The following is a 57671-nucleotide window of genomic DNA, read 5'->3' on the forward strand; positions in this document are numbered from 1 at the left end:
CCGGCTCCCGGCTCCCGGCTCCCGGCTCCCGGCTCCCGCCCTTTCATTAATAAGTATTAAACCCCGCCCTCTGCTCCGCCCACCTGTCTTATCATGCAAGCTAATTATTTTGCCTGCGTGCCCTTATGAAACTCCTTGTTCCCCTTCTGGCCCTGTGCCTGCTGGCTGCCTGTTCCGGCGGCGAATCCTCCGCTTCTGCCCGCAAGGGCCCGCCGCCGGTGGCGATCAGTTCGACCGTACTCGCGGTGCAGCCGTTATCCGAAACTGTGCGCGCCTGGGCCGAGGTCGAGTCGGCGGTGGCGCCCGAAGTGGCGGCGGAAGTCAGTGGCCGTGTCGCGCGGGTGCTGGTTGATGTTGGGCAGCAGGTGAAAGCGGGGCAGGCGCTGGCCGAAATCGAGCCGGGCAATCTGAATGATGCGCGTCTGGCGGCCGAGGCCGAGGCGGCGCGCTATCAGGCCTTGCTGGCCGAGCAGCAGGCCACGGTCAGCCGCAATCAGGCACTGGTGAAGCAGGGCTTTATTTCGGCGGCGGCGCTGGACGCTTCCATGTCGCAACGCGATGCGCTGCAAAAACAGCTGGCCGCAGCGCAGGCGCAAGCCAGCAGCAAGGGGCGCGATGCCGCGCGCGCGGTGATCCGTGCGCCGGTGGGTGGCGTCGTCGAAGCACGCGCCATCAGCGCCGGTGACTATGTCAATCCGGGCAAGGTGGCATTCAGCCTCAACGCATCCGGCAGCCGGCGCGTGCGTCTGGCGCTGGGCGGGGCGGCGGGAGACCGTCTGCAGCGCGGTATGGAAGTCGCGCTTGGCAATGGTACGCATCAGCTGAAAACCCAGATCAGCGAAGTGCGCGCCGGGCTGGATGCGGCCAGCCGGGCGCGCATCGCCTGGGCTGATCTGCCGGCGGATGCGCCATGGCGGGTGGGGGATGCGCTGGATGCCGAGATCTCGCTGGCGCAGCGCAGCGCCCTGGCGCTGCCGGCGCAGGCGGTCATCGAGCGTCCGGCCGGCAAGGTGGTATATGTGGTGGTCGCGGACAAGGCCGAAGAGCGCAAGGTGGTCACCGGCATGGTGAGCGGCGACCGTATCGAGATCCTGTCCGGGCTTAAGGCCGGCGACAAGGTGGTGGTGGATGGTGCCGGCTTCCTGTCCGATGGTGCTGCGGTGCGTGATGCGGCTGCCCGTGGCAAGCCGGGCGCGAAAGGAGCGGGCGCATGAGCTGGATTGCGCTGTTTGTCCGCCGTCATGTGCTGAGCTTCGTGCTGTCGGCCGTGATCGTGCTGTTCGGTGTGGTGGCCTACCAGAAAATCGGCGTGGACCGTTATCCCGCCATCGAGCAGCCGACGCTGACGGTGAGCACCTCGCTGGATGGGGCTACGCCGGCGGTGATGGATCAGAGTGTGACCCAGGTGATCGAGTCGGCAGTGAATAGTGTGCCCGGCATTGATACGCTGGAGTCCACGTCCAGCCCGGGGCGCTCGCAGGTCAAGATCACCTTTAACCTCGACAAGGATATCGACGTCGCCTTTAACGAGGTGCAGTCCAAGCTGGAGCGGGCACGGCGCCGTTTGCCGGACGAGGCCGATGCGCCGGTAGTGTCCAAGACCGATGCCGGTGCCAGCCCGATTATGTGGCTGACGCTGACCGGCGACCGCACCGAGCGCGACCTGTACCAGTTTGCCAATAATGTGGTGCGCAAACAGCTGGAATCTATCGACGGCGTGGGCGAGGTGGCCGTGCGCGGTCGCGGCGAGCGGGTGATACGCATCGAGCTTGAGCCGCAGCAACTGGCCGCTTACAAACTGTCGGCGCAGGATGTGAAAGACGCGCTTAAGCGCGAACACCGGCAGGATGCCGGCGGCTATCTGGAGGCGGGGCCGCGCGAATTTTTGGTTGATCTGGACCAGGAATTCCACTCGGTGTCCGCACTTAAGGGTCTGGTAATCGGCTGGCGCGGCGAAGCGCCGGTCAAGCTCTCCGATGTGGCGCAGGTGATGGACAGCGAAGGCGATGTGCGCAGCCTGGCGCGGCGCAATGGCGAACCGGCGGTCAGCATCGGCATCTCGCGCATTCCCAACACCAATACCGTTGCCATTGCCGACGAGGTATTGCGCCGGCTGGATACGCAGATCCGCCCGACCCTGCCGCCGGGGCTCAAGCTGACGGTGACGTCGAATACCGCCAGCTTTATCAATGAAATGGTCGGCGCGCTCAAAGACCATCTGGTCGAGGGCACGATACTGGCGGGCCTGGTGGTATGGGGCTTTTTGCGTAACTGGCGCGCCACCCTGATTGTGTCGCTGGCGATTCCGGTGTCGCTGCTGGGCGCGGTCGCGCTGATGTATTTCATGGGTTACACCTTCAACACCATTACGCTTTTGGCGCTGCTATTGCTGATCGGCGTGGTGGTAGACGACGCCATCGTGGTGCTGGAGGCGGTGCATAGGCGCGAGGAAGCAGGCGAAGCACCGGAAGAGGCGGCGATACACGGCACCAGCGAGGTGGTGTTTGCCGTGGTAGCGGCGACGCTGTCCTTGGTGGCGATCTTCATGCCGGTGGTGTTCCTGACCAGTACCGTCGGGCGGCTATTTTCTACCTTTGCCGTGGTGGTGAGTTTCGGCGTGCTGGTGTCGTTGCTGGTGTCGGTGACGCTGACGCCCATGTTGTGTTCGCGTTTTCTTAAGGCCGAGCCGTCGCACGGACCGGTGTACCGCTTTTTCGAGCGTGGTTTTGTCGCACTGGAAAATACCTACCGCCGCCTGCTGGCCTGGTCGCTGGCGCACCGCGGCAAGGTCTTGTCCGCCTCGCTCTTGCTGGTGGTAGCGGGCTTTGCCATCGCGCTGCTGCTCAAGGGCGAGCTCTACCCCGAAGAAGACGAAGGCCGCTTCATGCTGTCGCTGAAGACGCCGATAGGCTCCAGCGTGGCGTATACCGATGCACGCACGCGCGACGTCGAGAAGAAACTGCTGGCCCTGCCCGAAGTCGACAATGTGCTGGCTATCGTCGGCGGCTTTGGCGGGCGCTCGGGCAACGAGACCATGATGATGGTCGGCCTTAAACCGGTGGCCGAGCGTAGCCAAAGCCAGAGCGAAGTGATCGGGGCGGTGCGCAAACAGATGGGCAGCGTGCCGGGCGTGCGCGTATCGGCCTTCCCCTTCCCGCGCGTGGGCGAGAGCCGCGGCGGCAAGCTGCAGTTTGCCGTAGTCGGCCCCGAGCTTGGCCAGATCCAGCGCATCAATGACGCGCTGGTGGGCGAGCTGACCGCCATTCCCGGCATAGGCCGGCCCGATGTCGGCAGTGAAAGCCAGCTGCCTATGCTGGCGGTTCAGGTCAAGCGCGAGGCAGCCGCCCGTGCCGGCCTCTCCACCCAGCAGGTACTGGCGGCAGTGAATCTGCTGACGGCCGGCAGCAATGCCGCACAATTCTCCGACGGAGACGGCGAGCGCTACGATATCCGTGTCAAGGCGGCAACGGGCAGTCTGAACCGTGCCGCTGATCTGGAGTCGGTCTATTTGCGCAACAATCTGGGCGAGCAGGTGCCGTTGTCCAGCGTGGCTGAAATCAAGCCTACGCTTGGCCCGACCCAGATCGAGCGCATGGCGCTGATGTATTCGGTTGGCCTGTCTGCTTCTCCGTCCATGCCGCTGGCCGAGGCGATGAGTGTGGTACAAGCGGTGGCGCAGCCGTTATTGCCACCGGGCTACCGCATCGAATTCAAGGGGGAGGCGCGCGAGCTGGGGCGCTCCGGCGGTGAACTGGCGATGGTGTTCGTGCTGGCCAGCCTGATGCTGTATCTGATTCTGGCCGCGCAGTTCAACAGCTTCGTGCAGCCGGCGCTGATCATGCTGGCCGAACCGCTGGCGCTGGTGGGCGGTCTGGCGGCGCTCTGGCTGGCCGGGCAGACGCTGAATGTGTATTCGGTGATCGGTCTGGTGCTGTTGATCGGTCTGGTGGCCAAGAACGCGATTTTGCTGGTCGATGTGACCAACCAGTACCGCGCGCGCGGCATGGCAGTGGATGAAGCCTTGCAAACCAGCTGTCCGGTGCGGCTGCGTCCGGTGCTGATGACCTCGTTTACCGTGGTGCTGGCCATGTTGCCGGCCGCCCTGGGCTTCGGCGCCGGTGCCGCCACCAACGGCCCGCTGGCGGTAGCGGTGATAGGCGGCATGATCAGCTCGACCCTGTTGACCCTGCTGGTGATCCCGGCGGCTTATTCATGGGTGGAAAGCGCCTTGGCGCGGCGCAATGTGAAATAAAAAGTCATACCTTGATGCAGTGTTGCAACAATATTTCAAGTGGGTACTTGAATGGCTTGTTTTGACGTGCGCATAATCGGCGTCATGTCAGACCCCTTAGCTGGGTCGGGCGCCATTTTGCAAACCCGAGCAGCAGACCGGGGCAACACCTCAAGGAGAAACCGAGTATGACTTTCAAGCTATCGCGTAGCGCCATTTCCGCATCCGTGCTGCTGGCCTTGGCCAGCGGCGCAGCCTTTGCCGCCAAGGTGCCGGCCGGTACCGCACTTGCCGCCAAGCAGGAGCTGATCCGCAACAACGGCTCCGAAACCGAAACGCTGGACCCGGCAGTGGCCGAGTCGGTTGGCGCCAACAACCTGACGCGCGACCTGTTTGAAGGCCTGACTGCAACCGACGCCGACGGCAAGGTCGTACCGGGCGTAGCCGAGAGCTGGAAGCAAGTGAATCCGACGACCTGGGTCTTCAAGCTCAGGAAGAATGCCAAGTGGAGCAATGGCGAGCCGGTGGTGGCGTCCGACTTTGTTTACGGCTGGCAGCGTTTCATCGATCCAAAAACCGCCTCGCCTTATGCCTCGACCTATGGCGCCTTTATCCTGAACGGTATCGAAGCGTCCGAAGGCAAGAAAGCCCCGTCCGAACTGGGCGTGAAAGCCATCGACAAATACACGCTGGAAGTGAAGACCCCGTATCCGGTCGCCTTCCTGCCTGACGTCGTGTCCAACCTGAATCTGGGCCCGGTGAACAAGGCCGCTATCGAGAAATACGGCAAGGAATGGACCAAGCCGGGCAAGCTGGTGTCTAACGGCGCTTTCGTGCTGAAAGACTGGCAGGTCAACTCCAAGGTCGTGATCGAGAAGAACCCGCAGTACTGGGATAAGGGCAATGTGCAGCTGACCAAGGTCACTTATCTGCCTGTCGAAGACGGTTTTGCCGACGTGAAACTGTTCCAGTCGGGCGAGAACGACTGGGTCTACCAGCTGCCGCCAGCGACCTACGAGAAGTACAAGCAGGAGCTGCCAAAAGACATCCGCAACGCGCCTATGCTGGGCCTGCGTTACTACTCTTTCAACGTCAAGGATCCGGTGATGAAGGACAAGCGCGTGCGTCAGGCGCTGTCCATGGTGATTGACCGTGACCTGCTGGCCCAGAAAATCACCGCCGATGGCCAGGTGCCTGCTTACGGCGTGATCGTGCGCGGTACTGCCGGCGCCGACGTGACCGCTTACGAGTGGGCGAAGTGGCCGATGGCCAAGCGCGTGGAAGAAGCCAAGAAGCTGCTGGCCGCTGCCGGCGTCAAGCCAGGCTCCAAGATCAAGTTCACCTACAACACCTCCGAATACCACAAGAAGATGGCGATCTTTGCCGCTTCCGAGTGGAAGTCCAAGCTTGGCCTGAATACCGAGATGGAAAACATGGAGTTCAAGGTCTTGCTGAAGAAGCGCCACGACGGCGACTTCCAGATCGCGCGTAACGGCTGGGTGGCTGACTACAACGATGCGACCACCTTCCTCACCCTGGTGCAGTGTGGTTCCGACCAGAACGACAACGGCAACTGCAACCCGAAAGCGGAAGAGCTGATCAAGCAGGGCAACCAGAGCACCGACCCTGCCAAGCGCAAGGCCGCTTTGACTCAGGCCGCCAAGATGATCATGGACGACTACCCGATGCTGCCGCTGTTGCAGTACACGGTGCCGCGCCTGGTCAAGTCCTATGTTGGCGGCTACTCGACCAAGAACCCGATGGACCGCTATCGCAGCAAGGATATCTACATCATCAAGCACTAAGTCCGTGAGCTGATGTTGATGGCGGGCCGGCGCTGCGGTGTCCGGCCCGCCTTGTTCCATGCCTATGCCAACGATTGTCTTCTGCCCCCGTGCCCACAAGGCCAAGCGGTGTGCAAAGCGGAGCCTCTATCATGTGGTCCTATGTTTTCCGGCGCGTGCTGATGACGATACCGACCATTCTGGTCGTCATCACCGTCTGCTATCTGATGCTGCACCTGACCCCCGGCGGCCCGTTCGACACCGAGCGCAAGGTGTCCGAAGCCGTGATGGCCAATCTGCAGGCCAAATACCATCTCGACCTGCCCTTGTGGCAGCAATATCTCTATTACCTCAAGGGCCTGCTGCAGGGTGATCTGGGCGCGTCCTTCCGCTACGCCGACTGGAGCGTGAACGAACTGGTCGCCAAGGCGCTGCCGGTGTCGCTGACCATAGGCGGCGTATCACTGTTGATTTCCGTCGTGATCGGCGTGCTCCTGGGCACGGTCGCCGCGCTGCGCCAGAACAGTGCCATCGACTATCTGGTGATGCTGATCGGCAACCTGGGTAGTGCCTTCCCGTCTTTTGTTATCGGGCCGGTGCTGATTCTGGTGTTTGCGTTATGGCTGTCGTGGCTGCCGTCCGGCGGCTGGCAGGACTTCGAACTGCGCTATATGGTGCTGCCGATGGCGCTGCTGACCTTCATCAACGTCTCGACCATCGGTCGCGTGATGCGCGGCAGCCTGATCGAGGTGATGTCGAGCAACTTTATCCGCACCGCGCGCGCCAAGGGCCTGCCTACCCGCACCATCGTGCTCAGGCATGCGTTCAAGCCGGCCTTGATGCCGGTGGTGTCGGTGCTGGGGCCGCTGGCGATCTCGTCGATTACCGCGGCGGTGGTTACCGAGTCGGTGTTCTCCCTGCCCGGCATCGGCAAGCTGATCGTCAACGGCGCATCCAACCGCGACTACACGCTGGTGCTGGGGCTGGTGGTGCTGATTACCGTGCTGGCCGTGCTGCTCAACCTGCTGGTCGATCTGGCTTATGCCTTGCTCGACCCGAAAATCCGCTACTGAGCGAGGGCCTTATGTTGCTCAAGAACAAACAGAACGCCCTTGGCGACGCGCTGCTGGCTGCCGGCCTTGACGCGCTGCCGGTGGCCGGGCGCAGCCCGTGGCGCGACGCGCGCGAGCGCTTTTTTCGCAACAAGGCGGCGGTGGTCAGTCTGGTGCTATTGCTGCTGATCACGCTGGCGTGCGTGTTCGGCCCGATGCTGCTGCCGCACTCGTTTGACGACACCGACTGGGATGCGATGGCGCTGGCACCGACCTGGCAGAACATGCACCTGTTCGGCACCGACGAGCTGGGGCGTGACCTGCTGGTGCGCACGCTGATCGGCGGGCGCATCTCGCTGATGGTCGGCCTGCTGGCGACCATCGCCTCGGTCGCGATCGGCATTGCCTGGGGTGCGACTGCCGGCTTTATCGGCGGCCGGGTTGATACCCTGATGATGCGTCTGGTCGACATGATGTACGCGGTGCCTTACCTCTTGATCGCCATCCTGATGGTGACCCTGCTCGGTCGCGAGTTCTATCTGGTGGTGCTGACCATCACCGTATTCTCGTGGATGGACATGGCGCGCGTGGTGCGCGGGCAGACGCTGGCGATCAAGTCCAAGGAGTATATCGAGGCGGCACACGCCATCGGCGTGTCGACCCCGGCTATCATCTTCCGCCATATCGTGCCCAACCTCTTGGGCATCGTGGTGATCTACACCACGGTGACCGTGCCGGGCGTGATCCTGACCGAATCGGTGCTGTCCTTCCTTGGTCTCGGGGTGCAGGAGCCGATGACCAGCTGGGGCGTGCTGATCGAGGAGGGCACCGGGGTGATGGAAACCACGCCGTGGATGCTGCTGTTCCCCGGCGCACTGCTGTCGCTGACGCTGTATTGCGCCAACTATATCGGCGACGGCATGCGCGACGCGCTCGACCCCAAGGACCGCTGAGGAAGCATCATGAGTCTGTTGCAAGTCAATAATCTGGGCGTCGAGTTCCAGACCGGCGACGGCCCGGTATTCGCCGTCAACGGCGTCAGCTTTGCGCTGGAGCGCGGCCAGACGCTGGGCATCGTCGGCGAGTCCGGCTCGGGCAAGAGCCAGACCGTGCTGGCGATGATGGGCCTGCTGGCCAAGAACGGCCGCGCGACCGGCGAGGCGCTATACCACGGCCAGAACCTGCTGGCGATGAAAACGGCAGAGCTGAACAAGATACGCGGCAACCGCGTCGCGATGATCTTCCAGGACCCGATGACCTCGCTCAACCCTTATCTGACGGTAGAACGTCAGATGACCGAGGTGCTGCAGCTGCATAAGGGCATGAGCCGGCGCGATGCGAAAAAGCGCGCCATCGAGCTTCTGGACGCGGTGCGCATCCCCGAGGCGGCGCGGCGCATCGACATGTATCCGCATGAGTTCTCTGGCGGCATGCGCCAGCGCGTGATGATCGCGATGGCCTTGCTGACCGAGCCCGAGGTGCTGGTGGCCGACGAGCCGACCACCGCGCTGGACGTCACGGTGCAGGCGCAGATTCTCGCGCTGCTCAAGGAGTTGCAGCGCGACTTCGGCACCGCCATCGTGATGATCACCCACGATCTGGGCGTGGTCGCCGGCCTGTGCGAACAGGTGATGGTGATGTACGGCGGGCGGGTGATGGAGCAGGGCAGCGCCGACGAGATTTTCTACCGGCCTACCCACCCCTACACCATCGGCCTGCTGGGTGCCCTGCCGCGGCTGGATCACGACACCGCCGAACTGGTCAGTATCCCCGGCAACCCGCCCAATATGGCGCGTCTGCCCAAGGGCTGCCCGTTCAGCGAGCGCTGCAGCATGGCCGATGCGCGCTGCGCGGCCGAGTTGCCACCGCTGGCACCGGCCGGCGCCATCTTGCGCGCTTGCCACCGCGCGCCTGAACACGTGATGAAGCAAGGGGAGGCCATCCATGGCTGAAGCGCTATTGTCGGTACGCGATCTTAGGGTCAATTTCCAGATTACCCCGGCCGGTGCCTGGCCATGGACGGCGAAGAAGGATCTCAAGGCGGTAGGCGGCGTCAGCTTCGACCTTTATCCCGGCGAGACGCTGGGCGTGGTCGGTGAATCCGGCTGCGGCAAGTCCACGCTGGCGCGCGCCATTCTCAACCTGATTCCTGCGTCCAGCGGCGAAATCGTGTGGCTGGGCAAGACCCTGACCGGCGGCAGTACCCGCGACTGGCATGCGGTGCGCCGCGATATCCAGATGATTTTCCAGGACCCGCTGGCCAGCCTCGACCCGCGCATGACCGTCGCGCGCATCATCGGCGAGCCGCTCAAGGTGCACAGGCCGGAGCTGTCGGCCGACGAGGTGATGCAGCGGGTGCGGGCGATGATGAAGAAGGTGGGTCTGCGCGACGAGATGATCAACCGCTATCCGCACGAGTTTTCCGGCGGCCAGTGCCAGCGTATCGGTATTGCGCGTGCACTGATCCTCGAGCCCAAGCTGATTATTTGCGACGAACCGGTGTCGGCGCTGGATGTGTCGATTCAGGCACAGATCATCAATCTGCTGAAGTCCCTGCAGCAGGAAATGGGCTTGGCGCTGATCTTCATTGCCCACGATCTGGCGGTGGTCAAGCATATTTCCGACCGTATTCTGGTGATGTATCTGGGGCGCGAAATGGAACTGGCCGAGAAGTCCATGCTGTATGCCAAGCCCAGCCACCCCTATACCCGCGCCTTGCTGTCGGCTATTCCAGTGCCAGACCCTGCGCTGGAGCGCAAAAAGGAAGTGCGGCTGTTGCAAGGGGATATTCCAAGCCCGATCAATCCGCCATCCGGTTGCGTATTCCGCACCCGCTGCCCGGAAGCGCAGACGCGTTGCGCCCAAGAAGTGCCGGTATGGCGTACGCTGGACAACGGCACGCGCTGTGCCTGCCATTTCGCCGGCTGAGGGCGGGGAATAGGGCAAGCCGTTTTCGCCCGCTGTGCGGGCTCCTACGGCATTTCATATGTAGGAGCCCGCATGGCGGGCGATGTGATCTTGCCTGGATCTGAAGGGCGACCGCGATCCGTAAGCCGGGTGCTCCGTGCTACCGCTGCTGGCTTTGTTGCGTTCGAAATGCCGCGCCCTAGGCTTTTTTCGCCATCTCGCGCAGCGCATAAGCCGCCGCTGCCATGCCGAAGCTGGCGGTCACGGTCATGCTGGCGCCAAAGCCGGCACAGGACAGGCCCTGCGGGCCATTGCCTGAGGCGGCATCGCAGCTTTTGACTTCGGGATAGACCAGCTGCTCGGTCGAGTAGACGCAAGGCACGCGCAGCTTCTTGCCCGGCTCGCGGCTGAAACCGTGAAATTTCTTCAGGTTGTAGCGCAGCTTGGATAAAAGCGGGTCATAGGTCACGACCGACAGGTCGGCCAGACGGATCAGGGTCGGGTCCATCTGGCCGCCGGCACCGCCGGACACCACAAAGGGCTGGCGCTTTTTCACGCACCACGCCGCCATCGCGGTTTTGATGCGCAAGCCGTCCATGCAGTCGATCACAAAGTCGTAACCCTGCCCCAGCAGCGCATCCATATTATCTTCGCTGACAAAATCCTCGATCTCGTGCACGACACAAGCCGGGTTGATGGCGCGCACGCGCTCGGCCAGCGCCGTGACTTTGGCCATGCCGTAGTTGGGGTCGAGGGCCGGTAGCTGGCGGTTGGTGTTGGATTCGGCAATATTGTCCAGATCGATCAGGGTGAGCGTACCGATGGCGCTACGTGCCAGCGCTTCTACCGCCCACGAGCCTACGCCGCCGACACCGATTACGCAGACATGCGCGCCCTGAAAACGCGTCAGCGCGGCTTCGCCGTACAGGCGGGCAATGCCGCCAAAGCGGCGTTCAAGATCGGCGTCGTACATGGGTTTCTCCGCAGGGGCAAAGGCGCGAAGGATACGGCAAAGGCGGCGACTCGGCCAGCCAAGTGCCTGATTCATGGCAAGAGTTTGCCGTGTGACCTAGCCTTGAAGAAGTTCGCGGCATTTGCCGCCGGGCTAATGATTTTGTCCGTATGAGGGAGGTCACATGAAACCGCAGCCGTCGTTCGATATCGACTTTGACAAGCGCAATAACGCCACTTTGAGAATTGTCTGCAGCAAGTGCGGGCATGAAAATCCGCACCATCTCACGTCACTGTCCCCGGACGAAGACATCCTGTGTACCCAGTGTGCGACCAATATCACCCTGGACCTTGAGGGGATCAATCTGGCCACCCGCAAGGCCGCCGAAATCCGCCAAGCCTATGGCGCCTGACAATAGGTGACGGCATGACATAGCTGGTGTCACAATTGGCTCATCCGCCCGATGGGCATTTTATTTAAAAACGGCGGCCTGATGGCTGCCGTTTTGACATTCCAGACAAGGATCCGCCCATGCAATGGCTAGATGTACGCAGCGATACCGTCACCCAACCGACCCCTGCCATGCGCGAGGCCATGTTCCATGCCGTGGTGGGGGATGATGTCTATGGCGACGACCCGACGGTCAGCGAGCTGGAAACACTGGCCGCCGCCATGCTGGGCAAGGAGGCCGCATTGTTTGTGCCGACCGGCAACTTTGGCAACCAGCTCTCGCTGTTGACCCACTGCCAGCGCGGCGACGAAGTGATTCTGGGTGACGACTGCCATATTGTCTGGCACGAAACCGGCGGCGCGGCGGTGATTGCCGGCGTGCAGCTGCGCACCGTTGCCAGCGACCGCGGGGTGATGGACCCGGCTGAAATCGCCAGGCGTATCCGCGTCGGCAGCGATATCCACTGGCCGAAAACCGGCCTGATCTGCGTGGAAAATGCCCATTCCAGCGGGCGCGTGGTGCCGCTGGCGGTGATGGCGGAAACCGCAGCCATCGCCCGCCGCCATGGCGTACCGGTGCATCTGGACGGTGCGCGTGTGTTTAATGCTGCCGTGCATCTGGGGTGTGATGTAAAGGATATTACCCGGCACGCCGACACGGTGATGTGCTGTTTGTCCAAGGGACTGGCCTCTCCGGTCGGCTCGATTCTGGCCGGCAGCGCCGGCTTTATCGCGCGCGCGCGGCGCAACCGCAAGCTGATGGGCGGCGGCATGCGTCAGGCCGGCGTGATTGCCGCGCCGGGCATTGTCGCCTTGCGCGAGATGACGGGACGGCTGGCCGAAGACCACGCCAACGCGCGTGCGCTGGCCGAACGTCTGGCTGCGATAGACGGCATCAGTCTTAATCTCGACGATGTGCACATCAATATGGTGTGGTTTGCGCTGGCTCCATCGATCAAGGTGGATGGCCTGATGGCGGCCTTGGCGGCTGCCGGCATCAAGGCCAATCCGCCGGAAGACGGCCTGATGCGCATCGTCACCCACTGGCAGGTTAACGCCGCCGATGTCGCACGCATTGCCGACGTGATCGCCGCCTATGTGACGGGTGGGCAATGAGCCCGGAACTGGGCGGCATGCTGTTCGGTGCCGGCTTTGTCGCCGGCGCGCTGAACGCGGTGGCCGGCGGCGGCACGCTGATTACCTTTCCGGCTTTGGTCGCAGCCGGACTGCCGCCCATTGTTGCCAATGCCACCAGCTCGGTCGCGCAATGGCCGGGCTATGTGGCGTCCAGCCTGGCGATGCGGCGCGAACTGCGCGGCCAGCAGGGTCTGCTGCCTCTGGCCATGGCCAGCGTGGCCGGGGGCATTGGCGGCGGCTATCTGGTGAGCGTGGTGTCCAATGCGCTGTTCATGGCGCTGGTGCCGTGGCTGATCCTGCTGGCGACCCTGCTGTTCTGGCAGGGCAAGCGGCTGACCGCATTCACCGGAGCGCGCGCCTGGCCGCTGCCGTTGCTGGCGGCCGCACAGTTTGCCATCGCGGTGTATGGCGGGTTTTTCGGTGGCGGCATGGGGGTGATGATGCTGGCGCTGTTTGCGCTGGCGTTGCCGGACAGCCTGCTGCGGCAGGGCGCGCTGAAAAACGGCCTGTCGGTGCTGATTGCCGGCGGCGGCGTGCTGGCCTTCATGCTGGCCGGTCTGGTGGACTGGGCGTATGGCGGGGTGATGCTGCTGGGCACGATGGCTGGCGGCGTTGGCGGCGTGCATCTGGCACGGCGCATTCCGCCAGCCTGGCTCAAGGGTTGCGTGGTGGCGCTGGGGCTGGTGCTCAGTGCGGTGTTTTTCTGGCGCTAGTCAGGTCGCCATCAGCCGGCTGCGCTCGCGCAGGGCGCTGGGCGAGCAGCCAAACCAGCGGTTGCTGGCGCGGCAGAAATTGCTCGGGTCGGAAAAGCCCAGGCGGTAGCCGATCTCGACAATGGGCAAGGTGCTGTGCTGCAGCAGGTCTTCCGCCTGTTGCCGCCGCGCAAGATCCAGCAAGCCTTGAAATGACTGCTGTTCGTGGCTGAGTTTGCGTTGCAATGTGCGCTGTGAGACGCCCAGTCGGATGGCGACATCGCCCAGTCGTGGCTCGCCTTCCGGAAGTGTCCTGCGGATTTGCTCCAGTACCCGGTCGGCAAAACGCATGCGTTCTATTTTGCCAAGGTAACTGCGTATGGCTTGCTCGTTGAGCGAGAGCAGCATGGGGTTGGCGCCGGCAAACGGTTCCAGCGTCGTGCTGTAATCAAAGCCTATGCTGTCTTCTGCAGCTTCCAGTGTGACGGGTACGCCAAAATAGTCTTCCAGCCTGTTTGCCTGTTCCGGCGTAGTCCGGATGGCGAGTGCAACAAAGCTGGGCGTGATCGGGTGCTGGCTGAGATGGCAGGCCTGGCGGTAGACGAAAGCCAGCATGGCAATGCGGGCTGCATGGTTGTATTCACTCCCTCCCAGTGTCTTGATCACCAAGGCGCTGCCTTTTTTATCGTGTTTAAGCGCCATATGCATGGTGCTGGACAGGATCCGGCAGTAGCGCGCCATCAGGCCCATCAGTTCGGCCAGATTGGCGCTGGCCAGCATGGCCAGGCCCAGCGCATGCAGCGAAGGCGCCTGGATTTCCTTGCCCATTTGCAGTCCCAGCAGCGGGTCATTCGTGTGGGTGATGGCTTCACGCCATAACAGCCTGACCTGTTTTGTCGGGTAGCGGGCCTCGGGCACATGCAATAGCCCGGTGTCCATCTGGCACTGCTGCATCAGCAGGTCGGGATCGACATCGTAGCCACGCAGGGTCTGGCATAGCGCCCGTACCCAGCTGGCAAGAATGGTCGGTTCGATCGGACTGTCGGTGCAAAGGGGCGGTGTCTGCATGCGAAGTGATTTCCTGTTTTGAAATCGAATACTACCTCAATTGTGGCACGCAGGGACAAGAATTTGTCGCCCGCGCCCATCCTGCTCTTGTCATATGCGCCTTACCATGAGCGGCATGAAAACCTGTATCGATGATGGCGTGCCGGCTTTTGACGGCGCGCGCTTGCTGGATGGTCTGCGCACGCTGCGCGGTTTTGGCGCCCGTGGCGACGCGGTGTGCCGTCAGAGTCTGAGTGCCGACGATATGCGTTCGCGCCGCTATCTGGCGCGGCGCATGCTGGATGCGGGGCTGGATGCGCGCATCGATGGTGTCGGCAATGTTATCGGCCGTTCACGCCAGAGCGGCCCCGCGCTATTGCTGGGTTCGCACAGCGATACCCAGCCGGTCGGCGGCTGGCTGGATGGCACCCTCGGGGTGCTGGCCGCCATCGAGGTGGCGCGCGCCTTGCTGCGCTGTCCGGCTACTGCGCATCTGGCGGTCGATGTGGCCAGTTTCATCGACGAGGAGGGCTCGCATCTGGGCTTTCTTGGCAGCCGTGCCGCCGCCGGCCTGCTGGACCAGGCCACACTGGATGCCAGTGACAGCCTGCAGGGTGGCAGCCTGCTGCCGCGGCTGAAGGCGGCCGGGCTTTCGGGCTTGGTTGAGCCGCTGGATCTGGCGCGTTACGCCGGCTTTATCGAACTGCATATCGAGCAGGGACCGTATCTGGATGATGCGGGCCAGTCGCTGGGGGTAGTGACGGCCATTGTCGGCGCCCGCACGCTGGATATCGTGGCGTCGGGCGAGATGAACCATGCCGGTTCGACGCCGATGGCACGGCGTCGCGATGCCGGCCGCGCGATGATCCATCTGGCTGCCGCACTGGATCAATGTCTGGAGCAGATGGCCGGGCCGTATACGGTATGGAATTTTGGCCAGATGGCGTTCAGCCCCGGTGCAACGGCCATCGTGCCTGATGGCGCCATGTTGCGCCTGCAGTTTCGCGATCAGGATGAAGATCTGCTCGACGCGGTGGAAGCCGCCATGATGGCGCTGGTTCAGGCCCGCAACGGTCGCGATGGCGTCCGTCTGGAGGCGGTCCGCCGCGGCGAGCCTACGCGTGCCGTGTGCATGGATGGGGGCCTGCGGGAGGCCTGCATCCATGCGGCACATGCTGTCGCGCCCACTGCCTGGCGCGAGTTGCCCAGCGGTGCATTGCATGACGCAGGGATTCTGGGGCGGGTGATGCCTGCCGCCATGCTGTTCGTGCCCAGTATTGGCGGCATCAGCCATTCGGCGGCAGAAGATACCCGCACCGAGCATCTGCTGGCGGGCGGGGAAGCCTTGCTGCAGGCCGTGATCGCATGGGCCCGTATCAATAATCAGCTTGCCGATGGCAGCTAAACAGGAGAGTGTAATGTTGACAGTCTATGGCCGGCACAATTCGGCCAATGTGCAAAAGGTATTGTGGATGCTGGCCGAACTGGGGCTGGATTTCGAGCGTATCAATGCCGGAGGAAGTTTTGGCGGCGGGGACCGTCCCGACTATCTGCGTCTCAATCCGAACGGCAAGGTGCCGACCCTGGTCGATGGCGATTTGGCCCTGTTCGAATCCAATACCATCGTGCGCTATCTGGCGGCCCGCTATGGTGGTGAACGTTGGTGGCCGGCCGATCCTGCCGTGCGCGCCGCGCAGGAAAAATGGATGGACTGGCAACTCTCGACGCTGGCCGACGCGCTGGGTACGGTCTTTGTCGCCACCATCAAGACCGAGCCCGAGCGGCGCGACCAAGTCATGATCGCCAAGGCAGCTGCCCGCCTGCATGGCTGCTGGCAACTGCTGGCGCCGGCACTGGCCGGACGGGATTATCTGGCAGGCGCCGAACCGGGTGTTGCCGATATCGTGCTGGGAACGATGTTCGCCCGCTATCGTGCGCTGCCTATTACTCATTTGCCACTTCCTGCGCTTGACGCATGGTTCTCCCGCTTGTCGGCCCGGCCCGGCTGCCAGACTCATGTATTGCGTGCGATCGGCACGACGCCACAGGAGTGGCTCCGGCTTGAGCGCGCCTGAAATTTTCTGTTTTGTTCTCCACCCTCACCGCCCTTTGTGGGCGGTTTTTTTATGCCCGGTTCGATTGCATCCGGATGTTGGCGGGGTGGCGCGCAGGGACAACGGCTTGTCGCTGCGGGACAGTGGTGAAGGCGGAATAGGGGGTTAGACTGGCTTCACTTTCAGAGACGAAACCGAAATAGCTGAAAGTAAGACGAATTTAGAAGCTTTTAATTGAAATTAACTGAAATTGGAGACAATCATGCCTTATCCAGTTGGTCTGCTGAAGAACCGCTCCGTTGTCAAACATGGTGAATGGGCCGTCATCGCTCCCGAAGGCCGCGTCATCAACTGCATGCCAGGCTTTGCCGATTGCAAACTGACCATCCTCGCCACCCCTAAGATGGGCGCCAGCTTCATCCAGTTCATCGGCACGGTGGGCGCCGAGGGTAAAACCACGCTGAAGTACGGCAGCAAGGCGCATGAAGAGAGCTTCATCTACATCCTCGACGGCGAAGGCGAACTGAAGATCACAGTGGGCGGCGAGAGCAAGGTCTACGGCCAGGGCGGCTACGCTTATGCCACCGCCGGCACCGGTATCGAGTTCGAGAACGCCAACGGCAAGGAATGCCGCATCCTCCTGTACAAGCAGCGCTATGTACCGCATCCGGACGGCCGCGCACCGTTCAATGTGTTCGGCAACACCAACGATATCGACTGGGTCGACTACGACGGCATGAGCAACGTCCACCTCAAGGACCTGTTGCCGGTCAACGAAGCGTTCGACATGAACATGCACATCCTGTCGTTCGATCCCGATGGCTGCCACCCCTTCGTGGAAACCCACGTTCAGGAACACGGCGCCTACCTGTACGAAGGCGAAGGCCTGTACATGATGGGCGAGGACTGGATTCACGTTAAGGCGGAAGACTTCATGTGGTTCGGCCCGTTCACCAAGCAGGCCGTGTACGCCACCGGCCGCGGCCCGCTGACCTACATCTACTCCAAAGATTGCAACCGCGACGTCGAGATCTGAGCGGCAAAGTTTTCCCCGATTTGTAAATTTTATTGATCAAAGGAATTGCATCATGGCACTGACCAAAGAATTCAAGGCTAAAGACATCCGCGAAACCCTGGCCGCGACCGGCATGAAGGGCAAGAACATCACCTTCCTCGACGACTTCAGCCGCGAACAGATCCTCGCGCTGTACCAGTCGGCAGAGATGCTGGAACCGTTCATGCGCACCGGTACCAACCTGCTGCAAGGCAAGGCGCTGTACACCCTGTTTTTCCAGCCATCGACCCGCACCCGCTGCAGCCACGAAGACGCGATGATCCGCCTGGGCGGCAATGTGATTACCGAAGCTGACCCACTGCATAACAGCTCGGTGGCCAAGAACGAAAGCCTGTACGACAGCCTGCGCGTTACCAGTCAGTACGCCGACGCTATCGTGATGCGTCACCCTGACGACAAGGAAGCGTTGGGTGCAATTGAGCAACTGGGTAGCAATGGCAGCCCTATCATTTCCGGCGGTTACGGCCATGTAACCCACCCGACTCAGGGCCTGCTGGACAGCTACTCTTGCTACCGCGCTTTCGGTGATCTGGAAAACGCCACCGTCGTGATCAGCTCGCCTGACCTGTCGCGTGCCCGCTCCGGCCAATCCTTTGCACTGGCACTGGCTGCCATGGGTGCCCGCATCGTCTACACCGGCACCAGCGAACTGCGCACACCGGACATCATCCGCGAGAAGCTGACCCGCATGGGAGCACGTTGGGAAGAGCATTTCGACCTGAATGTGAAACAGCATGAAGAATTGTTCGCCGACGTTGGCACCGATCTGGTTTACCTGCCAGGCTGCTCGGTGAAGAAAGATGACCCGAACCGTGAAGACTTCATGAAAAAACTCTCCAACCACTACATCTCGCTTGAGATGCTGGAGAACATCAAGAAGAAGACCGGCAAGGTCGTGGGTGTGCACCACTCGCTGCCGCGTAACCCGGGCGAGTTCGACATGGCCATCGACGCCACCGAACACGAACTGTACTTCAAGGCTATCGGCTTCTCGGTCGCCATCCGCATGGCCTTGCTGGCCGCCGTGATCGGCGTGAACTAAGCGATGCGAGTCTGGAAAGGGGGAAGCGATTCCCCTTTTTTTCCGGGTATTGAATACTGTTATCCGGCAGCCGCCGGCGAGTGTTCCCGTCGGCGACTCCGAAACGAACTGATCGGAGCTGCAATCATGGCTATTCCCAATCCCTCCCCCAGCATTGCCGCTGCCACACAGGCACCGGTGACAGCCAAGAAGTCCGGCTTCAAGATGCCGGACATCTACATCGTCCTTGCCGTGTTCATCATGGTGATGGCGCTATTGACCTATATCGTCCCCGCCGGACAGTATGACCGCGAGAAGGTCGAAACCGCGCACGGCGTGAAGGAATTCGTCGTTGCCGGCACCTATAAGCAGATCGAGCAGCATCCGGTCGGCTTCATGGACATCGTGACCGCCATTCCCGACGGCCTGAACCGCGCCTCTGGCATCGTGTTCCTGACTTTCCTCGTTGGCGCTGGCATGGGCCTGATCAAGCGCGCCGGCCTGATCGACATCGGTGTGCAGAAACTTGCGCGTGCAGTCGGCAACAAGGAAGTGTTGATCATCCCTATCCTGATGGCGCTGTTCGGTGCGCTGGGTGCCTTTATCGGCGTGCCCGAGCTGTCGTTGGCCTATCTGCCCATCCTGCTGCCGCTGTTCTACCGTCTGGGTTATGACGGCATGACCGCAATGGCGGTATCGCTGCTCGGCCCCTGCATGGGCTTCATCTTCGGCCTGACCATTCCTGGTTCGGTTGGCGTCGGCCAGCAGATTGCCCAGTTGCCCATCTTCTCCGGCTCCGGTTTTCGCGCCATCATCCTGGTAATCGCTGTGCTGATGTCCATTGCCTACACCATGCGCTATGCGTCCAAGGTCAAGAAAGACCCGAGCAAGAGCCTGACGGCAGACACCGATGTGGAAATGCGTGCCAAGCTGGCTGAAGGCGAACAGAAGGGCGAGATCACCGCCACCAGCCGCCAGATCTGGGCCGGCTACGCCTGCTTCGTGATGTTCCCGGCTGCCATTGCCACCATCCTGATCAACAACCTGGGCTTTGGCGCCATCGGCGGCCTGTTCCTCTTTATCGGCCTGACCGCCGCCGCGATCGCCGGCAAGAAGCCGCAGCAGATCTGTGACGACCTGAACGCCTCGATGCGCGACATTATGGTTGCCGCGCTGCTGTGCGGTGTAGCCAGCGCTATTGCGGTGGTGATGGATCGCGGCATTATCACCGACACCCTGGTGTACTACCTCGAGGCCATGCTGCGCATCGTGCCGCCGGAAGCGTCCGCCATCGGCATCTTCTGGACCCAGTCGATCTTCAACTTCCTGGTGCCGGGCGCGACCGCGCTGACCGTGCTGACCCTGCCGGTACTGTCGCCACTGGCAACCTTGCTCGACATCCCGCAGCAGGTGGTGGTGACCGCCAATGCCTGGGGCGGCCAGCTGACCGACATCTTCTTCCCGACTTCCGGCTTCTTTGTCGCCACGCTGATGCTGGCCAAGGTTGAATTCAGCAAGTGGATCCGCTTCTACTTCCCGCTGATGATGGCTCTGGGTGTGATGTCCAGCATTGCACTGGTGGTACAGCAGTCGATGGGCCTGTAAATCGTCTGCATCAACAGGATGTACCCTGAACGGCGGGTCTGTCTCCCAAGGCAGGCCCGCTTTTTTTGCAGCACGCGGCCGGTCTGTTTAGGGCGTTGCATGCGGGGGCACCCAATAGAAACAGCAGCCCGGCCTGGCCGCTGGCGGGCTTTGCAGTCCCGAAAGAATGCATCATGAGTTCGAGTGCAAGTGCCCTTCCTGATGGATTTATGGTCAGTGAACGCCTGGCCAATGAAGACCTGCTGCCGGTCAAGGAACGCAACTGGGGCAGCTACAGTTTTTTCGCGCTGTGGATGAGTGATATCCACAGTCTGGGTGGCTATGTGTTCGCCGCCGGCCTGTTCTTTCTCGGTCTCTCCGGCTGGCAGATCCTGCTGTCCATGCTGGCGGGCATCCTGATCGTCAACCAGTTGCTCAACGGCGTCGGCGTGATGGGGCAGAAGACCGGCGTGCCCTATCCGGTGCTGGCACGGCTGAGCTTTGGCGTATTCGGTGCCAATATACCGGCGCTGATCCGCGCCGCAGTCGGCATCGTCTGGTATGGCGTGCAGACCTGGCTCGCTTCCCTGTCGCTGGTGATCCTGGTCGAGGCCATCTGGCCCGGCGCATCGCAGGCTGTATCCGGCCAGTGGCTGGGTCTGTCCGCACTGGGCTGGATCTGCTTCATGGCGATGTGGCTGCTGCAGTTGTTGCTGTTCTGGCGCGGCATGGAGTGGGTGCGCCGTTTTATCGATTTTTGCGGCCCAGCCGTCTATCTGGTGATGTTCGCGCTGGCAGCCTGGATGCTGAGTCAGGCCGGCTGGGATGCCTTCACCCTGCGTCTGTCCGACCGGGTGCTGACGACGGCCGAGACCGTGTACGAGATGCTGGGCGTGGTTGCGCTGGTGGTCGCCTATTTTGCTGCCTTGTTGCTGAATTTTGCCGACTTCTCGCGTTTCGGGGTGAGCGAACAGGCGGTGCGCCGCGGCAATTTCTGGGGTCTGCCGATCAACTTCATGCTGTTCGCGCTGGTGACGGTGATCGTCACCGCCAGCACGCTGGTGGTGTTCGGCGAGGCCATCCTCGACCCGATCGAGGTGGTGCACCGCATCGAGAACAAGCCGGTGCTGATCATCGGCAGTCTGACCTTCGTCATCGCCACCATAGGCATCAATATCGTCGCCAACTTCGTGTCGGCCGCCTATGACATCGCCAACGTCGCGCCCCGGCACATCACCTTTGCCCGCGGCGGCCTGATTACCGCCTTGCTGTCGATTGCCGTGCTGCCCTGGCAGCTCTACCACAACCCGGTGGTGATCAAGCTGTTCGTCGGCAGTCTGGGCGCCTGCCTCGGCCCCCTGTTCGGCATCATTATCGTGGACTATTACTGGACGCGCCGCCGTCAGGTGGTTGTCGCCGATCTTTACAGCGAAGCGCCCGACGGCTGCTACTGGTATCAGGGCGGCGTCAACCTGCGTGCGGTCTGGGCCTTTGTGCCGGCGGCCGTCATGGCCTGCCTGCTGGTGCTGTCACCGTGGTTCAAGCCTCTCGAGGCCTATGGCTGGCTGGTCGGCACCTTGCTGGCTGGCGGGATCTACGGCGTGATCATGCCGCGCCTGCCTGCCACCCGGGAGTAAATGGCAAGCGAGGCGTGAGCAAACCGGCATCCTGATGCATTTGTCTGTAACGTCCGGCATGACTGGCGTGACGGGACAAGCAAATGTCACGCCGGGACAGGCGGGGGGCGGGCGTGCCCGCTAAACTCTGCTTCCAGTTGAATGAGCAGGCAAACGGCCATAGCCGGTGCGCCTGCCCGTTTCTGCACTCAGACTGGAAGACAGGAGTGATCATGTTCAGTCGACAGACCTTCAAGGGCGGCAGTTTCAAGCTTCCGAATATTTATCTGATCCTGGTCGGGTTCATGGCCGTGGTGGCCGTACTGACGCACTGGGTCCCTGCCGGCAGTTACCAGCGTGCTGAAATGATGACCGCTGCAGGTCCGCGCATGGTGGCGGTAGCGGGCAGCTTCGAATTCCTTCCTTCTTCTCCCGTCACCCTCTGGCAGTTCATCACGGCCATTCCTGACGGCATGGTCGGCGCCGCCGACATCGTGTTCATGACCTTGCTGGTGGGTGGTTCGGTCGGGCTGATCCGCCGCACCGGCGTGGTCGACCTAGGGATCGCCGTGCTGACCCGGGCCGTGGGTGGCCGTTCGCAGTGGCTGATCCCCTTGCTGATGGCGATTTTCGCCGTCATCTGCGGCTTTATCGGCGTGCCGGAGCTGTCGATTGCCTTTTTGCCCATGCTGCTGCCGATGTTCTACCGCATGGGGTACGACGGCATGACGGCGGTGGCTGTGGCCTTGCTGCCGACCACGCTGGGCTTTGCCTTCGGCATCACCATCCCCGGCACCGTCGGTATCGGCCAGAGCATCGCCCATCTGCCGATGTTCTCCGGTGCCGGCTACCGTGCCGGCATGCTGGCGCTAGTCATGCTGGTCGCCATCGCCTACACCTGGCGTTACGCCGCCCGCATCAAGGCCAACCCGGCGGCAAGTCTGGTGTTCGACAGCGACAGCGAACTGCGCACCCGCATCCTGAGCGCGCAGCAACACCAGCAACAGGCGGTATTCAGCCCGCGGCTGAAACTGGCCGGCGTGCTGTGTGGCCTGATGCTGCTGGGCGTGATCGCCGCCATCCTCAACTGGCAGCTGAGCTTCAATGCGATCAGCGGCCTGTTCCTGTGTACTGCGGTGATCACTGCCTTGGTTGCCGGCAAGGACAGCAATGCTCTGTGCGAAGACCTGAACGAATCATTTCGCGAGATCCTGGTCGGCGCGCTGATCTGCGGCCTGGCACGTGCGATCTCGGTGCTGATGAGTCATGGCCAGGTGGCCGACACCATCGTCTACGGCATCGTCAATATGGTGTCCGACCTGCACGGCATCGTCGCCACCATCGCCGTATTCCTGTGTCAGGCACTGTTCAATTCGCTGATCCCGTCCGGCAGCGGCCAGACGGTGCTGACCATGCCGGTGCTGGTGCCCATGGCCGATCTCTTAGGCATCACCCGCCAGACCATGGTGCTGGCTACCCAAATGGGTGACGGTATGACCAATATCCTGTTCCCGACTTCGGGCTACTTCATCGCCACGCTGGCGATTGCCCGGGTCGATTATCTCAAGTGGTTGCGCTTCTTCCTGCCCCTGTTCGCCATGCTGCTGTTGCTGGCAATGGCCTCGCTGGCGCTGGCCTACAGCATCCGCCTCGGCCCGTTCTGACGCGCACTTTGCCCATCCATTCATTCAAGGAAAATGCCATGCTAGACACCATCATCCGCAATGCCCGTCTCGTGCTGCGCCACGAAGTCGTCAACGCCGAACTCGGCATCCGCGACGGCAAGATAGCTGTCATCGCCGACCGTATTGCCGAGCCGGCTGCGGCCGAAATCGACGCAGCGGGTCAGTACGTGCTGCCGGGCATGGTCGACGTGCACATGCATATCTCCGAGCCGGGCCGTACCGAGTGGGAAGGCTATGAGACCGGCAGCCAGGCGATGGCCGCCGGCGGCACCACCTGTTTTGTCGAGATGCCGCTGAACACCATCCCGGCCACCACCGATGTGGCCTCCATGGAGCTGAAGATCGGTGCCGCCACTGGCCAGTGCCATGTCGACTATGCGCTGATGGGCGGTCTGGTGCCGTGGAATTTTGATGACCTCAAGCCGATGTCGCAAGCCGGTGTTGCCGCCTACAAGTGCTTCGTCGCCACCTGCGGCTCGGGCAAGCCGGGTGACTTCAAAAACGTCAACGACTTCGAACTGTATGAAGGCATGAAGATCCTGGCCGAGACCGGCGACCTGCTGGTGATCCACTGCGAGAACGCCGCGTTGACCGACGGTCTGGGCAAGAAGGCGCGTGCCGAAGGCAAGAGCAAGGTGTCCGACTATGTCGCCAGCCGCCCGGTGTTCACCGAGGTGGAGGCGGTGCAGCGGGTACTGTTGATCGCCAAGGAGACCGGCTGCCGCGTGCATATTGCGCACAACAGCTGCCCGGAAGCGGTCGACGCCATTCAGCGTGCCATCGCCGACGGCGTCGACGCCTCGGTCGAATCCTGCCCGCACTACTTCCTGCTCGCCACCGAGGAGTTGGACGCGATCGGTGCACGCGCCAAGTGCTCGCCGCCTATCCGCGACTACGCCAACCAGGCACGGATGTGGGACTACCTGGCACAGGGCAAGATTGATATCTTAGGCTCCGACCATTCGCCGTGTACCTTCGACCTCAAGGACAAGGAAAACGCCTTCGACGCCTGGGGCGGCCTGTCGGCCTGCCAGAACAGCGTCGACGCGATGTTCGACGCCGGCGTCAAGCAGCGCGGCATCAGCCCGGTGCTGCTGGCTCGGGTGCTGGCCACCAACCCGGCCGAGCGTTTCGGCCTGAAGGACAAGGGCGAGATCGCCATCGGCAAAGATGCCGACCTGGTATTCATCGACCCGGCGCAAAGCTACACCGTCAAGGCCGAGGGACTCTATTACAAGAACAAGCACAGTGCCTATGAAGGGCGCGAGATCGGCTGTCGCGTGACCCGCACCCTGTTGCGCGGCCATGCCATCTTCGAATTGGGCCAGGGTTTTGCCGCCCGTGCCCAGGGGCAGCTGATCCGTGTCGGCAAACAGGCGCGCAGCTGATTCCTGTCTTTTTTCCCTGCTCCAGAATACCGGCCCCGCGCCGGTATTTTTGCGTTTTGGACTCACCTGCACCTTGGTGAATCACACCTGTCTTTTACGGCGGGGCAGGGAGAATGACTGCCTTTTATTTGTCTTTGCGTACCAAGGGGTGGAGTGCAAGGACAGATGAAAAACAAAGGTACAGCATGGCGAAAAGCCTTATTCCGCGAGCCTTTTGAGGTGGATCAAGGTATTTGCTTTTGGCATAAATCATGGCGCACAAAGACAATGAAGGTACGCGCCACACCCGGTAAGGTAGCTGTCACTTCTTGCTTGTCCAGGATTGGGCAAGCTTGATCGCTGTTTCCCGTATTCCCTTAAATCACGGAGATTCACGATGGCCACTGTTGCACCCGTACCCCTTCCTTCCAAGGCCGGCGCCCGTTCCGGCAAGAAGTTCGAGATACCCGATATTTATGTCATCCTCGGCGCCATGATCCTGCTGGTCGCCCTGCTCAGCTACATCATCCCGGCCGGCGAATACCAGCGCGAGATCATTAATGGCCGCGCGACAGTGGTCGCCGGATCCTTCAGCTTTATCGCGCAGAACCCGGTCGGTTTCATGCAGGTCATCGAGGCGGTGCCGACCGGTCTGGTCAAGGCCGGTGACGTGGTGATCCTGACCTTGCTGGTGGGGGGGGCTGTCGGCGTAATCCGCAATGCCGGCATTATCAATTATGGTATCGACAAGCTGCTGGGGGCACTGGGTAGCCGCACCAGCCTGATGATCCCGGTGCTGACCTCGGTCGGCGGTGTCATCTCGGCCTTTATCGGGACGCCGGAACTGGGCATCGCCTATCTGCCCATCGTGCTGCCACTGATGTTGCGGCTGGGTTACGACACCATGACGGCCACCGCGATCGCGTTATTGGGGCCTTCAATCGGTTTCGCGTTCGCGCTGACCGCACCGGCGACCGTCGGGACCTCGCACCTGCTGGGCCAGTTGCCGATGTTCTCCGGCGCCGGTTTTCGCCTGGTTTTCCTCGCGCTGGCGCTGTCGGTCACCATCGCCTTCATCATGCGCCATGCCGCCCGTGTCAAGGCTCGCCCCGAGCTGAGTCCGACGCCGGAACTGGATGCCAGCTTGCGCGAGAAGTTTAGCCTGGAAAGTGCTGGCCAGCCGGCTGAATACAGCGCCGGGCAGCGCCTGGCCGGGGTGGCCACGCTACTGATGTTTGTCACCATCATCGTTTCCATCCTGCAGTTCAAACTCGGCTTTATGGCGATTTCCGGCCTGTTCATGGGCATGGCCGTCGTCGCCTGCCTGGTAGCGGGCCAGCGCCTGAACGACATCTGCGCCAGCTACAACGATGCCATGCGCGGCGTGATGGTCGGTGCGCTGATCTGCGGCATCGCACGTGGCGTGTCGGTGGTGCTGGAGCAGGGCATGATCATGGACACCATCGTGTTCTGGCTGTCCGAGCTGCTGAACAAGCTGCCGTCTTCAGTGACCGCCTACGGCATCTTCGCCACCGAGTGGTTCTTCAATCTGATCGTGCCGTCCGGTTCGGGCAAGGCCGTAATCACGCTGCCCATCCTCTATCCGTTGGCCGACCTGGTGGGTGTATCGCGCCAGATCGTGGTGCTCGGCCTGCAATGGGGCGAAGGTCTTGCCAACGTGATCCAGCCGACCGAAGGCTATTTCATGGCCATCCTCGCCATGGCCGGGGTGCCGCTAAACCGCTGGATCCGTTTCTTCTTGCCGCTGATGGGTCTGCTGGTGGTGCTGGCACTGGCCGGTATCTTTGCCGCCCAGATGGTGGCGCTTGCCTGACCTTGCCGGGCCGGCCGCGTGCCGGCCCGTTTGACCGTGCTTTTGTCTGGAGAACCCCATGGCAACCCCACGATCCACCTCCACGGCCGCCTGGCCGATCCCCGACGTCTATATTATTCTGCTCGGCTTCATCCTGCTGATGGGACTGATGACCTGGCTGGTACCGGCCGGCAGCTATGAGCGTGAAATGCGCGAAACCATGCTGGGCATGCGTGCAGTGGTGCTGCCCGGCACTTATCAGGAAATCGCCGCCACCCCGGTCGGTTTCATGCAACTGGTGACGGCGCTACCCGACGGACTCTCCAGTGCTGGTGAAATCGTCTTCATGACGTTGCTGGTCGGCGGCGCAGTCGGGGTGATTGCCCGTGCCGGCATCCTCGATTTGGGCATCCATCACCTGCTTGCCATGCTGGGCGCGCGCGCCGAATTGACCATCCCGATCCTGATGGCGATGTTCGCGCTGCTGGCCGCCTTTATTGGCACGCCGGAGCTGGCCATTGCCTATCTGCCGATTATCTTGCCGCTGTTTGCGCGCCTGGGCTATGACCGTGCGACGGCGACGGCCACCGCGCTCTTGGCGACCTCACTCGGTTTTACCTTTGGCATTACTGCGCCAACCACGGTCGGGGTCGGGCAGAGCATTGCCGGTCTGCCGATGTTCTCGGGCGCGGCAGTGCGCGCCCTGATCTGGGCCGGTGCGATCGCGATGTGCGCGCTGTATGTGGTACGCCATGCGCGCCGGACCCGGCAGCCGCTGGCGGCGTCGGCCGCGCATGAGACGCCGCTGTTCCCGGTGCGGCTGAAATGGGCGGCGCTGCTGACGGCGGTGTTTTTTGTCGCGCTTATTGCTGCCATCATTGTTTTCGGCCTCAAGTTCAATGCCATCGGCGGCCTGTTCGTGCTGATGGCGATTGCCGGTGCGCTGCTGGCTGGACGTGGCCCGAACACGATCTGCGATGATTTCAATGCGGCTTTTCGCGACATTTTGGTCGGCGCACTGATTTGCGGCTTTGCCCGCGCCATCGCGGTGGTGATGGAACAGGGACAGATCGCCGATACCATCGTCCACTATCTGGAAACCCTGACGCAGGGGATGTCTTCCTATGCGGCCCTGTTATCCATCTTTGGCTTCCAGGCCCTGTTCAATCTGCTGGTGTCTTCCGGCAGCGGCCAGACCATCCTGACCATGCCGGTGCTGGTGCCGCTGGGCGACCTGCTGGGCATTTCGCGCCAGACGCTGGTGCTGGCCACCCAGTTTGGCGACGGCCTGACCAATCTGGTGTTCCCGACCTCGGGCTTTTTCGTGGCGACGCTGGCCATCGGCAAGGTGGCCTACCATCACTGGCTGCGTTTTTACGCACCACTGTTCGTTGCTCTGGCCGTTTACGCCGCAGGTGTGCTGTGTCTGGCCCATGCCTTGAATTTCGGGCCATTCTGAGGTCGGGCGTATAAGGACAAGTGTCTGTCGCGGCCGGACAGGCTGTCCGGATAACATGCTGATAAAGTGAATTCGTACACAAGAGCTTGCCGCACTGCTTGCAAGTCATGCGTCAGCTCACCGGTTCCACCCGGCCGGTCAAGTGTGCAAGCCTCAGCCGCCTCACCAAACCGGTTGAACTCCTTCGGCACCGGCCTTGCGCCGGTGCCCGCCCGTTGTGCGGCCTGCGGCGCGCACGGCCAGGCATCTGTCGCCGCAGGATACATGTCCCTTTTCCCGGTTTTGCCAGGAGCGGGGCGCATTCTTTCCGAAAGCCTTGTCATGCTAGAGCCTGCCCAGATTGCCCAACTTGCCGCGCTGCGGCGCGACCTGCACACCCACCCCGAGCTTGCCTTCTCCGAATACCGTACCGCCGCGTTGCTGGCCGAGCGACTGGAGGCGCTGGATCTGCCGGTGCAGCGCGATATCGGCGGCACCGGCCTGGTGGCTACGGTCAGGGGGGCGCGTCCCGGGCCGGCCATCGGCCTGCGCGCCGACATGGATGCGTTGCCGATGCACGAGGGCAACACCTTTGCCCACGCGTCGCAGCGCCCAGGCTGCATGCACGGCTGCGGCCACGACGGCCATAGTGCCATGCTGCTGGGCGCGGCACAGGCGCTGGCGGCGGAGCGCGACTTTGCCGGTACCGTCTATCTGATTTTCCAGCCGGCCGAGGAGATGGAAGGCGGCGCGCTGGCGATGATAGGTGACGGCCTGTTTACTCGTTTTCCGATGCAGGCGGTGTACGGCTTGCACAACTGGCCGGGCTTGCCTGCCGGCCATATCGCCGTACACGCGGGGCCGATGATGGCCGGGATGGACCTGTTCGAAATCGTGATTACCGGCCGCGGCAGTCACGCGGCGATGCCGCACGAGGGCAATGATGCGCTGGTCGCCGCCGCCCAGCTGGTGACCGCGATCCAGACCATTGCCAGCCGCACGGTCAGTCCGCTGGAAAGCGCGGTGGTGAGCGTGACCCAGCTGCACGCCGGCGATGCCTACAACGTGATCCCGGAGCAGGTGGTGGTGCGCGGTACTTGCCGCTATTTCAATCCCAAGGTCCAGACGGCGATCCGCCAGCGCCTGGACGGCTTGTGCCGCGGGCTGGATCTGGCTTTTGATGTCGAAGCCAGGCTCGATTACCGGGTGCGCTACCCTGCCGTCAACAACACGGCGGCGCATGCGGCCATCGCCGCCGGCGCCGCTGCGCAGGCGCTGGGCGAGGACAAGGTGATCCGCGACTTTATGCCGTCGATGGCGAGCGAGGACTTTGCCGCCATGCTGGCTGAAGTGCCGGGCGCGCTGGTGTGGCTGGGCGCAGATGGCGACACGCCGGGTGCCCCGCTGCATAACCCGGGGTATGACTTCAACGATGCGCTGATCGGGCCTGGGGTGAGCTTCTGGGTGACATTGGCGCGCCGCGCACTGGAGGCGGCGGCATGAGTGCTGCAGGTCTGTGCGAGTTTGACCGGTGCCTGCGGCAATTGGGCCTGATGCAGGCGGAACAGGCGCGCCTGGCGCGTGACCGCCCCTTTGGCGCACTTAGCGTTCGGCTTGATGGGGATGCCGGGTTCTAGCCATTTTCTTGCCCGCATGGCCTGTTTTAAAACGCGTGTCCCGCTTTTGCTTTTGCCGCAATACATGGCTATGACTCTATTTTCTTGTTCTAGAGCATGTCATGCCCCGTCCTGCCTCTCAAACTGCTGATCCGGTCTGTTTTTCCGAGGAGCATGTCCGTATTGTCCGGCGCCGGCTGCGTTTTGGCCGCGCAGCGGATGCTCCGAAACTGGCGCTGGCCTTATCCGGCGGCGGGATACGCAGTGCGACCTTCTCGTTGGGGGTGATGCAGGCGCTGGCCAAGGCGAAGCTGGAGGATGCATCTGTGCCGCTTACGGCAGCAGGCCCGGACACGGATAGCCTGCAGGGCGAGGCATCATGGCTGGCGCGCTTCGATTATTTGTCTACCGTCAGCGGTGGTGGCTATCTTGGTGCTTTTTTCTGCAGCCTGTTTGTTCCGGGACGGTTTCGCCAACAAACCACGCCCGAGAGCGCGGCGGCTGATGCCTATGCGGTGATGCGGGTCGAGCCGCCGCCCCGTTTCAGCACCAGCCGGCGTACCCGGACGATGGCCCGGCAAGTCGATGCCCTGGCCGGACGGTCGATGCCGCTGGCCTGGTTGCGCGAAAACGGCCGCTATCTATTGCCTACCGGTGCCGGGGATACGGCTTATGCCCTGGCGCTGTTTATCCGCAACCTTTTGTCCGTGCATGGGGTGCTGGGCACGCTGGCCGTACTGTTGCTGGGGTTGCTGGCCTGGTCCGGGGCCGGGCTGGCGGCATGGGCAGGGCTGGACACGGGGCTGCGTGCAGCTTTGGCGTCGGGCAAGGGATCCGATTTTGTCTTGTGGTGGAGCCCCTTGTGGCGGCTGCTGCCGGCGCTGCTGCTGTTATGGTGCGCACCGGCTGCGCTGGCCTACTGGCTGAAGCCCCGTGTGCCGGGTCGCGGCGGCTATAGGCCAGGTCATTGGCTATGGTTGGCGCTGGCGCTACTGGTGGCGTATTTCGAATGTTTTGCCACATGGCCGCCCCAGACCGGCTTCTGGCGTTATCCGGCCTGGGGCATATTATGGCTGGGGCTGGCTGCCCGGGCCTTGCAGCTTGGCTATGGCTGGATGGCACAGCGCAAAGCGCCAGGTGAAGCCGGTGCCGGCGGAGAATACCGGGTAGGCGTGACACGCAGTCTGTCTGCCAGCTTGCTGCTCTTGCTGGGGCTGTTTACGCTGGCGCTGGTCGAAACGCTGGGGCAGTCGCTTTACCTTTATCTGCAACGCACATCGGCTGGTTCGCTGACCTTGTCGTCGCTCGTGGCCGCATTGGGCGCGGCGCTGGCCGGGGTGCGTTATCTGGCTCGCGTCTTCGATGAAAAATCCCCGTCAGGCTGGATAGCCCGTTTGCCTTTGCCCCTGCTGACGGCAGTTGCGGGTGTGCTGTTGGCGCTGGTGGTGTTGATGCTGTGGGCGTGTCTGGTGCAGGCGGTCGCCTGGGGTGGGGCTTTGCCGGCCAGCGGCGCTTTTGCTTCCGGCTGGCGCTTATTCTTGCTGGTGTTGCTGGCGCTGGTGCTGGCCGTGCTTGCCGGCAGTCCGGCCGACTTTCTACGCCTGTCGTCATTGCAGCAGTTCTATGCCGCGCGTCTGACCCGCGCCTATCTGGGTGCCTCCAATGGCCTGCGCTTTGCTAGCAAGGAGCGCAGGGCTTACAGCAGTGCCGAGCCCATGCCGGGCGATGATCTGACCCTGGCCGACTACTATGGCCACGCGACGCTGGCACCGCTGCATCTGATTAATTGCGCGCTGAACCAGACCTTGGGACCTGCCGAGCAACTGGTGCAGCGCGACCGCAAGGGCAAGCCGGTCTGTCTGGCACCGGGGGCGGATGACCAGGTGCGTTTTTGGGTGGATGGCCAAGCCGTGCGTTTGCATGTGCCGCACGGAGGCGTGCCGCAACTGGGGCGCTGGGTCGCCATTTCCGGTGCGGCTTTTTCGACCGGACTGGGGCGTGCCACTTCGCTGGGTAGTTCACTATTGTGCGGGCTGGCCAATATCCGTCTGGGCGACTGGCAGATGCTGCGTGGTAGCGGCCTGGTTTCCCGCCCCGTGGCTGATGAATGGCCATGGCGCGCTTTTGCCAACCAGTTATTGCTGCTACGCGAGTGGAGCGGGCGTTTTCGCGGCCTGCACTCGCGCTGGCAGTATCTGTCGGATGGGGGCCATTTTGAAAATACCGGCGTGTACGAGCTATTGCGTCCCGGGCGCCAGGTAAAGCTGATCGTCGCCTGCGACTGCGGTGCCGATCCGGATTACCGTTTCGATGACCTGGCCAATCTGGTGCGGCTGGCGCGTGTCGATTTTGCGCTGGAAATCGAGGTCGATCAGTATGCGGCCACGCACAAGGGCTTGCGCGATGTGTTTACCACGCCGGATGCTTTGCGTCTGGCCCAGTTGCAGCGCAAGCATGTGGCACAAGCGGAAGACGACACCCGCTGTGCCATTCTGCTGAATGTCTATCCGGCGGCAGACCCGGCCAGAGGCGAGCCCGTCTGCCGCATTGTGCTGATCAAACCCAGAGTCGTTTCGGGCATGCCGGCCGACCTGTTGCATTACGCCAGCAACAACCCTGCCTTTCCGCAGCAGACCACCATTGACCAATTTTTCGACGACCAGCAATGGGAGAGCTACCGCAAGCTGGGCCTGTTTGTCGGGGAGATGCTGTTTGCCCAAGAGGGGGGCGACAGACAGGCGGCCACGGCCTTGCACTGCTATCTGGCTCTGTAGTGTGCCGATGGCTCTGCCTTTCGCCGTCATTCATGGCATCATCGCGCCCAACGATATTCATGCGATAAGACCATGCCCCATACCGATCCCCACCAATGGCTGGAAAACCTGGACGCGCCCGAGGTGCAAGCCTGGGTGGATGGCCAGAACAGCAAGACCCATAGCCTGCTCGACACCGACCCGCGCTTCGCGCCCTTGCAGGCCGAGATCCTGGCCCATCTGCAGGACACGCGCCAGATTCCGTTTTTTGCCGAACACGGTGCCTGGCTGTACAACTTCCATCAGGACGACGCGCATGCGCGCGGCGTTTACCGCCGTACCTCGCTCGATGCCTACCGCGCCGGCGCGCAGGACTGGGACATCGTGCTCGACATCGACGCGCTGGCGGCGGCCGACAAGGAAGACTGGTTCCTCGACGGCATCTCGCACTGCACGCTGACCCCTTCGCGGGTGCAGGTGTTTCTGACCCGCGGCGGGCAGGATGCGACGGTGTGCCGCGAGTACGACCTGGTGGCGCAGTCGTGGGTGGAACACGGCTTTGATTTTCCCGAGGGCAAGAGCCATATCGCCTGGCGCGACGTGGACAGCGCCTTTGTCTGCCCGGGCTGGAAAGGTGCGCCGCTGACCCGTGCCGGCTATCCGCGCGAAGTGTGGCTGGTGGAGCGCGCCGCCGACGGCCAGCATGGGTGGACGCAACTGTTTGCCGCGCCCAAGGACGCGATGATGGTGGCGGCGTGGCGCTATCTCGATGCCGACGGCAGCGTGCTCGACCTCATCGAGGCGTCCGACTCCTTCTACAGCAAGACTTATCACCTGATAGACGCGCAGCTGGCGACCCTCGCCCTGCCGCTGCCGCCCAAGGCGGAGATCGAGGGTTATCTGTTTGGCGATTTGCTGGTCAAGCTGGCCGATGACTGGGTGTGGCAGGGCGCAAGCTACGCTGCCGGCAGCCTGCTGGCGGTGGCGCTGCCGGCCCTCACTCCTGTCCCCTCTCCCTCAGGGCGGGGGGACAAGGATGCGCAACTGGGCCGGGTGCAGGTGCTGGTGGCGCCGGCGGCCAAGCGTTCCATCGATTCGGTCGAGACCACGCGCGCGAGTCTGGTGGTCAACCTGATCGACAACGTGAAAAGCCGTTTGCTGGCCTTCGACAAGGTGGAGGGCGTCTGGTGCGAACGCGCGCTGCCGGTGGCCGACAGCGGGGTGATCGAGTTTGCCGACCAGCCGTGGGACTCGGACATTATCTGCTACAGCTTCAGCGACTTCCTGACCCCGACCGGGCTGTATCGGCTGAATGTGGCGACCGGCGAGCAGGAGGTGCTGCGCGCACAGCCGGCAGCTTTCGATGCCTCGGCCTTTGTCGCCGAGCAGCGCCATGCCTTGGCCGGAGACGGCACCGCGATCCCGTACTTTGTGGTGCGCGGCAAGGACACGGTGCTGGACGGCAATACGCCGACGCTGATGTACGGCTATGGCGGCTTTGAAGTGTCGATGCTGCCTTACTACATCGAGAATTTCGGCCCGCACTGGCTGGAAAAGGGCGGTGCCTTCGTGCTGGCCTGCATCCGTGGCGGCGGCGAGTTCGGCCCCGCCTGGCATCAGGCGGCGCAAGGGCCGCGCCGCGCGGTGAGCTTCGGCGACTTTATCGCGGTGGCCGAAGACCTGATCGCGCACGGATTGACCTCCCCGCGCCGGCTGGGGATAGAAGGCGGCAGCAATGGCGGCCTGTTGGTGGGGGCGTGCATGGTGCGCCGCCCTGAGCTTTTTAATGCCGTCGTGTGCGAGGTGCCGCTATTGGACATGCTGCGCTACACCGAGCTGCTGGCCGGTGCCAGCTGGATAGACGAGTACGGCGACCCGGACGATGAAACCGAGCGCGCGGCGCTGGCGGCGTATTCGCCCTACCATCATGTACAGGCCGATGCTGACTATCCGCTGGCGCTGTTTACCACCAGTGCCAAGGATGACCGCGTGCACCCGGGCCACGCGCGCAAGATGGTGGCGCGTCTGGCCGAGCTGGGGCACGACGCGCTCTTGCTGGAAACCGCCGGCGGCGGCCACAGTGGCAATGCGGCGCAGGCACAGACCGCCGAAGAACTGGCACGGGTGCTGGTTTATCTCTACCGCCAGTTGATGGACTGAAATCATGCTCAAATTGCAAAAACCGAATCAAAAACCGCAGGCGGCAAAGCCCGGCCTGCATCCGCGCAACCGCCATCAGGGGCGCTACGACTTTGTCGCGCTGCTGGCTGCCAGCCCGGAGCTCGCGCCGTTTGTGAAAAGTAATCCGGCGGGCGAATCCACCATCGACTTTGCCGAGCCGCTGGCGGTCAAGGCGCTCAACCGCGCTCTGCTTGCCGCACAGTACGGTATCGCGCACTGGGACATTCCCGATGGTTTCCTGTGTCCGCCGATACCGGGGCGCGCCGACTATATCCATACCGTGGCCGATCTGCTGGCGGGGGATTGCGGCGGCGAGATCCCGCGTGGAGCGGCGGTGCGTGGCCTGGATATCGGCGTCGGTGCCAACTGCATCTATCCGCTGATTGGCCATGCCGAATATGGCTGGCGTTTTGTCGGTAGCGATATTGATGCGCAGGCGATCCGTTGTGCCGAAACCATCGTCGCGGCCAACCCGTCGCTAGCCGGCGCAGTGAGTTGCCGCTTGCAGGCGGCCGATACGGCGATTTTTGCCGGCATTATCCGTCGTGGCGAACAGTATGCGTTTTCGCTGTGCAACCCGCCGTTTCATGCCTCGGCAGCGGAGGCAACGGCCGGCAGCCGGCGCAAGGTCGGCAATCTGTCGGGCAAGAAAAGCGCTAAACCCGTGCTGAATTTCGGCGGCCGCAGCCACGAGTTGTGGTGCGAAGGCGGCGAGGCGGCTTTTGTCGGGCGCATGCTGGCCGAAAGCCGGCACTTCGCCACGCAATGCGTGTGGTTTACCACCTTGCTGTCCAAGTCGGAAAACCTGCCAGATCTTCGCTATGCGCTGAAGCAGGCCGGTGCCGTCGAAGTCCGCGTGCTGGCGATGGGGCAGGGGCAAAAGCTGAGCCGGGTGGTGGCGTGGAGCTTTATGGACAGCGCCGCGCGGCAGCTGGCGCTAAGCAAAACCGGTTGAGGTATCGGGCAGGGCGATATTTATATCGGGTTATGGCTTGAAGCCTATCGCCTTTGTGTGTCACATTTGTCGAAAATATTAGACACACAAAGGAGAGAGTCATGAAAAGTGCGCAGGATATTATTGTGTTTGCCCGTCACCCGGTGGTGGGCGACGAGTTTGTCGCTGCCGCCGAGCGCCATATCGAGGGGGAGTGCCGGCAGCGGGTGGACAACCATTATTCCGACCCCAGCGGCCAGTTTCACGCCGGCATCTGGTCGGGCGGCCTGGGTACATGGCGTGTCAAATATAGCGAACACGAATTCTGTACCCTGCTGGAAGGCCTGGTGCGGGTCAGCGATAGCAGCGGCCATGAAGTGCTGCTGCAGGCCGGCGACCATTTCGTGATTCCAGCCGGTTTTGAAGGAGTGTGGCAGGTGCTGGAACCCGCGAAAAAAACCTACGCCATCTTCGAGGCGGCAAGTGCCGGTTAATGGTGTTTTATTGATCCGGCGGCTGGTGTGGCGGCTCAAAAAGGCCAACAATCAGTAACAATCAGTCAGTTATCTTCCTCTTTGAAAGGATGCAGCATGTACCAGAATATCGTGATCGCACTGGATGGCAGCCATAACGCTGCCTTGGCCTTGCAGGAGGCCATCAAGCTGGCCCAGGTCAAGCAGGGCAGGCTGATTCTGGTGCATGTGGCCAGCTTGCGCGACATCAGCGTGGAGGGCGTCGGCATGCTGGGTAACCATGATCTGCATACGCTGGCGCATGAGCGCGGCACGCAGATCATGGCCGAAGCCGAGGCACAGGCGCGGGCGGGCGGCATTAGCAATGTGACGCCGCTGATTCTGGAGAGCTGGGATGGCGCCAAGGATATGGCCAAGGTTCTGCTTGCTGCCGCTCATGACCATCATGCCGACCTGATCGTGGTGGGCACCCATGGCCGTGGCGGCTTGATGACCTTGCTGATGGGCAGCTTTGCCGAAACGCTGCTGCGCATGGCGCCATTGCCCTTGCTGATCGTGCGTAATGTGCATGACGACGACGAAAACAAGCTGTTCGATAAGCGCCCGGTGCTGTGATTCGGGCCAGCCAAACTAAGTCTGATGGTGCCTGATGCAGATAAAAAGAGAGAACCGCCATGAGGCTGGTTCTCTCTTTTTTATGGGTGAGGCAGGGCTGGCCGTTTATGCCGCGCAAGGCACCAGCGCCGGACGGCGTAACTGGTAGTGATGCAGCAGCGGCAGGGCCAGGGCAAACCATAGCGAGCAGGTCAGCAGGCCCAGCCAGACCGAGCCGGAGGCGCCCAGTACCAGATAGCCTGCGATGGAGCCCAGCGCAACCAGCAAGGAATACGGTAGCTGGGTGAGCACATGGTCGATATGGTGGCTGCCCGCGCCGGTTGATGACAGGATGGTGGTGTCGGAAATGGGCGAGCAATGGTCGCCAAACACGGCACCGGCCAGCACCGCCGACAGGGCCGGCAGCAGCAGGGCAGGTTCGGTCGCCATCACCAGATCGGCACCCAGCGGCAGCATGATGCCGAACGTGCCCCAACTGGTGCCGGTGGAAAATGCCATGGCACCGGCGAGCACGAACAAGACCGCCGGCAAGAGCCAGAATGGCATGGCCAGCTGCGCCATCGACGCCAGATATTTGCCGGTCTGGACATCGCGGATCACGGCGGCGATCAGCCATGCCAGCAGCAGGATGCGCAGTGCCGGCCACATGGCGGCAAAGCCGTGGCGCAGCACCGACAAGCAGTCGCGCACGGGCAGGCCCAGACGCAGCGCCAGACCGCCGGCTACCGCGAGTGCGCTCAGTGCGCCGTAGACCAGAGACAGCCCGACATTGGTATTTTCGAATGCACCCAGGAGGCTGAACGCCTTGGCGTTTTGTGCCAGTACATCGGCCCCGGTCGCCAGCATAAAGTAGATCGTGGTCAGCACCAGCGTGAGAATGGGCAGCACCAGATCGCGCACCTGCCCCTCGCCTACAGCCTGTAGTTCCTCGCTGACACCGGGTGGCGTGCCTTTGCTCTGGTCGTACAGCATGCCGTTTTGTGCCTGCGCTTCATGCTGTGCCATCGCGCCCAGATCCAGCGGCCGGATAATGGTGGCGACGACCAGCAGCAGGGTGAACAGGGCATAGAAATTCATCGGCACCATGGTCATAAAAGCCGAGAACGCGCTGTGCTGCTGAATGCCGTGTGCGGCCAGAATGCCGCCGATCAGGGCCACGATATACGCGCCCCACGACGAAACCGGCATGATCACGCAGATCGGCGCGGCCGTTGAATCCAGCAGATAAGCCAGTTTGGCGCGAGAAATGCGATAGCGGTCGGTGACCGGGCGGCAAATGGTGCCAACGGCAAGGCTGTGGAAGTAATCATCGATAAAGAACAGAAACACCAGCAGGCCGGTCATGGCTTTAGCCTGGCGGCGGCTCTTGATGCGCTGCTGTGCCCATTCGGCAAAGGCACGGCTGCCGCCGGTGAGAGTCATCAGTGCAATCAGAAAACCCAGCAGCAGCAGAAACAGCAGGATATTGACGCTGCCCCAGTTGGGCGCACTGCCGTCCCAGAAAATGGCCAGTGCAGATTGTCCGATATATTGACCGGCCGACAGGAGATTGCCGGTCAACAGCAGGGCACCTACGGCAATGCCAAGGCCTAGCGATAGGACGACGCGGCGGGTAATGACCGCCAGAGAGACCGCCACCAAAGGCGGCAAGACAGACAGTAAAGAATCGGAATATTGGCTTAGTTCCATGATCTCGTATCACCTATGTGGATTACAGGTGGAGACCTACCGAGAGGACCAGAAGACAGCAGACGCACCAAGGGCGTCCGGGGGAGACTCCTACCCTTTCAGTAGCGCTCCATAGTTTGCTCAGACTATGGCAGTGACATTCCTGTTTGAAATGTCCCCAGCAGCTTTGCCTGACGGCTTGGCTACTTCGGCACTGGCTCCTTTTTGCGGCGATCATCGGGTTCAAGCTCCCGCCGCATACTCTTAGACAGTGCAACCTCTACTCAAAGTTACCGGACCATTATTAAGTGCAAGTGCTTACTATGCAATTGTTTTATGCAATTTAGTGATTGAATTCTTTTGGATTTGCTTGGTGGTGCGCCTGCCCGACCGAGCCGGACAAGCACATCCGCGCTAGCTATTCTTGCGCGCCCAGACAAAGAATTCCCGGTTGCCGTCCCCGCCCTTGATCGGGCTGTCCAGCCAGCGCAGCACCTCGAAGCCCTGGTCTTCCACCGCCAGAGAAATCTTGTCCTTGACCCCGGCGTACAGGCTTTCATTGCGCACAATGCCGCCATGTCCCAGACCCTCGCGTCCGACTTCGAACTGCGGCTTGACCAGACTTAGCAGGTAGCCGCCAGTCCGGATCAGGGGCAGGGCGGAAGGCAGGATCAGGGTCAGCGAAATAAACGACACATCGCACACCATCAGATCGAACGCCATGCCGTCATTGGCCGCCAGCAAGGCCGCGTGATCCAGCGCGCGCCCGTTGACCCCCTCGAAATAGCGTACCCGCCCATCGTCGCGGATTTTTTGCGCCAGCTGATCATGGCCGACATCGACGCCGACCACGCGATGCGCACCGGCCTGCAGCAGGCAGTCGGTAAAGCCGCCGGTAGACTGGCCCACATCCAGTGCCCGCATGCCGGTCACGTCCAGGCCGGTTTCGGCCAGCGCGCCTTCCAGCTTGAGTGCGCCGCGCGACACATAACGGTCGGCGGCATCCGGCACAATATCAAAGCGGGTATCGGGTGCCAGTTTCTGGCTGACTTTGGCCAGCGGCAGCAGCTTGCCGTCGCGCACAATGCTGACCCGGCCTGCGGCAATCAGGTTTTGGGCGGCAGTACGGGAGGGGGCAAGGCCTTGTTCGACCAGCAAAATATCGGCTCGGAGCATGGTAGGGAGTCGGGTGGATTCTGGGGGCGCTAGGGTCGCGCCAGCGCGGGTGGCTGTCAAGCGACAGTCGGCATGCGGTTTGCGCCGCATCGCACAAAGATGATAGGCTTTGTCCGCATTTTATGTTTTTTGAGTTATTTCTTGTCCGGGCTATACGCCCGTCTTGATGAACACCCGTTCCCCGGGTATCGCGGCCTTGTCCGCATCGGCTCGCCTTGAGTCACCTGAACCACCAACCCCGGCACTGTTTTCCTGCCCCGGTATGGCGCGCATGGATGACAGGCCACTCAAGGAGGCAGTATGGTTTTACGTATTTCGCTGGCACTTACCGCTCTTTTCGTCCTGCTCGGCCTGTTTATGCCCGGGCAACTCAATCAGTTCACCGCTGACTTATTGTCGCTGACCATTGCCCGCTTCGGCTGGTTCTATCTGTTATCCGTATTTGGCTTTTTGTTGTTTGCCCTCTATCTCGCATGCAGCCGTTTTGCCCAGATCCGTCTGGGCGGCGAAGATGCCGAGCCCGAGTTCTCCCGTGGCAGCTGGTTTGCCATGCTGTTTTCCGCCGGCATGGGCATCGGCCTGGTGTTCTGGGGTACGGCCGAGCCGCTGTCGCACTTTGCCTCCCCGTCGCAGGGCATCGCCGCCCAGACACCTGAGGCCGCCCGCATGGCCATGCATGCTTCGTTCTTTCACTGGGGCCTGCATCCGTGGGCGATTTACTGCGTGATGGGGCTGGCACTGGCCTACTTCAAGTTTAACCGCGGCGCCCCCGGACTGATCAGCTCGGTATTCCGCCCCTTGCTGGGTGACCGGGTGGAAGGCCCCATCGGCAAGGCCATCGATGTGCTGGCCGTGCTGGCAACCGCTTTCGGTGTCGCGACTTCGCTGGGCTTTGGCGCCCTGCAGATCGAGTCGGGCTTAAACTACCTGTTCGGGATTCCAAGCGGCGGCTGGACCACCTTTGCCGTGATCGCCACCGCCACCGTGCTGTTTGTGCTGTCGTCGCTGACCGGCCTCACGCGCGGCATCCGCATCCTGTCCAATCTTAATCTGTGGCTGGCGGTGGGCTTGCTGTTGCTGGTGGCGGTGCTGGGGCCAACGGCGTTTATTTTCGATATCTTCACCACCACGCTGGGCGACTATCTGGATGACCTGGTCGCGCAGAGCCTGAGGCTGACGCCGTATTCGCAGAACACCTGGGTGGCGGGCTGGACGCTGTTCTACTGGGCCTGGTGGATCACCTGGGCACCGTTTGTCGGCATGTTCATTGCCCGCGTGTCCAAGGGCCGCACCATCCGCGAGTTTGTTGTCGGCGTGCTGCTGGTGCCGGCTTTGGCCAGCTTTATCTGGTTCTCGGTGTTCGGCGGCACCGGCTTGTGGATGCAGCTGTTCGGTCATGCCGATCTGGTGGCCGCCGCAGGCAGCGATGCTTCTACCGCGCTCTATCACATGTTTGCCGGGCTGCCCGGTGGTGCGGTGATTTCGGGCGTGGCCATGCTCTTGGTGCTGAGCTTTTTTGTCACCTCGGCCGATTCTGCCACCTTTGTGCTGGGCATGCTGTCCAGCAAGGGCAGCCTCAACCCGGGCCATCGGGTCAAGCTGGTGTGGGGGATACTGGTGGCGGCTATTGCGCTGATCCTGCTTGGCAGTGGTGGGCTCAAGGGGCTGCAAAGCGTGTCGATTATCGCGGCGCTGCCCTTTGCGCTGATTATGGTCGGCATGATGGTGTCGCTATACAAGGCTCTGTCGCAGGACGAGCGCAAGCAGCGCCATCATGAACTGGCGCTCAAGCACGAGATGGAAAGGCTGCTGGCGCAAGCGTCCAGGTAATGCAGCGCAGCGGGTTTGATGCGATCATAAGCGTCATCGCAAGGAGGCATTATGGATACGCATCAACTTGACCCGGTCGAAGTACGGGTTCTGGCTTGTCTGGTCGAAAAACAGGCGCTGAACCCCGATACCTATCCGCTGACGCTCAATGCGCTGCTGTCGGCGTGCAACCAGCTCACCAGCCGCGAACCGGTGATGAGTCTGGGCGAGGCCGATCTTAGTGCCGCACTGGCGTCGCTGATGGCACAAAAGCTGGTGGGCGAACGCATGCCGGCTGGCGCGCGTGTTGCCAAATACGAGCACCGGCTGCCGTATGCATGGAATATCGAGGGCGCCCGTCTGGCAGTGCTGGCCATGTTGATGCTGCGCGGGCCGCAGACCCCGGCCGAGATCCGCACCCGTGCCGGGCGTATCTACAGTTTTTCCAGCGTGGAAGAAGTCGAGACCGCGCTGGATGCGCTGGCCGACAAATATCCGCCACTGGTGGTGCATCTGCCGCGCCAGGCCGGCGAGCGCGAAGCACGCTGGGCGCATCTGTTGTCCGGCATGCCCGAACCGGGCGCCCATCCGGCACCGCCGCGCGGCGAGGAGTGCGATGCGATTGTGGTCGGTCTGACCGGCCGCGTCGCTGCGCTGGAAGCCGAAGTGGCGGCGCTCAAGGCACGCTTGCTCGAGCTGGAAACACGGATTGCCGACTGAAAGCTACCCGCGCGGCTATGCCTTAGGCTGGGCTGGCGCGGGTTTTTTTATTGTTTTAAACCGAGAAAAAAGATGTTGAAAAAGACTTTACTGGCCGCCGTACTGGCCACTGCCGCCCTGCCTGCCCTGGCTGGTGATCTGACGCTGGCGGCGACCGAACATGGCGGCTTTATCAGCCGCACCGCCACCGGCTTTGGTCCCGGCATTACGCTGGATTACCTGCAATCCGACAAACACGGCACGATGGAAGCCGGCGGCGTGGGCCTGACCTTCAGCCTGCCGGTGCCGTTCGCGCGCGTGGATCTGGGCGGCAAGGCGATGTGGATCGATGCCGGTGGCGAGGCGACTGCCGGCATGCTGGGCGGCCGTGCCACCATAGACCTGCCGTATTCCACCGAAGCCTTCGTGCAGGGCTACTGGGCGCCGGAAGCCGCTGCCAGCGGTAGCGTCAGCAAGGTGAGCGACACCATGGCTGGCCTGCGCTGGAAGCCGCTGCCGCTGGTCGGCATCGAGGCCGGCTGGCGTGAGTTCAAGGTCGAGCGCAACGACAGCCGCCGCGACCGCAAGATCGCCGACGGTGCCTATCTGGGCGCCAGTATCGGCTTCTAAAGCGGGATCGGGGATCGGGGATCAGGGAACCGGGACTCGCGGTGTTGACGCGAGCGTGCTTGGCCGAAACACTGAAATCCGAGTCCCGAGTCCCGAGTCCCGAGTCCCGAGTCCCGAGTCACCTTTTCGCCCCCATGCGGCGGCGGCGGTGCAGTGCTGGTGTAGAATCCCTGTTTTGTTTCCCCAGCAAGGCTTTGCCCCATGAACGCCGATCTTCTTGCCGGTCTGAATCCCGAACAATTACGCGCCGTGACCTGGCCGGCGAAAAGCGCTCTGGTGCTGGCCGGTGCCGGTAGCGGCAAGACACGGGTGCTGACGACGCGCATTGCCTGGCTATTGTCGACCGGGCAGGCATCGCCCGCCGCCATTCTTGGCGTGACCTTTACCAATAAGGCTGCGCGCGAGATGCAGACGCGGCTGTCGGCCATGCTGCCGGTCAATACCCGCACCATGTGGATAGGCACCTTCCACGGCTTGTGCAACCGCATGCTGCGCATCCATTACCGCGATGCCGGCCTGCCGCAGACCTTCCAGATTATGGATCCGGGCGAGCAGTCCTCGGCCATCAAGCGGTTGCTGAAAATCCTCGATGTGTCCGACGAAAAATTCCCGCCCAAGGCCGTGGCTGCCTTTATCAACGGCAACAAGGAAGCCGGCCGCCGTGCCGGCGAGCTGTCGGCGCACGATAGTTACACCCGCAAGCTGATCGAGATTTACGCCGCTTACGATGCACAGTGCAATCGCGAAGGCGTGGTCGATTTTGCCGAACTCCTGCTGCGCTGTTACGAGCTGTTAAGCCGCAATGCGGCGCTGGCCGAGCATTACCGCAACCGTTTCCGCCATATCCTGGTCGACGAGTTTCAGGACACCAACCTGTTGCAGTACGCCTGGCTGCGCCTGCTGGCCGGTAGCGATGCGGCGCTGTTTGCCGTGGGTGACGACGATCAGAGCATCTATGCCTTCCGTGGTGCCGAGGTGGGCAATATGCGCTCGCTGCTGGCCGATTACGGTATCGAAGGGCCGGTGCGGCTGGAGCAGAATTACCGCTCGGTCGGCAATATCCTGACCGCGGCCAATGCGCTGATCGAGAAAAACGATGGCCGTCTGGGCAAGAATCTGTGGACCGATGCCGGCGAGGGCGAACCCATCCGCCTGTACGAGGCCTACTCGGACGGCGACGAGGCCGAGTTCGTGTGTGATGAAGTCAAGGCACTGGTGCGCGAGGGCTGGAATCTGTCCGATATGGCGGTGCTGTACCGCTCCAACGCGCAGTCGCGCGCGCTGGAACACGCGCTGGTGAACGCCGGCCTTGCCTACCGCATCTATGGCGGCCTGCGCTTTTTCGAGCGTCAGGAAATCAAGCATGCGATGGCCTATCTGCGTCTGGTGTCCAACCCGGACGACGACAATGCCTTGCTGCGTGTGATCAATGTGCCGGCACGCGGCATCGGTGCGCGCAGTGTGGAAAACATCCAGACCCTGAGCCGCGAGCAGGGCGTGTCGCTGTGGCAGGCTACATGTGGCGCCAGCGGCGGGCGTAGCGCCGGCAAGGTGGCGGCGTTCGTGCTGCTGATTGAAGAGTTGCGCGCCAAGGTCGAGCTCTTGACGCTCGCTGAAATGATCAGCCTGATCATAGACCGCTCCGGTTTGCGGGCCTTGTACGAGGCCGACCGCAAGGAGGGTGAGGAGCGCCTGGCCAACCTGGACGAGCTGATCAATGCCGCCGCCGGTTTTATGCCCGACGACCCGGCGCAGGAAATGGTCGAGTTTCTCACCGCCGCCAGTCTGGAAGCCGGCGAGCATCAGGCCGATGCCGGCTCCGATGCCTTGCAGCTGATGACGGTACACGCGGCCAAGGGGCTGGAATTCGATGCAGTGTTCGTATCCGGGCTGGAAGAGGGCTTGTTTCCACACGAGAACAGTCTGAACGACAGCAAAGGCCTGCAGGAAGAGCGCCGGCTGATGTATGTGGCGGTGACGCGGGCACGCAAGCGCCTGTATCTGAGTTCGGCGCAAAGCCGCATGCTGCATGGCCAGAGCCGCTATCCGATCCGTTCGCGCTTTGTCGACGAGATTCCGCAAGAGCTGGTACACGAGCTGGCCGGCAAGAAAGCGCCGCAGCGCGCACCGGCCAAGGCGCCGTGGCTGACCGAGGCCATGCCGGCCTGGGCGAGCCCTAAGGGGGGCGACTATGGCGGCTTTCATATCGGGCAGAGCGTGGGGCATGCCAAATTCGGCATCGGCATGGTAGTGAGCGCCGAAGGCAGCGGCAGCGATGTGCGTCTGCAGATCAATTTTGCCGAGCATGGGATGAAGTGGCTGGATTTGCGCTACGCCAAGCTGACCGCGCAATAATGGATAGAGCAGATGTACACAGGGGCGCGATATGAATAGCAGCCAGTCCAATTCATTCCAGGCCATCGCTGGCGCTTATAAGGGCAAGCACCCGGCATCGGCCGAAGAGCTGAATCCTTACCGGCGCAAGCTGTTTCTGGTGATAGACAGCGTGCCCGAGATGCAGCGCGCGCTGGCGATGACGCTGGGCAGCTTTGGCGCCGAACGGGTCGAGTACGCCAGCCGTGGTAACGATGCGCTGGCCAAGCTTGCGCGTTACGATTTTGATGTCGTGCTGTGCGACTACGATCTGGGCAATGGTTACGACGGTCTGTATCTGTTTGAAGAGGCACGCGAGCGCAATCTGCTTAAGCAGTCTTGTGTATTCATGATTGTGACCGGCGAGCGGCGTGCCCAGCGGGTGATTTCGGCCGCCGAAATGGCGCCGGACGAATATCTGCTCAAGCCCTTTACCGGCGAAGAATTGCGTCTGCGTCTGGAGCGGGCGATACGCCGGCGCGAGGCTTTTCGCGTGGTGGACGATGCGCTGATGCGTTTCGAATATATGGCGGCGGCCGAAGCCTGCAGCAAACAGATTCAGGACAAAAGCGAATTCGCCCTCGATTTTATGCGCCTCAAGGGCAACCTTAGCCTGAAAATCGGCGACTGGGACAGCGCCAAGAAACTGTACGTCGAAGTGTTGCGCCTCAAGCCGCTGCCCTGGGCCAGGCTGGGCTTGGCCAAGGCGTTGACCGGGCTCAAGTCTTACGACGAGGCGCGCATGTTGTTCGAGCAGGTGCTGCAGGACAACGACCGGGTGATGGAAGCCTACGACTGGCTGGCCAAGATACATCTGGCCAATCACGATGGCGCACAGGCCCAGCTTAATCTGCAGCAAGCCACCTGCTTGTCGCCGGTGGTCGTGCGCCGGCAAAAACAACTGGGTGAAGTCGCGTTTGCCAATGGCGACCTGGCGACGGCAGAAGCCGCCTGCAGCACGACGCTGACCTTGGCCAAACATAGCTGGCACCGCCAGCCGGCGCTGTATGCCCAGCTCGCCCGGGTACAGCTGGCGCAACGCGACAGTGTCGCGGCGGGCAAGACGCTGGCCGGTTTGCGTCGCGATTACAAGCACGACGATGCCGGCAACTGGGTCGCCGATGTGATAGACAGCCAGCTGCAGCAGCAAGCCGGTAACAAGAGCAAGGCTGCCCAGCTCCTGGCGAGCACCGCCGAGCGTCTGCCGCAGCTTGAGGGCAAACTGGGGGTCGAGGCGCGCATGGAATATGCGCGTGCATGCTACAGCCTGGCGCGCCCCGATCTGGGTGACGAAGTGGCGCGCACACTGGTGCGCAACCATCATGATGACGAAGCTTTGCTGGAGTCTCTGGGGTGCTTGTTTGACCAGGTTGGCCGCACCGAGGCCGGGCGCGAACTCATCGCCGAAAACGTACAGAGTGTGGTTAACCTGAATAACGCGGCGGTGCGCGAAGCACAGGCCGGCCATTACGAGCAGGCGGTCAGCCTGTTTGGCAAGGCTTATGCCGAGCTGCCGGATAATGTTCAGGTGATGCTGAATACCAGCAATGCGATTATCGCGCTGGTTTACCGCCAGGGCTGGCACGAAAGCCATGTGCGCGCGGGACATGCCATGCTGGGCAGGGTGCGCACCCTGCAGCCGAGCAGCAGCAAATTCCAGAAAATCATGCAGGCGTGGAATTCGCTGATGGAGCAGCAGGGCCGGCGCGAGTGGCTGGTGTAAAAATCAGGGCAGCAAGCCGCCTTTTTGCAGGGTTTTGCTTAAGGTCGCGGCGTAGGCACTGGCTGTTGCCGCAACCGAGGCCGGATCAAATGATTGCAGATTGCCCGACCACAGCAGGCGCCGGGTCTGGGTGTCCCATAGCGTGGTCTGGCTGGACGCGATGCTGTAAGGCACCAGTGTCTGGTAACTGCTGTAGAAGTTCTGGTACGGCCCGTACCAGCCGAACATGGGCTGCGGGAATACCGGTTGCGCTACGCTCTGGTAGCCTGTTTCCGTTGGCAGCAGCTTGATCAGCATAAAGCCCTGCACACCTGCCTTGCGTACCGCACTCTCCAGATCCGCCTCGGCTACTGGCGTGGAGGAAGGCGGCAGAAGCGCATAAGCCGGCGTGGCCTGCACGCCCAGCGTCTGCATGCGCGCCACGACACTGTCTTCGAAAATGCGCTGTTCGGTGATGCTGCCGCCTATGGCCAGTACCACGGCGCTTTTGATCGGCCCGCCCTTATAGGCCGGATCCTGCCACTGGCTTTGCACGGTGGAGGTGGTGGCGCAGGCCGCCAGCAGGCTGACGCTTGCCAGTAGTGCACCGATTCGCATGCTTGCTCCCATCTTGATGACCCCTTGTTGGTGTTCCATGTCTTTGCCAAACGGCATGGCTTTATCTTAGGCAGGTACTTCCGCTATTGCGTGGCCGCCCTGTTCGCGCGAGACCAGCGCCACGCGCGCGAGCAGGCGCAAGGTGTCATCGTGGTCGGCATCGCTGGCCGCGATACAAAATCCGCCCAGCACCGTGACGCGATAGTCGCGGTCGTGTGCGTCGCGTACCGTGCTTTGCACCGCGAGATCGGTGGCGCAGCCGGCAATCAGCAGGCGTTCGCAGCGCATATTGCGCAGCAGAAGATCCAGCGCCGTGCCGTAAAAGGCATTGACGCGGCGCTTGAGGATGATGGTTTCTCCTGGCAGGGGGGCGGCGGCCGGATGAAAATCGCAGCCGGCGGTACCCAGGCGCAGTGCGCCACGGATGGCGGCACTGGCAAACAGGGGAGAGGCGCGCGGCAGTTCGCGGTAATCGTCGGAAAAGCCGACGCGGACATGGATGACCGGTATGCTGTAGTTGCGCAGGCTGCTTATCAGCCGCGGCAGGCGTTCCAGCGTATGGTGGCGCGCCAGAAAGTCGCGGTAACGCGGTGCGGTGACGATATCGTTGATGTAGTCGATCAGGATGAGTGCGCTTTGCACGATGGTCTCTCCTTGCGTAATGCAAGTCTCACCATAGCGCGTCAATGCAAAACCGCCCCGAAGGGCGGTTGTGTGGCGGATGGACCCAATGCTTACTTCGGAATCGAGCCTTCCACGCCCTTCACATACCAGTTCATGGTATCCACGCCTTTTTGTGGCAGTACCTGACCTGCTGCAACCATGGTCTTGCCGGCCTGATCGACGATAGGACCGGTAAAGCTGTGGAACTTGCCGCTGGCAAACAGTGCCTTCTTGGCGTCGAACTTGGCAGCCAGAGGTTTAGGTACGACCGGATTCAGCGGGCTCAGTGCCACCATGCCGTCCTTGATGCCCCAGTCCACGCTGTCCGATTTCCAGCTCTTGTCCAGCGTGGCCTTGGCTGCGCGGGTGTAGTAGCCGCCCCAGTTGATGGTCGAGGCGGTCAGCTGGGCCTTGGGGCCGAACTTGGCCATGTCGGTGTCCCAGCCCATGGCGTACTTGCCCTTTTCCTGTGCGGTCTGCACCACGGCCGGGGAGTCGGTGTTCTGTGCCAGCACATCCGCGCCTTGTGCGATCAGGGTTTCGGCGGCCTGACGCTCCTTGGCCGGGTCATACCAGCTATTCACCCACACCACCTTGGTCTTGATCTTGGGGTTCACGCTTTGCGCGCCCAGGGTGTAGGCATTGATGTTGCGGATCACTTCCGGAATCGGGAAGGAGCCGACAAAGCCCAGGGTGTCGCTCTTGGTCATGCCGCCGGCGATCACGCCCAGCATGTAGGCGCCTTCATAGGTCTTGGGATTGTAGATGGCGACGTTTTTGGCCGTCTTGTAACCGGTGGCGTGGGCAAACTTCACATTAGGGAAGGCCTGCGCCACTTTTTGCGTCTGGTTCATATAACCGAACGAGGTGGTGAAAATCAGCGTATTGCCGGCGGCGGCCAGCTGGCGGATCACGCGTTCAGCGTCGGCACCTTCAGGCACGCTTTCCACATAGGTGGATTTGATCTGGCCGGGCAGGGCTTTTTCCATCGCCTTGCGTCCCAGGTCATGGGCATGGGTCCAGCCGGCATCGCCGATCGGGCCTACATAGACAAAGCCGACTTTCAGCGGCTCGGCGGCGAAGGCCGGGCTGCTCAGAGCGGCAGCCAGCAAGGTAGTGATCAGAGTACGGCGGGACAGCATGGCGACTTCTCCTGGAGGTGGGGCGAATTTGAACAGCATAACAAGCGGGGTATCTTTGTCTACAGCAGGACCGCTAATAATCTTTATTGGATATTTTGCGGTAAATTCGCGGCATTATAAACCCGAAATGCAAACAAATGTTTTATCAAAAATGCCAAAAGATTTACCATGCACGGATTATTGATCCGGCTTGCCGGTACTGTTGCGGGGTAAGTTTTTGTGCCCGCGCCCTGGAGTCTTTGCGATGAATGCCCCTCCCCCTGCCGCGCGCCTGTCTTTGCGCGGTATCAGTAAACGCTATCCGTCGGTGATCGCCAACGACGCCATCGATCTTGATATTGCGCCCGGTGAAATTCATGCGGTGCTGGGTGAAAACGGCGCCGGCAAAAGCACCCTGATGAAGATCATCTACGGCGTGACCCGACCCGACGCTGGTGAGATTGTCTGGGAGGGGCGCAAGCTTGCCATTTCCAGCCCGTCCATGGCGCGCGAGCTGGGCATAGGCATGGTGTTCCAGCATTTTTCGCTGTTTGAAACCCTGACCGTGGCCGAAAACATCGCCTTGTCCATAGACCGGCCGCAGGCCGAACTGCACGACGAGATCCGCGAGGTGTCGACCCGCTACGGCCTGCCGCTGGATCCCGCGCGTCTGGTGCACAGCCTGTCGGTGGGCGAGCGCCAGCGGGTCGAGATTGTGCGCTGCCTGCTGCAAAAACCGCGTTTGCTGATTATGGACGAGCCGACCTCGGTGCTGACGCCGCAGGCGGTGCAGCAGCTGTTTGCGACCCTGCGCCGTCTGGCGGGTGAGGGCTGCAGCATTCTCTATATCAGCCACAAGCTGGACGAGATCCGTGCCCTGTGTGAGCGTGCCACCGTCCTGCGCGGCGGGCGGGTCAGCGGCGAGGCCGATCCGCGCCTCGAATCCAATGATTCGCTAGCGCGCATGATGATAGGTGGCGAACTGCCGGCGTGTACGCTCAACCCGCAAGCGCCGGGCGAACTGAGGCTGGCGCTTAATGGCTTGTCGCTTACCAGTGATGATCCGTTCGGTACCGCCTTGCAGGATGTGTCGCTGGCGGTGCATGGCGGCGAGATTGTCGGCATCGCCGGCATCTCCGGCAACGGCCAGCAAGAGCTGCTGGCGGCCTTGTCCGGCGAAAAAAAGCTGGCACGCGCCGACGGGCTGTCGTTGCGTGGTGTTGCGGCTGGCAAGCTGGGGCCAAGTGCGCGCCGCGCGCTGGGTCTGGGACTGGGCTTTGTGCCGGAAGAGCGGCTAGGGCGCGGTGCGGTGCCGGAAATGAGTCTGGCCGACAATGCCCTGCTCACCGGCGCCACCCGCGCCGGCATGCTCAAGGGGCCGTGGATACAGCGCAGCAAGGTGCGCGAATTCGCCCGCGAGGTGATTGCGCGCTTCAAGGTCAAGGCGCCGGACGAGGACGCGCTGGCGCAAAGCCTGTCCGGCGGCAATCTGCAGAAATTCATTATCGGGCGCGAGGTGATGCTGGCGCCCGAGGTGATGGTGGTGGCGCAGCCGACCTGGGGGGTGGATGTCGGCGCGGCCATGCTGATACGCAATGCGCTGATCGATATGCGCAACCGCGGGGTGGCGGTGCTGGTGATCTCCGAAGAGCTGGACGAGCTCTTTATGATCTGCGACCGCATCGCGGTGCTGGCCGATGGCCGTCTGTCGCCGGCGATTGCCACGGCTGACGCCAGTGTGGAATTGATAGGCCGCTGGATGAGCGGTGACTTTAGCGAGAAGGACAGTCATGTTCCAGCTTGAAACCCGCCCTGTGCCCTCGGCGACCATGCGCCTGCTGTCGCCGCTGATTGCTGCGCTCTTGATGCTGGCCTCCGGCTTTGTGCTGTTTACCCTGCTGGGTCAGCCGGCACTCAAGGCGTTTTATGTGTTTTTCGTGCAGCCGCTGACTACGCTTTACGGCGTGGGCGAGTGGCTGCTCAAGGCGACGCCGCTGTTGCTGTGCTCGCTGGGCCTGTTGATCGCCTACCGCGCCAATGTGTGGAATATCGGCGCCGAAGGCCAGCTGGTGATGGGCGCGATTGCCGGCGGCGGTGTGGCGCTGGCTTTTCCCGATGTCAGTGCATCGTGGCTCATGCCGGCCATGCTGGTGGCCGGTGTCGCGGGCGGTATGGCGTGGGCGGCCTTGCCGGCCTTGCTGCGTACCCGTTTTCACACCAACGAGATTCTGGTTAGCCTGATGCTGGTTTATGTAGCGGGTCTGGGGCTGCGCTTTCTGGTCAATGGCCCGTGGCGCGACCCGGAAGGCTTCAATTTTCCGCAGTCGCGCATGTTCCACGAAGCCGCCATTTTGCCGCTCTTGCATCCCGAGATGCGGGTCACCGTTGCCGGTGTGCTGGCGCTCATGCTGGTCGGGCTGATCTGGCTGTTTTTAAGCAAGAGCTGGCTGGGCTTTCGCCTGACGGTGGCCGGGCAGGCGCCGGCGGCGGCGCGCTATGCCGGCTTTGGCGAGAGGCGCAATGTCTGGATCGCCATGCTGATTTCCGGCGGCTTTGCCGGGCTTGCCGGTGTGGCTGAAGTGGCGGGGCCGCTGGGGCAGTTGCAGCCTTCGGTGTCGCCCGGCTACGGTTTTGCCGCGATTATTGTCGCCTTTGTCGGCCGTCTTAACCCGCTTGGCGCCTTGCTGGCCAGCCTGCTGATGTCGCTTCTGTATCTGGGGGGCGAGACCGCGCAGATGGAGCTGGGTTTGCCGGCCGCCATCACCGGTTTGTTCCAGGGGCTGTTGCTGTTTTATCTGTTGGCCGCCGATCTGTTTATCCATTACCGCGTGCGCCGTAGCGAGCGCGCCCCTGCTGCCGTACTCAAGGAGGCGACCCGATGAATGAAGGCCTGATTCTGGCGCTGCTCTTGTCCACCGCCAGTGCTGCAACTCCCTTGATGCTGGCTGCTCTGGGCGAGCTGGTGACCGAGCGCAGCGGTGTGCTTAATCTGGGGGTCGAAGGCATGATGCTGGTTGGTGCCGTGGCTGCTTTCGCCACCATGAGCCAGACCGGCAGCCCGCTTTTGGCATTCGGCGTTGCCATGCTCTCCGGCTGCGCCCTGTCCTTGCTGTTTGGCGTACTGACCCTGCATCTGATGACCAACCAGGTAGCGACCGGTCTGGCGCTGACCCTGTTCGGCGTCGGGCTGGCGGCTTTTGTCGGCCAGCCTTATGTGGGCGGCGTGGTCAAAGGGGTCGAGCCACTCTTGTTCGGCCTCGACCCGATAACGCTGCTGGCTTTTGTGCTGTGTGGCGGCCTGTGGTGGTTTCTGGGCAAGAGCCGAGCCGGCCTGCTGTTGCGTGCGGTCGGGGAAAAGCCGGCGGTGGCCGATGCCATTGGCTATCCGGTGCGCCGTATCCGCTATCTTGCCGTGCTGTTCGGCGGGGCGATGGCGGGTCTGGGCGGCGCTTTTCTGTCGCTGGTGAATACACCGATGTGGGTGGAGGGCATGACGGCCGGGCGCGGCTGGATCGCGCTGGCGCTGGTGGTGTTCGCCACCTGGCGCCCGGAGCGGGTGCTGCTGGGGGCATGGCTGTTTGGCGGCATGACTGTGTTGCAGTTTCATGCGCAGGCGCTGGGCCTGGCCATCCCGTCCGAGTTTTTGTCCATGCTGCCTTATCTGGCGACTATTGCCGTGCTGGTGCTGATCTGCCGCAATCCGCGCACCATCTTGCTCAACCAGCCCTTGTCGCTGGGCAAGACCTATCATCCTGACCGCTAGCGGCAGCCCCTGCGCTCCGGCACTAGACTTGCTGTAGCCAAGACAAGGAGCAGAGTGTGGAAGACTGGAGCTGGATCAGCATCGCCATCATTGTGCTGGACGCATTTCTGGTGGTCGGTGTGGCGCTGCGGGTGATGCTGACGCGCCATCCACCCGGCTCCAGTTTTGCCTGGATACTGGTGACGCTGGCCGTGCCTTTTGGCGGCTTTGTCCTGTATCTGCTGGTAGGCGAGCGACCGATCGGGCGCTCGCGGCGCGAGCGGGTGCAGGATTTTACCCTGCGCTTTCGCGGCTGGCAGTTGCCGGGCCCTGCCCCTTTGCTGGCGGGGAGCGAGGCTAGCCGCGATTTTGAAGCCATGGCGGTATTGGCCGAACGCATCACCCATCTGCCTGCGCGCGCAGGAAATGCGCTGACGCTGATGAGCGAGACGCGGGCCATTTTGCATGCGCTGGCCTGCGACATTGCCACGGCGCACACCAGCGTGGATCTGGCATTTTATATCTGGAACGCAGGCGGCGAGGCCGATGAAGTCGAGGCGGCGCTGGCGGCGGCGGCCGCGCGCGGCGTGCGCTGTCGTGTGTTGCTGGATGCCATGGGTTCCAAGGTGTATCTGGCCGGGCTGGGAGCTGCGCGCTTGCGTGCCGCCGGCGTTCTGGTCGAGGCGGCGATGACGGTCAGGGCATGGCAGATGCCGTTTGTGCGCGCCGATTTGCGCCTGCACCGCAAAATTGCGCTGATTGACGACAGCGCCGGTTATACCGGCAGCCTCAATCTGGTTGACCCGCGTTATTTCAAGCAGGACGCCGGAGTGGGCGAGTGGGTGGATGCCATGGTGCGCATCGCCGGGCCGGCGCTGGATGGTTTGCGGGCGGTATTCGCCTATGACTGGATGTTGCAGACCGGCGAGCCGCCGCTTGGCGGAATGGCGGCGCAGGCAGAGGCCGGAGCGCCGCTCTCGGTGGTGCAGGTGGTGCCCTCGGGGCCGGGTTTTGATCGCGGCGTCAATCTGCGGCTGATTCTGGAGGCGGTCAGCCGCGCCCACTCCCGCTTGCTGCTGACGACCCCCTACTTTGTGCCGGGCGACGCCTTGTCGCTGGCGCTGCAAAATGCGGCGCTGCGCGGGGTGGAAGTGCGCTTGTTGCTGCCGGAAAAGAACGACTCTCGTCTGGTGCAATACGCCAGCCGCTGGTATTTCGATGATCTGTTGGCCGCCGGCGTGCAGGTCATGCTGTACCGTGGCGGACTTTTGCACACCAAAAGCATCACCGTGGATGACACCCTGTCCTTGTTCGGTACCGTCAACCTCGATACGCGCAGCCTGCACCTGAACTTCGAGCTGATGCTGCTGGTGCTGGATGAGGGTTTTACCCGCGCGCTGGTGGCCTTGCAGCAGTCGTATGAGGCGGATGCCGTCTTGCTTGATGCCGCGGCCTGGCGGCAGCGCGGCATGGCGGCACGGCTGAAGGAAGGCATGTCCAATCTGGTGTCGCCGCTGCTGTAGCGCGGCGGGTGTTTACAGCAAGGGGCTGTTGAGCCGGGCCTGCAGCAGCTGGGCCTTGGCGTCGGCGAGTGCCTGCAGTAACTCCTGGCCTAGACGCGACAGCGCCTCGGGCGTCTGCAGGGCAGGGTCGCTAGGCAGGTCATAGCAGAAATGTGCCTCGCTAATCAGATTGCGCAGGCCTTGAATCGAATATTGCATGAGTTTGGAAATGCCGGAATGCTTGAGAAAGCAAACCATTCTGGCAGAGCGCCGCGTATCAGGTATTGACCGTGCACAAACTTTCCCGCATTGCCCGTGCCCAAACCCATGTTTTTATCCACAAACCGCCTGTTTCCAGACTTTTTATCCACAGCACTTCTTGAATTTTTTGCCAGAACCGCAGGGGCAGGGATCATTGCGGCTGATCTTGCTATCGACGCGGCGTTGCGGTTCTTGCGGTGCGCGTGCCGGATGGCCGTGCTGCCAGAAGGTATGGATCTTGGCCAGCGCCGCGCTGCTTTTGGCTGCATCGGCAGGTGTCGCCGGCTGCAAGAGTGGCTGGAACCAGGCCGGATGCTCGCTCATCAGCCGCGCCCATTCGGTGCGGGCAAAGCCCATGGCCAGATAAAAGCCCTTGCCCCAGTCGGCGGCACTGTGTTCTGTATCGGTGGCGAACAGGGGCGTGAAGCCGGCCGGATCGCTGGCAAACTGGGCGGAAACTTCGTTATTGCAGGCAATCAGGCTGCCCAGTATCGCGTTGGCTTCATCCATGCTGTCGAACACCGGCGCCTGTTTGCCGTGTTCGTGATCCCACACCCGGGCAAACCACAGGGATGGCGCCACCGTCGACGGCCCGATCACCAGTGCCGCGAGATAGCCTTGCAGCATCGCCATATTCATGGCGCGCCCTTCATGCTCGGGGTGGACGAGAAAATCGGCCAGTATCTGGCGTTCGGTCGGGGTCATGCGGTGTCCTTGCGGGGGTAGATGGCCGCGCATTTTAGCCCAGAGCCTGCGGGCGTGCTGAAACGCTGCGCGCAGCCTGCGTCGTGCCTTGACCCAAGGCTGTCGCAAGCATGCAACCCTCTGCTCTGGTGTCATGTTGCAGCGCGGGTTTTCGGTTACAATCCGCGCACAACAAACGGAGAACAACAAGATGTACCAATCCGAATTTACCCGCTTTATGAACGGCTTTCTGGCCGAGCATCCAGAAGTCGATACCGAGCGCCGTGAACTGCGTCTGACCTGGTGGGATCGCGAGCAGAATCCGGACGATGCGCGTCGCTGGAAAGAGGCGCGTGTGCCGCAAAAGCCTTACGTTTACCAGCCGGACTGAACGGCGCATGATTTCAGTTAAACGCCCGTTGCGGGCGTTTCGTTTTTTGTGAGCAAGTTATGACCAGCCGAACCTTGGCGCTTGACGAATCCCTGCACGACTACCTGCTGGCCATCGGCGTCAGCGAGCATCCGGTACTGCGCGAACTGCGCGACGCGACCGCCAGCCTGCGCTTTGCCAAGATGCAGATCGCCCCCGAGCAGGGGCAGTTTATGGGCTGGCTGGCGCGTCTGACTGGCGTGCGCCGCTATCTGGAAATCGGCGTTTTTACCGGTTACAGCACGCTGGCGGTGGCTTTGGCCATGCCGGACGACGGGCGTGTGGTGGCGTGTGATGTGCGCGCCGACTTTACCGCCATCGGGCGAGCGCATTGGGAAAAAGCCGGCGTCGCCGATCGCATCGATTTGCGGCTGGGGCTGGCGCTGGATACCCTGCACGGCTTGCTGGACGAGGGGCGCGCAGACGAATTTGATCTTGCCTTTATCGATGCCGACAAGCCGTCTTACCCTGCGTATCTGGATGCCTGTGCACGACTGGTACGCAAGGGCGGCATTATCGCGGTGGACAATATCTTCCTGTCCGGCCGGGTGGTGACGCCGCAGGCGGATGACCCGCCTAGCGTGCAGCTGATGCACGACTTCAATGCTGCGCTTAAGCAGGATCCGCGTTTCGATCTGTGCGTCTTGCCCTTGGGCGATGGTGTAACCTTATTGATTCGTCGTTGAACTTTGTTTAACCGGATGCAGTCTTTATAAAACTACTGTCGAAGCTATCCTCATGCTGAATCGCAAACCCCGCCGTCTCGTCAATCAGATGAATGTGGTGCCGTATATCGATGTGATGCTGGTGCTGCTGGTGATCTTTATGGTGACCGCCCCCATGTTTACGCCCGGCGTAATCGACGTACCCAGCGTCAGCCGTGCAGCGCAGGTCGAGCAATCTCCGGTCGAGGTGCAGTATGACGCGACGGGGCGCTATGCCTGGGCACTGGATGGCAAGACCCATGCGGTGGATTCGCTGGACGCGCTGGTGGCGGCCATCTTGCCGCTGACAACGGGTGGCCGGCCGGTGGCGATTTCGGCCGACCAGAATGCCAAGTACAGCGATGTGGTGAAGATTGCCGACCGTCTGTATCAGGACGGCATCACCCGCGTGGCGCTGACCGTGCGTCAGGGGCAGTAGCGCGTGATGCATGACATGAATAAGGGCTGGCGCAGCCGCGGCTTGGGGCTGTCCGTTCTGCTGCATGTGGGGGTGCTGGCGGCGCTTTTGCTGCGTATGGCGCCGGATGCGGTAGTGCCGGCTGAAGTGCCCTTGTCGGTGGAGCTATGGGCCGGCGGCGGCAGCGGCAAGGCGCCAAGTGTGGCACCGCCTGTCGTGCCCAAGCTTGCGCCGCCTGCACCGGTGACACCTGCCAAAGTTGTCACGCCACCAGCACCGACGCCGTCGTTTGATGCCGAGGTGAAGCTGGCGGCTGCCAAAGACAAGCCTAAGCCTGAACCCGCCAAGCCGGTGCCGGCCAAGCCTGAACCCAAGCCTGAACCCAAGCCTGAACCCAAGCCGCAGCCGCAGGCTAACAAGCCGCCCGCCAAGCCTGCTCCCGCGGCCAAACCGGCTGCCAAACATGGCAATGTGGCCGATGATTTTCTTGGCGATTTGGGCGGTCCGGCCGGTAGCGGTCAGGGCAGCGTGACGCAAAAAGGCGGCAAGAGCGGCATCGTCGGTGGCTCGGCCCAGGGCCGGGCGGGCGCGGATGCGGGCTATCTGGACAAGGTGCGCGGGCGTATCCGTCCTTATGTGATGGTGCCGCCCGGCATGAGCGGCAATCCCGAGGCCGTGCTTAAGGTCAGCCTGCTGCCGACGCTGGAAGTCCGCGCCGTGTCGCTGGTGAAATCCAGCGGTAACGCCGCCTACGACCGCGCGGTACAGGATGCGGTGTGGCAGGCACGTACCTTCCCGCCTTTGCCTGCCGGTGCCCGTTTTGCCGATTTTCGCGAATACACGCTGAAGTTCCGCCCGCATGATTGAAGGATAAAACGATGATAAAGCGCATACGACTGACCCTGACCCTGCTGGCGTGTCTGGCTCCGGCGCTGGCACAGGCCGAGCTGACGGTGGATATCGTCGGCGGCGGCGCCAACCGTTATCCGCTGGC

At 62.3% G+C, this 57671-nt stretch carries 49 protein-coding genes and 1 riboswitch (1 of these 50 only partly in view); of the genes, 40 read left to right on the forward strand and 9 right to left on the reverse strand.

The window, feature by feature from the left end; all coding sequences use genetic code 11:
• Positions 1–125 precede the first annotated feature (125 nt).
• The 7 genes from GQF02_RS05760 (at position 126) to oppF (ending at position 9995) form a co-directional block, all read left to right on the forward strand.
• Entirely contained in the window at positions 126–1214 is a 1089-nt protein-coding gene (locus GQF02_RS05760) for an efflux RND transporter periplasmic adaptor subunit (RefSeq protein ID WP_160795550.1), read from the forward strand.
• A complete protein-coding gene (locus tag GQF02_RS05765; protein ID WP_160795552.1) occupies positions 1211–4252 on the forward strand; it encodes an efflux RND transporter permease subunit in 3042 nt (1013 codons plus the stop codon). The genes GQF02_RS05760 and GQF02_RS05765 overlap by 4 nt, the downstream gene beginning before the upstream one ends.
• A gap of 167 nt (positions 4253–4419) precedes the next feature.
• Entirely contained in the window at positions 4420–6036 is a 1617-nt protein-coding gene (locus GQF02_RS05770; RefSeq protein ID WP_124734932.1) for a peptide ABC transporter substrate-binding protein, read from the forward strand.
• 131 nt (positions 6037–6167) lie between these two features.
• The gene (gene oppB, locus GQF02_RS05775) at positions 6168–7088 is read left to right on the forward strand and encodes an oligopeptide ABC transporter permease OppB (RefSeq protein WP_124734933.1); all 921 of its coding nucleotides are present in this window, start codon (positions 6168–6170) and stop codon (positions 7086–7088) included.
• Positions 7089–7099: 11 nt separating this feature from the next.
• A complete protein-coding gene (locus GQF02_RS05780) occupies positions 7100–8020 on the forward strand; it encodes an ABC transporter permease (protein WP_160795554.1) in 921 nt (306 codons plus the stop codon).
• A gap of 9 nt (positions 8021–8029) precedes the next feature.
• Positions 8030–9019 (forward strand): ABC transporter ATP-binding protein, encoded by a 990-nt coding sequence (locus GQF02_RS05785; RefSeq protein ID WP_160795556.1) that lies wholly within the window; start codon positions 8030–8032, stop codon positions 9017–9019.
• The gene (gene oppF, locus GQF02_RS05790) at positions 9012–9995 is read left to right on the forward strand and encodes a murein tripeptide/oligopeptide ABC transporter ATP binding protein OppF (RefSeq protein ID WP_160795558.1); all 984 of its coding nucleotides are present in this window, start codon (positions 9012–9014) and stop codon (positions 9993–9995) included. The genes GQF02_RS05785 and oppF overlap by 8 nt, the downstream gene beginning before the upstream one ends.
• Positions 9996–10173: 178 nt before the next feature.
• Here oppF and GQF02_RS05795 read toward each other — a convergent pair whose 3' ends face one another.
• Positions 10174–10947 carry a tRNA threonylcarbamoyladenosine dehydratase gene (locus GQF02_RS05795; protein ID WP_160795560.1) on the reverse strand — a complete coding sequence of 258 codons (774 nt, stop codon included), beginning with the start codon at positions 10945–10947 and terminating at the stop codon, positions 10174–10176.
• Positions 10948–11110: 163 nt separating this feature from the next.
• Between GQF02_RS05795 and GQF02_RS05800 the strand changes: the two genes are divergently transcribed.
• The 3 genes from GQF02_RS05800 (at position 11111) to GQF02_RS05810 (ending at position 13226) form a co-directional block, all read left to right on the forward strand.
• Positions 11111–11338, forward strand: coding sequence for a hypothetical protein (locus GQF02_RS05800; RefSeq protein ID WP_160795562.1), 228 nt, complete (start codon positions 11111–11113; stop codon positions 11336–11338).
• A gap of 119 nt (positions 11339–11457) precedes the next feature.
• Positions 11458–12492, forward strand: a complete 1035-nt coding sequence (gene ltaE, locus GQF02_RS05805; protein WP_160795564.1) for a low-specificity L-threonine aldolase — start codon at positions 11458–11460, stop codon at positions 12490–12492.
• A complete protein-coding gene (locus GQF02_RS05810; RefSeq protein ID WP_160795566.1) occupies positions 12489–13226 on the forward strand; it encodes a sulfite exporter TauE/SafE family protein in 738 nt (245 codons plus the stop codon). The genes ltaE and GQF02_RS05810 overlap by 4 nt, the downstream gene beginning before the upstream one ends.
• Here the strand turns inward: GQF02_RS05810 and GQF02_RS05815 are convergent, their stop codons facing one another.
• Positions 13227–14273, reverse strand: coding sequence for an AraC family transcriptional regulator (locus GQF02_RS05815; protein ID WP_160795568.1), 1047 nt, complete (start codon positions 14271–14273; stop codon positions 13227–13229). It lies immediately after the preceding gene.
• 115 nt (positions 14274–14388) lie between these two features.
• On the opposite strand from GQF02_RS05815, the gene GQF02_RS05820 reads away from it, so the two are divergent.
• The 16 genes from GQF02_RS05820 to GQF02_RS05895 all read left to right on the forward strand — a co-directional run bounded on the left by GQF02_RS05820 (position 14389) and on the right by GQF02_RS05895 (position 36477).
• Entirely contained in the window at positions 14389–15657 is a 1269-nt protein-coding gene (locus GQF02_RS05820) for a hydantoinase/carbamoylase family amidase (RefSeq protein ID WP_160795570.1), read from the forward strand.
• Between the two features lie 13 nt (positions 15658–15670).
• A complete protein-coding gene (locus GQF02_RS05825; RefSeq protein WP_124734943.1) occupies positions 15671–16327 on the forward strand; it encodes a glutathione S-transferase family protein in 657 nt (218 codons plus the stop codon).
• Between the two features lie 241 nt (positions 16328–16568).
• Positions 16569–17342, forward strand: coding sequence for a (S)-ureidoglycine aminohydrolase (gene allE, locus GQF02_RS05830; protein WP_220789356.1), 774 nt, complete (start codon positions 16569–16571; stop codon positions 17340–17342).
• Between the two features lie 52 nt (positions 17343–17394).
• Entirely contained in the window at positions 17395–18423 is a 1029-nt protein-coding gene (locus GQF02_RS05835) for an aspartate/ornithine carbamoyltransferase family protein (protein WP_160795572.1), read from the forward strand.
• A 126-nt stretch (positions 18424–18549) separates the two neighbouring features.
• Positions 18550–20007, forward strand: coding sequence for a YfcC family protein (locus GQF02_RS05840; protein WP_160795574.1), 1458 nt, complete (start codon positions 18550–18552; stop codon positions 20005–20007).
• Between the two features lie 173 nt (positions 20008–20180).
• Positions 20181–21623 (forward strand): NCS1 family nucleobase:cation symporter-1, encoded by a 1443-nt coding sequence (locus GQF02_RS05845; protein ID WP_160795576.1) that lies wholly within the window; start codon positions 20181–20183, stop codon positions 21621–21623.
• A gap of 212 nt (positions 21624–21835) precedes the next feature.
• Positions 21836–23266: a YfcC family protein gene (locus GQF02_RS05850; RefSeq protein WP_160795578.1), complete on the forward strand. Its 1431-nt coding sequence runs from the start codon at positions 21836–21838 to the stop codon at positions 23264–23266.
• A gap of 38 nt (positions 23267–23304) precedes the next feature.
• The gene (allB, locus tag GQF02_RS05855) at positions 23305–24675 is read left to right on the forward strand and encodes an allantoinase AllB (protein WP_160795580.1); all 1371 of its coding nucleotides are present in this window, start codon (positions 23305–23307) and stop codon (positions 24673–24675) included.
• A 376-nt stretch (positions 24676–25051) separates the two neighbouring features.
• Positions 25052–26488 (forward strand): YfcC family protein, encoded by a 1437-nt coding sequence (locus GQF02_RS05860; RefSeq protein WP_160795582.1) that lies wholly within the window; start codon positions 25052–25054, stop codon positions 26486–26488.
• A gap of 58 nt (positions 26489–26546) precedes the next feature.
• On the forward strand, positions 26547–27926 hold the full coding sequence (locus GQF02_RS05865) for a YfcC family protein (protein ID WP_160795584.1): 1380 nt from the start codon (positions 26547–26549) through the stop codon (positions 27924–27926).
• Positions 27927–28247: 321 nt separating this feature from the next.
• Entirely contained in the window at positions 28248–29408 is a 1161-nt protein-coding gene (locus GQF02_RS05870) for a M20 aminoacylase family protein (protein ID WP_160795586.1), read from the forward strand.
• A gap of 235 nt (positions 29409–29643) precedes the next feature.
• Entirely contained in the window at positions 29644–32295 is a 2652-nt protein-coding gene (locus tag GQF02_RS05875) for a patatin-like phospholipase domain-containing protein (RefSeq protein WP_160795588.1), read from the forward strand.
• Between the two features lie 72 nt (positions 32296–32367).
• Entirely contained in the window at positions 32368–34434 is a 2067-nt protein-coding gene (locus tag GQF02_RS05880; RefSeq protein WP_160795590.1) for a prolyl oligopeptidase family serine peptidase, read from the forward strand.
• Positions 34435–34438: 4 nt separating this feature from the next.
• Positions 34439–35410, forward strand: a complete 972-nt coding sequence (gene rlmF / locus GQF02_RS05885; RefSeq protein WP_124734951.1) for a 23S rRNA (adenine(1618)-N(6))-methyltransferase RlmF — start codon at positions 34439–34441, stop codon at positions 35408–35410.
• A 101-nt stretch (positions 35411–35511) separates the two neighbouring features.
• Positions 35512–35883 carry a cupin domain-containing protein gene (locus GQF02_RS05890; RefSeq protein WP_124734952.1) on the forward strand — a complete coding sequence of 124 codons (372 nt, stop codon included), beginning with the start codon at positions 35512–35514 and terminating at the stop codon, positions 35881–35883.
• A gap of 96 nt (positions 35884–35979) precedes the next feature.
• Positions 35980–36477 carry a universal stress protein gene (locus GQF02_RS05895; protein WP_124734953.1) on the forward strand — a complete coding sequence of 166 codons (498 nt, stop codon included), beginning with the start codon at positions 35980–35982 and terminating at the stop codon, positions 36475–36477.
• A 105-nt stretch (positions 36478–36582) separates the two neighbouring features.
• On the opposite strand, the gene GQF02_RS05900 is transcribed toward GQF02_RS05895, so the two are convergent.
• A complete protein-coding gene (locus tag GQF02_RS05900; protein ID WP_160795592.1) occupies positions 36583–38166 on the reverse strand; it encodes a Na+/H+ antiporter NhaC family protein in 1584 nt (527 codons plus the stop codon).
• A gap of 94 nt (positions 38167–38260) precedes the next feature.
• Positions 38261–38436: riboswitch (Lysine riboswitch) on the reverse strand.
• A 123-nt stretch (positions 38437–38559) separates the two neighbouring features.
• Positions 38560–39321: a TlyA family RNA methyltransferase gene (locus GQF02_RS05905; protein ID WP_160795594.1), complete on the reverse strand. Its 762-nt coding sequence runs from the start codon at positions 39319–39321 to the stop codon at positions 38560–38562.
• A 300-nt stretch (positions 39322–39621) separates the two neighbouring features.
• Here GQF02_RS05905 and GQF02_RS05910 point away from each other — a divergent pair, with 300 nt between their 5' ends.
• The 5 genes from GQF02_RS05910 to GQF02_RS05930 all read left to right on the forward strand — a co-directional run bounded on the left by GQF02_RS05910 (position 39622) and on the right by GQF02_RS05930 (position 46555).
• Complete coding sequence (locus GQF02_RS05910) at positions 39622–41151, forward strand: glycine betaine uptake BCCT transporter (protein WP_160795596.1); 1530 nt, start codon at positions 39622–39624, stop codon at positions 41149–41151.
• A 51-nt stretch (positions 41152–41202) separates the two neighbouring features.
• On the forward strand, positions 41203–41850 hold the full coding sequence (locus tag GQF02_RS05915) for a YceH family protein (RefSeq protein ID WP_160795598.1): 648 nt from the start codon (positions 41203–41205) through the stop codon (positions 41848–41850).
• Positions 41851–41922: 72 nt separating this feature from the next.
• Positions 41923–42459: a YfaZ family outer membrane protein gene (locus tag GQF02_RS05920; RefSeq protein WP_124734958.1), complete on the forward strand. Its 537-nt coding sequence runs from the start codon at positions 41923–41925 to the stop codon at positions 42457–42459.
• Positions 42460–42660: 201 nt separating this feature from the next.
• Positions 42661–44814: a UvrD-helicase domain-containing protein gene (locus GQF02_RS05925; protein WP_160795600.1), complete on the forward strand. Its 2154-nt coding sequence runs from the start codon at positions 42661–42663 to the stop codon at positions 44812–44814.
• A gap of 31 nt (positions 44815–44845) precedes the next feature.
• Positions 44846–46555, forward strand: a complete 1710-nt coding sequence (locus tag GQF02_RS05930; RefSeq protein WP_160795602.1) for a tetratricopeptide repeat-containing response regulator — start codon at positions 44846–44848, stop codon at positions 46553–46555.
• Between the two features lie 3 nt (positions 46556–46558).
• On the opposite strand, the gene GQF02_RS05935 is transcribed toward GQF02_RS05930, so the two are convergent.
• The 3 genes from GQF02_RS05935 to GQF02_RS05945 form a co-directional block, all read right to left on the reverse strand.
• Entirely contained in the window at positions 46559–47191 is a 633-nt protein-coding gene (locus tag GQF02_RS05935) for a hypothetical protein (RefSeq protein WP_160795604.1), read from the reverse strand.
• A gap of 27 nt (positions 47192–47218) precedes the next feature.
• On the reverse strand, positions 47219–47794 hold the full coding sequence (locus GQF02_RS05940; protein ID WP_160795606.1) for a cysteine hydrolase family protein: 576 nt from the start codon (positions 47792–47794) through the stop codon (positions 47219–47221).
• Positions 47795–47886: 92 nt separating this feature from the next.
• Positions 47887–48957 (reverse strand): BMP family ABC transporter substrate-binding protein, encoded by a 1071-nt coding sequence (locus GQF02_RS05945; RefSeq protein ID WP_124736243.1) that lies wholly within the window; start codon positions 48955–48957, stop codon positions 47887–47889.
• A 244-nt stretch (positions 48958–49201) separates the two neighbouring features.
• Here GQF02_RS05945 and GQF02_RS05950 point away from each other — a divergent pair, with 244 nt between their 5' ends.
• From GQF02_RS05950 to cls, 4 genes are read left to right on the forward strand one after another with little or no spacing between them, the layout of a single operon-like run.
• The gene (locus tag GQF02_RS05950; RefSeq protein ID WP_160795608.1) at positions 49202–50740 is read left to right on the forward strand and encodes an ABC transporter ATP-binding protein; all 1539 of its coding nucleotides are present in this window, start codon (positions 49202–49204) and stop codon (positions 50738–50740) included.
• The gene (locus GQF02_RS05955; RefSeq protein WP_124736241.1) at positions 50727–51818 is read left to right on the forward strand and encodes an ABC transporter permease; all 1092 of its coding nucleotides are present in this window, start codon (positions 50727–50729) and stop codon (positions 51816–51818) included. The genes GQF02_RS05950 and GQF02_RS05955 overlap by 14 nt, the downstream gene beginning before the upstream one ends.
• On the forward strand, positions 51815–52699 hold the full coding sequence (locus GQF02_RS05960; RefSeq protein ID WP_160795610.1) for an ABC transporter permease: 885 nt from the start codon (positions 51815–51817) through the stop codon (positions 52697–52699). The genes GQF02_RS05955 and GQF02_RS05960 overlap by 4 nt, the downstream gene beginning before the upstream one ends.
• Positions 52700–52755: 56 nt before the next feature.
• A complete protein-coding gene (gene cls, locus GQF02_RS05965) occupies positions 52756–54201 on the forward strand; it encodes a cardiolipin synthase (protein ID WP_160795612.1) in 1446 nt (481 codons plus the stop codon).
• 12 nt (positions 54202–54213) lie between these two features.
• Here the strand turns inward: cls and GQF02_RS05970 are convergent, their stop codons facing one another.
• On the reverse strand, positions 54214–54399 hold the full coding sequence (locus tag GQF02_RS05970) for a hypothetical protein (RefSeq protein ID WP_124736238.1): 186 nt from the start codon (positions 54397–54399) through the stop codon (positions 54214–54216).
• A gap of 144 nt (positions 54400–54543) precedes the next feature.
• A complete protein-coding gene (locus GQF02_RS05975) occupies positions 54544–55146 on the reverse strand; it encodes a UPF0149 family protein (protein ID WP_124736237.1) in 603 nt (200 codons plus the stop codon).
• Positions 55147–55336: 190 nt separating this feature from the next.
• Between GQF02_RS05975 and GQF02_RS05980 the strand changes: the two genes are divergently transcribed.
• The 5 genes in view from GQF02_RS05980 to tolB are tightly spaced (at most 59 nt apart) and all read left to right on the forward strand, a layout consistent with a single transcriptional unit that may run on beyond the window.
• Positions 55337–55516: a DUF3460 family protein gene (locus GQF02_RS05980; protein ID WP_124736236.1), complete on the forward strand. Its 180-nt coding sequence runs from the start codon at positions 55337–55339 to the stop codon at positions 55514–55516.
• A gap of 59 nt (positions 55517–55575) precedes the next feature.
• Positions 55576–56241: a class I SAM-dependent methyltransferase gene (locus GQF02_RS05985; protein WP_124736235.1), complete on the forward strand. Its 666-nt coding sequence runs from the start codon at positions 55576–55578 to the stop codon at positions 56239–56241.
• A gap of 52 nt (positions 56242–56293) precedes the next feature.
• Positions 56294–56698, forward strand: a complete 405-nt coding sequence (locus GQF02_RS05990; RefSeq protein WP_124736234.1) for a biopolymer transporter ExbD — start codon at positions 56294–56296, stop codon at positions 56696–56698.
• A gap of 6 nt (positions 56699–56704) precedes the next feature.
• Positions 56705–57544 carry a TonB family protein gene (locus tag GQF02_RS05995; RefSeq protein WP_160795614.1) on the forward strand — a complete coding sequence of 280 codons (840 nt, stop codon included), beginning with the start codon at positions 56705–56707 and terminating at the stop codon, positions 57542–57544.
• Between the two features lie 11 nt (positions 57545–57555).
• Positions 57556–57671: the 5' end (the start) of a Tol-Pal system beta propeller repeat protein TolB gene (gene tolB / locus GQF02_RS06000; protein ID WP_124736232.1), read on the forward strand. The gene runs 1162 nt beyond the window's last position; only the first 116 of its 1278 coding nucleotides appear in the window; its start codon is at positions 57556–57558; its stop codon lies off the right edge, out of view.

Origin of the sequence: Craterilacuibacter sinensis, assembly GCF_009831765.1 — a bacterium.
GTDB classification, from domain to species: Bacteria; Pseudomonadota; Gammaproteobacteria; order Burkholderiales; family Chromobacteriaceae; genus Craterilacuibacter; species Craterilacuibacter sinensis.

What these genes read in the sequence shown, in the direction of transcription:
- GQF02_RS05950 (WP_160795608.1), top strand. Translation starts at nt 49,202, where the DNA reads ATGAATGCCCCTCCCCCTGCCGCGCGCCTGTCTTTGCGCGGTATCAGT.
- GQF02_RS05915 (WP_160795598.1), top strand. Translation starts at nt 41,203, where the DNA reads ATGGATACGCATCAACTTGACCCGGTCGAAGTACGGGTTCTGGCTTGT.
- GQF02_RS05955 (WP_124736241.1), top strand. Translation starts at nt 50,727, where the DNA reads ATGTTCCAGCTTGAAACCCGCCCTGTGCCCTCGGCGACCATGCGCCTG.
- allE (WP_220789356.1), top strand. Translation starts at nt 16,569, where the DNA reads ATGCCTTATCCAGTTGGTCTGCTGAAGAACCGCTCCGTTGTCAAACAT.
- GQF02_RS05810 (WP_160795566.1), top strand. Translation starts at nt 12,489, where the DNA reads ATGAGCCCGGAACTGGGCGGCATGCTGTTCGGTGCCGGCTTTGTCGCC.
- GQF02_RS05870 (WP_160795586.1), top strand. Translation starts at nt 28,248, where the DNA reads ATGCTAGAGCCTGCCCAGATTGCCCAACTTGCCGCGCTGCGGCGCGAC.
- GQF02_RS05865 (WP_160795584.1), top strand. Translation starts at nt 26,547, where the DNA reads ATGGCAACCCCACGATCCACCTCCACGGCCGCCTGGCCGATCCCCGAC.
- GQF02_RS05850 (WP_160795578.1), top strand. Translation starts at nt 21,836, where the DNA reads ATGTTCAGTCGACAGACCTTCAAGGGCGGCAGTTTCAAGCTTCCGAAT.
- GQF02_RS05770 (WP_124734932.1), top strand. Translation starts at nt 4,420, where the DNA reads ATGACTTTCAAGCTATCGCGTAGCGCCATTTCCGCATCCGTGCTGCTG.
- GQF02_RS05900 (WP_160795592.1), bottom strand. Translation starts at nt 38,166, where the DNA reads ATGGAACTAAGCCAATATTCCGATTCTTTACTGTCTGTCTTGCCGCCT.
- GQF02_RS05800 (WP_160795562.1), top strand. Translation starts at nt 11,111, where the DNA reads ATGAAACCGCAGCCGTCGTTCGATATCGACTTTGACAAGCGCAATAAC.
- GQF02_RS05875 (WP_160795588.1), top strand. Translation starts at nt 29,644, where the DNA reads ATGCCCCGTCCTGCCTCTCAAACTGCTGATCCGGTCTGTTTTTCCGAG.
- GQF02_RS05930 (WP_160795602.1), top strand. Translation starts at nt 44,846, where the DNA reads ATGAATAGCAGCCAGTCCAATTCATTCCAGGCCATCGCTGGCGCTTAT.
- GQF02_RS05845 (WP_160795576.1), top strand. Translation starts at nt 20,181, where the DNA reads ATGAGTTCGAGTGCAAGTGCCCTTCCTGATGGATTTATGGTCAGTGAA.
- allB (WP_160795580.1), top strand. Translation starts at nt 23,305, where the DNA reads ATGCTAGACACCATCATCCGCAATGCCCGTCTCGTGCTGCGCCACGAA.
- GQF02_RS05895 (WP_124734953.1), top strand. Translation starts at nt 35,980, where the DNA reads ATGTACCAGAATATCGTGATCGCACTGGATGGCAGCCATAACGCTGCC.
- GQF02_RS05840 (WP_160795574.1), top strand. Translation starts at nt 18,550, where the DNA reads ATGGCTATTCCCAATCCCTCCCCCAGCATTGCCGCTGCCACACAGGCA.
- GQF02_RS05985 (WP_124736235.1), top strand. Translation starts at nt 55,576, where the DNA reads ATGACCAGCCGAACCTTGGCGCTTGACGAATCCCTGCACGACTACCTG.
- GQF02_RS05825 (WP_124734943.1), top strand. Translation starts at nt 15,671, where the DNA reads ATGTTGACAGTCTATGGCCGGCACAATTCGGCCAATGTGCAAAAGGTA.
- GQF02_RS05880 (WP_160795590.1), top strand. Translation starts at nt 32,368, where the DNA reads ATGCCCCATACCGATCCCCACCAATGGCTGGAAAACCTGGACGCGCCC.
- GQF02_RS05820 (WP_160795570.1), top strand. Translation starts at nt 14,389, where the DNA reads ATGAAAACCTGTATCGATGATGGCGTGCCGGCTTTTGACGGCGCGCGC.
- rlmF (WP_124734951.1), top strand. Translation starts at nt 34,439, where the DNA reads ATGCTCAAATTGCAAAAACCGAATCAAAAACCGCAGGCGGCAAAGCCC.
- GQF02_RS05860 (WP_160795582.1), top strand. Translation starts at nt 25,052, where the DNA reads ATGGCCACTGTTGCACCCGTACCCCTTCCTTCCAAGGCCGGCGCCCGT.
- GQF02_RS05905 (WP_160795594.1), bottom strand. Translation starts at nt 39,321, where the DNA reads ATGCTCCGAGCCGATATTTTGCTGGTCGAACAAGGCCTTGCCCCCTCC.
- GQF02_RS05935 (WP_160795604.1), bottom strand. Translation starts at nt 47,191, where the DNA reads ATGGAACACCAACAAGGGGTCATCAAGATGGGAGCAAGCATGCGAATC.
- GQF02_RS05890 (WP_124734952.1), top strand. Translation starts at nt 35,512, where the DNA reads ATGAAAAGTGCGCAGGATATTATTGTGTTTGCCCGTCACCCGGTGGTG.
- GQF02_RS05780 (WP_160795554.1), top strand. Translation starts at nt 7,100, where the DNA reads ATGTTGCTCAAGAACAAACAGAACGCCCTTGGCGACGCGCTGCTGGCT.
- GQF02_RS05795 (WP_160795560.1), bottom strand. Translation starts at nt 10,947, where the DNA reads ATGTACGACGCCGATCTTGAACGCCGCTTTGGCGGCATTGCCCGCCTG.
- GQF02_RS05970 (WP_124736238.1), bottom strand. Translation starts at nt 54,399, where the DNA reads ATGCAATATTCGATTCAAGGCCTGCGCAATCTGATTAGCGAGGCACAT.
- GQF02_RS05995 (WP_160795614.1), top strand. Translation starts at nt 56,705, where the DNA reads ATGCATGACATGAATAAGGGCTGGCGCAGCCGCGGCTTGGGGCTGTCC.
- oppF (WP_160795558.1), top strand. Translation starts at nt 9,012, where the DNA reads ATGGCTGAAGCGCTATTGTCGGTACGCGATCTTAGGGTCAATTTCCAG.
- GQF02_RS05975 (WP_124736237.1), bottom strand. Translation starts at nt 55,146, where the DNA reads ATGACCCCGACCGAACGCCAGATACTGGCCGATTTTCTCGTCCACCCC.
- GQF02_RS05925 (WP_160795600.1), top strand. Translation starts at nt 42,661, where the DNA reads ATGAACGCCGATCTTCTTGCCGGTCTGAATCCCGAACAATTACGCGCC.
- GQF02_RS05815 (WP_160795568.1), bottom strand. Translation starts at nt 14,273, where the DNA reads ATGCAGACACCGCCCCTTTGCACCGACAGTCCGATCGAACCGACCATT.
- GQF02_RS05760 (WP_160795550.1), top strand. Translation starts at nt 126, where the DNA reads ATGAAACTCCTTGTTCCCCTTCTGGCCCTGTGCCTGCTGGCTGCCTGT.
- GQF02_RS05835 (WP_160795572.1), top strand. Translation starts at nt 17,395, where the DNA reads ATGGCACTGACCAAAGAATTCAAGGCTAAAGACATCCGCGAAACCCTG.
- GQF02_RS05960 (WP_160795610.1), top strand. Translation starts at nt 51,815, where the DNA reads ATGAATGAAGGCCTGATTCTGGCGCTGCTCTTGTCCACCGCCAGTGCT.
- GQF02_RS05945 (WP_124736243.1), bottom strand. Translation starts at nt 48,957, where the DNA reads ATGCTGTCCCGCCGTACTCTGATCACTACCTTGCTGGCTGCCGCTCTG.
- GQF02_RS05980 (WP_124736236.1), top strand. Translation starts at nt 55,337, where the DNA reads ATGTACCAATCCGAATTTACCCGCTTTATGAACGGCTTTCTGGCCGAG.
- GQF02_RS05765 (WP_160795552.1), top strand. Translation starts at nt 1,211, where the DNA reads ATGAGCTGGATTGCGCTGTTTGTCCGCCGTCATGTGCTGAGCTTCGTG.
- GQF02_RS05920 (WP_124734958.1), top strand. Translation starts at nt 41,923, where the DNA reads ATGTTGAAAAAGACTTTACTGGCCGCCGTACTGGCCACTGCCGCCCTG.
- ltaE (WP_160795564.1), top strand. Translation starts at nt 11,458, where the DNA reads ATGCAATGGCTAGATGTACGCAGCGATACCGTCACCCAACCGACCCCT.
- GQF02_RS05785 (WP_160795556.1), top strand. Translation starts at nt 8,030, where the DNA reads ATGAGTCTGTTGCAAGTCAATAATCTGGGCGTCGAGTTCCAGACCGGC.
- GQF02_RS05910 (WP_160795596.1), top strand. Translation starts at nt 39,622, where the DNA reads ATGGTTTTACGTATTTCGCTGGCACTTACCGCTCTTTTCGTCCTGCTC.
- GQF02_RS05990 (WP_124736234.1), top strand. Translation starts at nt 56,294, where the DNA reads ATGCTGAATCGCAAACCCCGCCGTCTCGTCAATCAGATGAATGTGGTG.
- oppB (WP_124734933.1), top strand. Translation starts at nt 6,168, where the DNA reads ATGTGGTCCTATGTTTTCCGGCGCGTGCTGATGACGATACCGACCATT.